48 protein-coding genes (1 of these 48 only partly in view) are annotated in these 57671 nt (G+C 62.8%); 18 read left to right on the top strand and 30 right to left on the bottom strand.

Going from position 1 to position 57671, the window contains the following annotated elements:
• The 5 genes from O0882_RS08885 to O0882_RS08865 all read right to left on the bottom strand — a co-directional run.
• Window positions 1–171, bottom strand: the start of a protein-coding gene (locus O0882_RS08885) for a hypothetical protein (RefSeq protein ID WP_289947123.1). 228 nt of this gene lie to the left of the window's left edge; only the first 171 of its 399 coding nucleotides appear in the window; it begins with the start codon at window positions 169–171; its stop codon lies beyond the left edge, outside the window.
• Window positions 172–304: 133 nt separating this feature from the next.
• Window positions 305–532, bottom strand: a complete 228-nt coding sequence (locus O0882_RS08880) for a hypothetical protein (RefSeq protein WP_289947121.1) — start codon at window positions 530–532, stop codon at window positions 305–307.
• A 36-nt stretch (window positions 533–568) separates the two neighbouring features.
• Complete coding sequence (locus O0882_RS08875) at window positions 569–1063, bottom strand: GNAT family N-acetyltransferase (RefSeq protein WP_219134402.1); 495 nt, start codon at window positions 1061–1063, stop codon at window positions 569–571.
• Between the two features lie 69 nt (window positions 1064–1132).
• Window positions 1133–1567: a hypothetical protein gene (locus tag O0882_RS08870; protein ID WP_289947115.1), complete on the bottom strand. Its 435-nt coding sequence runs from the start codon at window positions 1565–1567 to the stop codon at window positions 1133–1135.
• A 653-nt stretch (window positions 1568–2220) separates the two neighbouring features.
• The gene (locus tag O0882_RS08865) at window positions 2221–2430 is read right to left on the bottom strand and encodes a hypothetical protein (protein ID WP_289947113.1); all 210 of its coding nucleotides are present in this window, start codon (window positions 2428–2430) and stop codon (window positions 2221–2223) included.
• Here O0882_RS08865 and O0882_RS08860 point away from each other — a divergent pair.
• Window positions 2420–3922, top strand: coding sequence for a ShlB/FhaC/HecB family hemolysin secretion/activation protein (locus O0882_RS08860; protein ID WP_289947111.1), 1503 nt, complete (start codon window positions 2420–2422; stop codon window positions 3920–3922). The two genes, O0882_RS08865 and O0882_RS08860, sit on opposite strands and share 11 nt — an antisense overlap.
• Before the next feature lie 60 nt (window positions 3923–3982).
• Window positions 3983–10942 carry a YDG domain-containing protein gene (locus O0882_RS08855; RefSeq protein WP_289947110.1) on the top strand — a complete coding sequence of 2320 codons (6960 nt, stop codon included), beginning with the start codon at window positions 3983–3985 and terminating at the stop codon, window positions 10940–10942.
• A gap of 35 nt (window positions 10943–10977) precedes the next feature.
• Here O0882_RS08855 and O0882_RS08850 read toward each other — a convergent pair whose 3' ends face one another.
• From O0882_RS08850 to O0882_RS08810, 9 genes are all read right to left on the bottom strand, one after another.
• Entirely contained in the window at window positions 10978–11343 is a 366-nt protein-coding gene (locus tag O0882_RS08850) for a hypothetical protein (protein WP_289947108.1), read from the bottom strand.
• Window positions 11344–11370: 27 nt separating this feature from the next.
• Entirely contained in the window at window positions 11371–12171 is an 801-nt protein-coding gene (phnE, locus tag O0882_RS08845) for a phosphonate ABC transporter, permease protein PhnE (RefSeq protein WP_289947106.1), read from the bottom strand.
• Complete coding sequence (locus O0882_RS08840) at window positions 12168–12980, bottom strand: ABC transporter permease (protein ID WP_289947104.1); 813 nt, start codon at window positions 12978–12980, stop codon at window positions 12168–12170. The genes phnE and O0882_RS08840 overlap by 4 nt, the downstream gene beginning before the upstream one ends.
• Window positions 12981–12991: 11 nt before the next feature.
• Window positions 12992–13804, bottom strand: a complete 813-nt coding sequence (locus O0882_RS08835) for an ATP-binding cassette domain-containing protein (RefSeq protein ID WP_289947103.1) — start codon at window positions 13802–13804, stop codon at window positions 12992–12994.
• A 100-nt stretch (window positions 13805–13904) separates the two neighbouring features.
• Window positions 13905–14774: a putative selenate ABC transporter substrate-binding protein gene (locus tag O0882_RS08830; RefSeq protein ID WP_289947101.1), complete on the bottom strand. Its 870-nt coding sequence runs from the start codon at window positions 14772–14774 to the stop codon at window positions 13905–13907.
• 26 nt (window positions 14775–14800) lie between these two features.
• A complete protein-coding gene (gene selD, locus O0882_RS08825) occupies window positions 14801–15856 on the bottom strand; it encodes a selenide, water dikinase SelD (RefSeq protein WP_289947097.1) in 1056 nt (351 codons plus the stop codon).
• A gap of 45 nt (window positions 15857–15901) precedes the next feature.
• On the bottom strand, window positions 15902–16993 hold the full coding sequence (gene mnmH, locus O0882_RS08820; RefSeq protein ID WP_289947095.1) for a tRNA 2-selenouridine(34) synthase MnmH: 1092 nt from the start codon (window positions 16991–16993) through the stop codon (window positions 15902–15904).
• A 66-nt stretch (window positions 16994–17059) separates the two neighbouring features.
• On the bottom strand, window positions 17060–17749 hold the full coding sequence (locus tag O0882_RS08815; RefSeq protein ID WP_289947093.1) for an LrgB family protein: 690 nt from the start codon (window positions 17747–17749) through the stop codon (window positions 17060–17062).
• Complete coding sequence (locus tag O0882_RS08810; RefSeq protein ID WP_289947091.1) at window positions 17746–18204, bottom strand: CidA/LrgA family protein; 459 nt, start codon at window positions 18202–18204, stop codon at window positions 17746–17748. Before O0882_RS08810 ends, O0882_RS08815 begins: the two co-directional genes overlap by 4 nt.
• Window positions 18205–18307: 103 nt before the next feature.
• On the opposite strand from O0882_RS08810, the gene O0882_RS08805 reads away from it, so the two are divergent.
• The 4 genes from O0882_RS08805 to O0882_RS08790 all read left to right on the top strand — a co-directional run bounded on the left by O0882_RS08805 (window position 18308) and on the right by O0882_RS08790 (window position 21668).
• A complete protein-coding gene (locus O0882_RS08805; protein WP_289947089.1) occupies window positions 18308–19216 on the top strand; it encodes a LysR family transcriptional regulator in 909 nt (302 codons plus the stop codon).
• Window positions 19217–19242: 26 nt separating this feature from the next.
• Window positions 19243–20073 carry a glutaminyl-peptide cyclotransferase gene (locus O0882_RS08800; RefSeq protein WP_289947087.1) on the top strand — a complete coding sequence of 277 codons (831 nt, stop codon included), beginning with the start codon at window positions 19243–19245 and terminating at the stop codon, window positions 20071–20073.
• Between the two features lie 81 nt (window positions 20074–20154).
• A complete protein-coding gene (locus O0882_RS08795) occupies window positions 20155–21009 on the top strand; it encodes a hypothetical protein (protein WP_289947084.1) in 855 nt (284 codons plus the stop codon).
• Window positions 21006–21668, top strand: coding sequence for a hypothetical protein (locus O0882_RS08790; protein WP_289947082.1), 663 nt, complete (start codon window positions 21006–21008; stop codon window positions 21666–21668). The genes O0882_RS08795 and O0882_RS08790 overlap by 4 nt, the downstream gene beginning before the upstream one ends.
• A 79-nt stretch (window positions 21669–21747) precedes the next feature.
• Here the strand turns inward: O0882_RS08790 and O0882_RS08785 are convergent, their stop codons facing one another.
• Both O0882_RS08785 and O0882_RS08780 read right to left on the bottom strand, forming a co-directional pair.
• Window positions 21748–21996, bottom strand: coding sequence for a DUF3297 family protein (locus O0882_RS08785; protein ID WP_101481332.1), 249 nt, complete (start codon window positions 21994–21996; stop codon window positions 21748–21750).
• 111 nt (window positions 21997–22107) lie between these two features.
• Complete coding sequence (locus tag O0882_RS08780; RefSeq protein ID WP_289947079.1) at window positions 22108–22509, bottom strand: GFA family protein; 402 nt, start codon at window positions 22507–22509, stop codon at window positions 22108–22110.
• A 116-nt stretch (window positions 22510–22625) separates the two neighbouring features.
• Here O0882_RS08780 and O0882_RS08775 point away from each other — a divergent pair, with 116 nt between their 5' ends.
• From O0882_RS08775 to O0882_RS08760, 4 genes are all read left to right on the top strand, one after another.
• Window positions 22626–23006 (top strand): hypothetical protein, encoded by a 381-nt coding sequence (locus O0882_RS08775; RefSeq protein ID WP_289947077.1) that lies wholly within the window; start codon window positions 22626–22628, stop codon window positions 23004–23006.
• 7 nt (window positions 23007–23013) lie between these two features.
• A complete protein-coding gene (locus O0882_RS08770) occupies window positions 23014–23343 on the top strand; it encodes a hypothetical protein (protein ID WP_096235484.1) in 330 nt (109 codons plus the stop codon).
• Window positions 23344–23428: 85 nt separating this feature from the next.
• Entirely contained in the window at window positions 23429–24871 is a 1443-nt protein-coding gene (locus O0882_RS08765; protein WP_289947074.1) for a serine hydrolase domain-containing protein, read from the top strand.
• Window positions 24872–24891: 20 nt separating this feature from the next.
• Window positions 24892–25539 (top strand): hypothetical protein, encoded by a 648-nt coding sequence (locus tag O0882_RS08760; protein ID WP_289947072.1) that lies wholly within the window; start codon window positions 24892–24894, stop codon window positions 25537–25539.
• Here O0882_RS08760 and O0882_RS08755 read toward each other — a convergent pair.
• The gene (locus O0882_RS08755; RefSeq protein ID WP_289947070.1) at window positions 25532–26104 is read right to left on the bottom strand and encodes a type 1 glutamine amidotransferase family protein; all 573 of its coding nucleotides are present in this window, start codon (window positions 26102–26104) and stop codon (window positions 25532–25534) included. The two genes, O0882_RS08760 and O0882_RS08755, sit on opposite strands and share 8 nt — an antisense overlap.
• Window positions 26105–26303: 199 nt before the next feature.
• Here O0882_RS08755 and O0882_RS08750 point away from each other — a divergent pair, with 199 nt between their 5' ends.
• A complete protein-coding gene (locus O0882_RS08750) occupies window positions 26304–27953 on the top strand; it encodes a phosphoethanolamine transferase (protein WP_289947068.1) in 1650 nt (549 codons plus the stop codon).
• Between the two features lie 70 nt (window positions 27954–28023).
• Here the strand turns inward: O0882_RS08750 and O0882_RS08745 are convergent, their stop codons facing one another.
• On the bottom strand, window positions 28024–28797 hold the full coding sequence (locus O0882_RS08745) for a ferredoxin--NADP reductase (protein WP_102123883.1): 774 nt from the start codon (window positions 28795–28797) through the stop codon (window positions 28024–28026).
• A 233-nt stretch (window positions 28798–29030) separates the two neighbouring features.
• Window positions 29031–30179 (bottom strand): acyltransferase, encoded by a 1149-nt coding sequence (locus tag O0882_RS08740; RefSeq protein WP_289947064.1) that lies wholly within the window; start codon window positions 30177–30179, stop codon window positions 29031–29033.
• Window positions 30180–30440: 261 nt separating this feature from the next.
• Here O0882_RS08740 and O0882_RS08735 point away from each other — a divergent pair, with 261 nt between their 5' ends.
• The gene (locus O0882_RS08735; RefSeq protein ID WP_289947062.1) at window positions 30441–31946 is read left to right on the top strand and encodes an anion permease; all 1506 of its coding nucleotides are present in this window, start codon (window positions 30441–30443) and stop codon (window positions 31944–31946) included.
• A gap of 21 nt (window positions 31947–31967) precedes the next feature.
• On the opposite strand, the gene O0882_RS08730 is transcribed toward O0882_RS08735, so the two are convergent.
• The 7 genes from O0882_RS08730 to O0882_RS08700 all read right to left on the bottom strand — a co-directional run bounded on the left by O0882_RS08730 (window position 31968) and on the right by O0882_RS08700 (window position 42437).
• Window positions 31968–32342 (bottom strand): hypothetical protein, encoded by a 375-nt coding sequence (locus O0882_RS08730; RefSeq protein WP_289947061.1) that lies wholly within the window; start codon window positions 32340–32342, stop codon window positions 31968–31970.
• 20 nt (window positions 32343–32362) lie between these two features.
• Entirely contained in the window at window positions 32363–34903 is a 2541-nt protein-coding gene (locus tag O0882_RS08725; RefSeq protein WP_289947058.1) for an EAL domain-containing protein, read from the bottom strand.
• On the bottom strand, window positions 34900–38574 hold the full coding sequence (locus O0882_RS08720; protein ID WP_289947056.1) for a response regulator: 3675 nt from the start codon (window positions 38572–38574) through the stop codon (window positions 34900–34902). Before O0882_RS08720 ends, O0882_RS08725 begins: the two co-directional genes overlap by 4 nt.
• Before the next feature lie 27 nt (window positions 38575–38601).
• Window positions 38602–39771 carry an ABC transporter substrate-binding protein gene (locus O0882_RS08715; RefSeq protein WP_289947055.1) on the bottom strand — a complete coding sequence of 390 codons (1170 nt, stop codon included), beginning with the start codon at window positions 39769–39771 and terminating at the stop codon, window positions 38602–38604.
• A gap of 109 nt (window positions 39772–39880) precedes the next feature.
• Complete coding sequence (locus O0882_RS08710) at window positions 39881–40888, bottom strand: NADP-dependent oxidoreductase (RefSeq protein ID WP_289947054.1); 1008 nt, start codon at window positions 40886–40888, stop codon at window positions 39881–39883.
• Between the two features lie 34 nt (window positions 40889–40922).
• A complete protein-coding gene (locus O0882_RS08705; protein WP_289947053.1) occupies window positions 40923–41732 on the bottom strand; it encodes an oxidoreductase in 810 nt (269 codons plus the stop codon).
• Window positions 41733–41828: 96 nt separating this feature from the next.
• The gene (locus O0882_RS08700; RefSeq protein ID WP_289947051.1) at window positions 41829–42437 is read right to left on the bottom strand and encodes a TetR/AcrR family transcriptional regulator; all 609 of its coding nucleotides are present in this window, start codon (window positions 42435–42437) and stop codon (window positions 41829–41831) included.
• Between the two features lie 101 nt (window positions 42438–42538).
• Between O0882_RS08700 and O0882_RS08695 the strand changes: the two genes are divergently transcribed.
• The gene (locus O0882_RS08695) at window positions 42539–42910 is read left to right on the top strand and encodes a gamma-glutamylcyclotransferase family protein (RefSeq protein ID WP_289947049.1); all 372 of its coding nucleotides are present in this window, start codon (window positions 42539–42541) and stop codon (window positions 42908–42910) included.
• Between the two features lie 39 nt (window positions 42911–42949).
• Here O0882_RS08695 and O0882_RS08690 read toward each other — a convergent pair whose 3' ends face one another.
• Window positions 42950–43354, bottom strand: a complete 405-nt coding sequence (locus O0882_RS08690; RefSeq protein WP_289947047.1) for a ribonuclease domain-containing protein — start codon at window positions 43352–43354, stop codon at window positions 42950–42952.
• A 446-nt stretch (window positions 43355–43800) separates the two neighbouring features.
• Here O0882_RS08690 and O0882_RS08685 point away from each other — a divergent pair, with 446 nt between their 5' ends.
• Window positions 43801–45663 carry an amidohydrolase gene (locus O0882_RS08685; RefSeq protein WP_289947046.1) on the top strand — a complete coding sequence of 621 codons (1863 nt, stop codon included), beginning with the start codon at window positions 43801–43803 and terminating at the stop codon, window positions 45661–45663.
• Between the two features lie 96 nt (window positions 45664–45759).
• Here the strand turns inward: O0882_RS08685 and O0882_RS08680 are convergent, their stop codons facing one another.
• The 3 genes from O0882_RS08680 to O0882_RS08670 all read right to left on the bottom strand — a co-directional run bounded on the left by O0882_RS08680 (window position 45760) and on the right by O0882_RS08670 (window position 49707).
• The gene (locus O0882_RS08680; protein ID WP_289947045.1) at window positions 45760–47715 is read right to left on the bottom strand and encodes a cytochrome c/FTR1 family iron permease; all 1956 of its coding nucleotides are present in this window, start codon (window positions 47713–47715) and stop codon (window positions 45760–45762) included.
• Between the two features lie 158 nt (window positions 47716–47873).
• Window positions 47874–48578, bottom strand: a complete 705-nt coding sequence (locus O0882_RS08675; RefSeq protein WP_289947044.1) for a hypothetical protein — start codon at window positions 48576–48578, stop codon at window positions 47874–47876.
• A 94-nt stretch (window positions 48579–48672) separates the two neighbouring features.
• Complete coding sequence (locus O0882_RS08670; RefSeq protein ID WP_289947754.1) at window positions 48673–49707, bottom strand: zinc-dependent alcohol dehydrogenase; 1035 nt, start codon at window positions 49705–49707, stop codon at window positions 48673–48675.
• A 542-nt stretch (window positions 49708–50249) separates the two neighbouring features.
• Here O0882_RS08670 and O0882_RS08665 point away from each other — a divergent pair.
• From O0882_RS08665 to O0882_RS08650, 4 genes are all read left to right on the top strand, one after another.
• Entirely contained in the window at window positions 50250–51539 is a 1290-nt protein-coding gene (locus O0882_RS08665; RefSeq protein ID WP_289947043.1) for a hypothetical protein, read from the top strand.
• A 142-nt stretch (window positions 51540–51681) separates the two neighbouring features.
• Window positions 51682–52527 (top strand): tail fiber protein, encoded by an 846-nt coding sequence (locus tag O0882_RS08660; RefSeq protein WP_289947042.1) that lies wholly within the window; start codon window positions 51682–51684, stop codon window positions 52525–52527.
• A 113-nt stretch (window positions 52528–52640) separates the two neighbouring features.
• Window positions 52641–53603 carry a tetratricopeptide repeat protein gene (locus tag O0882_RS08655; protein ID WP_289947041.1) on the top strand — a complete coding sequence of 321 codons (963 nt, stop codon included), beginning with the start codon at window positions 52641–52643 and terminating at the stop codon, window positions 53601–53603.
• Window positions 53604–53667: 64 nt separating this feature from the next.
• A partial coding sequence (locus O0882_RS08650; protein ID WP_289947040.1) for a YDG domain-containing protein occupies window positions 53668–57671 on the top strand: 4004 nt, incomplete at its 3' end.

Raw genomic sequence — 57671 nt, 5'->3', positions numbered from 1 at the left:
GCATATTTTGCACACATAGTTTAAAATTTCATAGTCGAGTGCTGGTAAAAAATCTTCGGTGTCCAGGTTCTGAAAATAGGCTGAAAACAGCTCTTCGCCTTGATAATCAAAGCGATTTTGCCCGTCACCGAGATCTGCAATTGCTAATGGTAGTTCCTTACATTTGCACATGTAATTCCATATCTTAATTTATGATAGTTGGTTCATGAAACACTATTGTTACCGGAGCTGCTAATAAAAATAGGCTGCTACGCCCAGGCGTGGACGGACCATGGTTTTGGCCATTTATCAACAGCAAACGTATTTACGTCAATGCCATCAGCAAGCCGGAAGCAATGATTGCCGCAGCAAATAGCGCGACGGCGAAGCGATTGTGAGGCAGCCCCCTCGCAGGAGGGTAGTGGCCCAGCGTGAATAGTCGCAGCATTGCCCAGCCCGGCCAATAGAACAGCTTTTCAATGACTGTTCCTAACAGACCATACATCAGCAGGCGAACCATCCAGACGATAGCGTCGAAAATCCAATCAAGCACAGTTCATCCTGGGGGCGATATGTGTACTGATTGAGTTCATGCCGCCGCCAGCCATTCCATCTTCTGCACCTGGATATGCGGATGGCTTTCCAGCGCTTCCCATTCCGGCAAGAATACAAAACCCTGCTTCTGGTAAAAGGCGGCCGCGCGTGCATTCTCGGGCGCCACGTCGAGCACCAGCCGCGCATGGCCGCCGGCCACGGCGTGTTGTTTCACCGCGCGGACCAATCCCGCCGCCACCGCCATGCCCCGGTATGCGCGATGCACCCACATGGCGATCAGGTTCGATTCCCCCGCGCTGCTGACGACATGGGCGGCGATGCCGATGGGGTGATCGCCGTCAAATGCCAGGAGGAAGGCGCGCTGCGCCGTACTGACGGCGCGTTGCTGCCAATCTGCATCGGTATAGGCGGCCGCGCTGGCGTGGCTGACGCCGAAGGCTGTCGGCGCGTCGAGCAGGGCGGCCAGGCGCGTGGCTTTCAGGGCGGGCCAGTCGGCGCCGGTGGTGGGGCGGATCACGATGTTGTGCAAACCAGGCAACTCCTTACTGTGCGGCGTGGTGGTGGATGGCGATTTTTTTGATAGGTCTCGCCAGCTTCGTCAGGTATTAGCACAGGCGTCGAGGCGTGCGCGCAATGCGGGCCAGGTTTCAAGAAGAAAGTCTTCCTGCTGCACCATCTGCCCGTCGGCCTGCGCCTGTCGCAACAGGGCTTCGATGGCGGCCACATGCTGTGCCGTCTGCTGTTGCAGCGACAGGTCAAACAGGATCAGGGCCGCTTCGAAGTTGCCGGGCGGGCGCTGATCGTCTGCCGGCGCGGCGGGGAAGGGCGGCGCCGCAAACGCCGCGCCATGCCAGATGGCCAGGGTTTGCAGGATTTTCTTGCCCAGTTGCCGGGCGGCGCCATCGGCGCCCTCGCTGTACAGCTCGGCCAGGGGCAAGGCCACGTCGAGCGCGGGGCTATCGTCGCGGCGGAACAGGGACAGCAGCAAGGTACCGTTATGTGGCAATGACACTTCGATCTTGGGTGTGGCCATGGCAAGCTTTATTTTTTGGCATTAAAAACAGCATACTATGCCACATTGGCTTGCTCTGCAACGGCAACCCCCACGGCAGCGCTAGCTTACGCGCCAGGAAAAAGTGGCTATTGCGGTGGGCACGTCGCATTGTTGTCGCGCAGGTCCGGCCTTCCGAGATTACAGCAAAAGTGGCGTGCAATTTAATGTCCACATGGAAACAATATAAAAAAATTTCAAATGTGCACGGATATATCGAACTGTGGGAATGCCGTTAAATGACGATGGCGCTTGCGGATGTTTCTCCGTATTCTAGTTTCAGCACTGACGATCAGGGCCCCGTCGTCCAGCTGAGGCGTACGGCTGGCAAATAGAATAATGTGCAAAAAAACGACTGAGGCGTATTTTCAGTTCAAGTATTCCTTGCACATAGGAATTTGATGCTTATTCTCAATGAACTCATAAAGCTTTTGCCGCAGACGCCAAACGTTACGTGGGCTGGAGGGTCGAATGGGGAAGTCCCTCTATTGATGAAAACGCCCATGTCTTCAAGTTGTCGAAGAAAACTAAAGAGCTCGCCTAAATCCCGCATGCCGCCATGCTCGGCTGGCGGCCCCTCACCATCCCTGTCGATGATTTGCGTCGCCAAGGAAGTTATTCGCGTCAGAAGGGATTCAACTCATGCTGCCACCTCGCTCGCCGCTGTACATCCTGACAGTTTTGTCGATCTCCGTTTCATCCGCTTTCGCGCAAACCGTTCCGGACGCGGGTTCGTTATTGCAGCAAATTGAAAAAGGGCGATTGGCGCCGACGCCGAGCAAGCCGGGGCCGCTTCTGGCAGCGCCGCCGCAGCCCATGAAGGAATTGTCGGGAATGTCGGTCACGGTGTCGCGTTTTCAATTCGCCGGCAATACCTTGCTCACGCAAGCGCAACTGGCGCCTGCCGTGGCAAGCTTCGTGAATCGGCCACTCTCGTTCAATGACCTGCAAAACGCCGCCGCCGCAGTGGCCGAAACCTATCGCAAGGCCGGCTGGATCGTGCGCGTCTATCTGCCACTGCAGGAGATCAAGGACGGCGTCGTGACGCTGCAGGTGGTCGAAGCGGTGTTCGGCCAGGTGCGCATGGAAGGCACGGCGCCGACCCGCGTGCCATTCGACAGGCTGGTGCCGATCGTGGGCGCCGCCCAGCCACATGGCGCCGCGCTGAAAGCGCAGGCGATGGACCGCGCCCTGCTGCTGCTCGATGACATGCCTGGCATCAGCACGGCCGGCAGCCTGGCGCCCGGGGAACAGGCGAATGAAGTCGACCTGGTCTTGAAGATCGAGGATGAAAAACTCATCAACGGGCAGGTCGGCATCGACAATGCCAGCGCCCGTTCCACCGGCAGCGCGCGCCTGACCGCCGACCTGTATATCAACAGTCCCCTGCGTTTTGGCGACCAGGCGGTCGTCAATCTGATGCACACGGAAGGCAGCGATTATGCCCGCCTGGCCTACACCGTGCCGCTGGGCGCGGCCGGCTGGCGGGTGGGCGCCAACGCGTCCCACCTGCGCTACCGCCTGGTGGACGATGCGCTGGCCGCGCTCGACGCATCCGGGACCTCGACCACCAGCGGGCTCGAGGCGACCTACCCGCTGATCCGCGCGCGTCTGAAAAATCTTTACCTGGCCCTCAATTACGACAACAAGCGCTTCGACAATCGGGCGGCGGCAACCACCATCACCGACTACAAGATCGATACCTTCACCGTCGGCCTGAACGGCAATGTGCTGGATCAATACGGTGGCGGCGGCAGCAACAGTGCCAGCCTCGCGCTGGTGCACGGCAAGGTCGACCTGGACGGCTCGCCCAACGCCAGGGCCGATGCCCTGACCACGCGCACGGGCGGCAGTTTCACCAAACTGCGCTATGCCGCCAGCCGCCAGCAGGTACTCACCGAGGCGCTGGCCCTGTACGCCGCGTTCTCGGGCCAGACTGCGGGAAAGAACCTCGATTCGGCCGAGAAATTCTATCTCGGCGGCGCGTATGGCGTGCGCGCCTATCCGTCCAACGAAGGTGGTGGTTCGGAAGGGCAGCTGTTCAACCTGGAACTGCGCGCGCGCCTGCCCAACAACGTGAATCTCACCGGCTTCTACGACTGGGGCCACGTAAAGGTCAACCACGACAATGCTTTTCCCGGCGCGCCGGCGCTGGGCAGCTATAGCCTCAAGGGCGCGGGGCTGTCCGTCGCCTGGCTGGCCAGCTTCGGACTGAATCTCAAGGCGACCTGGGCCAGGCGCATTGGCGACAATCCGAACCCGACACTGACGGGAACGGACCAGGATGGTTCATTCAGAAAGAATCGCTTCTGGCTCCAGGCCATCATGCCTTTCTAGTTTTCCAGATTTCGCCGCATGCCCCCATTTCGTTTCCCTCTGCTTTGAAGGAGTACCACCATGCACGCGTCCATGAACCATATTTATCGCTTGATCTGGAGCGAGATTCTTGGCGCCTGGGTCGCCGTGGCGGAAAACGCCAGGGGTAAAGGCAAGCGCAGCGGCCGCACCTTGCTCGCTCCGGCGTGCGCGGCGCTCGGTCTTGGCGCCAGCATGGCCGCCTTCGCGGCGCCGCCGGCGCCGACCGAGTTACCGGCCGGCGCTAAGGTCGTTGGCGGCCAGGTCGTGATCACGCAGAATGGCGCGGCGATGAACATCCAGCAGGGCACGGCGCGCGGGGCGATCGACTGGCAGACGTTCAATCTCGGCGCCAAAGCCAGCGTCAATTTCGCCCAGCCTTCGGCCAGTGCCGTCACCTTGAACCGGGTACTCGATGCGCAACCGAGCCAGATTTTCGGCCGCATCACCTCGAACGGCCAGGTGTTCCTGAGTAACCCGAATGGCGTTTATTTCAGTCCCTCCGCGTCGGTCGATGTGGGCGGACTGGTGGCCACCACCCACAATATGTCGAGCGCCGATTTCATGGCGGGCATGAACACGTTTTCCCGCGCGGGCGCGACGGGCAGCGTCATCAATGAGGGGAGCTTGCACGCGGCGCTGGGCGGCTATATCGCCTTGCTGGCGCCGGAAGTGCGCAATTATGGCCTGATCATGGCCCGCGCCGGCACCGTGGCGCTGGCATCGGGCGAGCAGATCAAGCTGCAGTTCGGCGACAGCAATACCCTGGCCGGCGTGGTCGTCACGCCATCCGCGATCGCCGCCCTGGTCGAGAACCGGCAGGCGGTGCTGGCTCCCGGCGGCACCATCATCATGTCGGCCCAGGCGGCCAATCGCCTGATGGGCGGCGTGATCAACAACACCGGCGCGCTGGAGGCAAACGGCTTGAGCAACGATGGCGGGCGCATCATGCTCACGGCGTCCGACCAGATCAGTGCCAGCGGCAGCATCAGCGCCAACGCGGCGCCCGGCAGCGCGGGGCGGGGCGGCACGGTGACCCTGATCGCGGACCTGGCCAATGCGGCCAGCCGCACCGATGTCAGCGGCAGCTTCAGTGCGCGCGGCGGCGACAGCGGCGGCGACGGCGGCTTCATCGAAACCTCCGCCAGCCACCTGACCATCCGCGACGCCACCCGCGTCGACGCGCGCGCCGCGCACGGCAAATCTGGCCGATGGCTGCTCGATCCGGACGGCTTTACGATTGCCGCCAGCGGCGGTGATATCAGCGGCGCCACCCTGAGCAGCAACCTGGCGACCGCCGATGTCGCCATTGCCAGCACCAACGGCGGCGGCAGCGACGGCAATGTCACCGTCAATGATGCCATCACCTGGAGCGCCAACAAGCTGACCCTGACGGCCACCAATGACGTCAATATCAATGCGGTGATGACGGCGAGCGGCACGGCCAGCCTCGATCTCGAGCCGACGGCAGGCAAGGTCAACACGTCATTTGGCGCCGGCAACACCTTCAAGGGGAAAGTCAATTTCGCCGGCAGCGGTACCTTGACGATCAAAAATCAGATTTATACGGTCATCAACAGCCTGGGCGCCGACCGCAACGATATGACGCCGGGCACCTTGCAGGGCGTGCAGGCAAGCCAGAACGCCTTCTACGCGCTGGGCAGCGACATCGACGCCACGTCGACCGCTGCCTGGAATGCCAGTGGCGCCATCGGCATGCAGCAGTTTTCCATCTCCTGGGGCGCATTCGATGGCCTCGGTCACGTCATCATCGCGCCAACGATCAACAACCAGTCGTCCTTGTTCGCCAGCCTGTATGGCGACAATACGGTTCAGCTACGCAATCTTGGCATCGTCGGCGGCACGGTCAACGGGGCACAATACGCATCCGGCATGGTGGGCCGGAGCTGGGGCACCATCAGCAACAGTTTCTCGACCATGAACGTTACCGGGTTTAATAACACGGGTGGCCTGGTGGGCGAAAGCCAGGCCGGGATCATTACCAACAGCTATGCCGGCGGCACTATTTCGGGCACCACGAACGTGGGTGGACTGGTTGGGAGAATGTTCGGCGGGCAAACGACAAACAGCTACGCCAGCGGCAATGTCACGGGCACCACGGCATTCATCGGCGGGCTGGCCGGCGTCAATTACTTCGGCACCATCAGCAGCAGCTACGCCAGCGGCAACGTCACTGGCAGTCAGACCGTCGGTGGCCTGGTCGGCCTGAACCAACAGGCGGGCGGCAGCGGCAGCAACATCATCAATACCTATGCCACGGGCGCGGTCAACGGCAACACCAATGTCGGCGGCCTGGTGGGCGAGAACGGTTCGAACATCAGCAACAGCTATGCCGTGGGCGCCGTGACTATCAACAATGGCAACACCAGTGTGGGCGGCCTGGTCGGCACGCTGACGGTCGATGGCGAGAACTCGCCGTCCGTCATTAGCAACAGCTTCTGGGATACCCAGACCAGCGGCCAGGCGGCCAGCCGTGGTGGCACGGGCAAGACTACTGCCGAAATGAAAGCCATGGGCACCTTCACCGGCGCCGGCTGGAATTTTTCTTCGGCGCCCGTGTGGCAGATCAAGGCCAGCGTCAACAACGGCTACCCCTGCCTGACCGCGTTCGCCAACTGCACGATTGCCAAGCAGTTGAGCGTGCACGTGAACAGCAGCCAGAGCAGCAACATCTACGGCGACCTCGTCGGTACGTTTACCTATAGCCTGTTCAATGGCTCCACGCTGCTGGACGCGAATGGCATTGCCGCCCTTGGATTGGACGTCAGCGGCAGCGCCTTGTTTGGCGGCGCGCCCAGCGTCGGATCGAATGCGGGGCACTATCAGATTATCTATAACTCGGGCCTGCTCCTGGGCGGCGTCAACGCGGGAGACTACGTTTTCCTCGCCGATGCAGGGCTGAGCTACACGGTGTTCAAACGGCCGCTGGGCCTGGTCGCCACGCGCGAATACAACGGCGGCACCGTGATGGGCAGTAACGTTATGCAGGTCACCAATCTGGTCGGTTCAGATTGCAGTGGCGGCCTGAGCGCCTGCGGCTTGACGGGCAGCGCCTCGGTCGCGAGCAAGAATGTCAGTGCGGGAGCCCAGGCGCTTGGGCTGGGAGGGTTGACCCTGACCGGCAGCAGCGCGCTCGATACCAACTACACGCTCACGGGCGCCAGCGGCACAGGCACCATCACGCCGCGCTCCCTGGTCGTCTTTGCCAGCGGGACCAATCGCGTCTACAACGGCGGCACGGCAGATATTGCCAACCTGACGCCGGACGACAGCGTCGTGTTCGGCGACGCGCTGACATATTCGTATACGTCGGCCAACTTCCTCGACAAGAACGTGGGCAATGGCAAGACCGTCAATGTGGCCGGCATCAGCATCGGCGGCCTGGATGCGGGCAACTATGCGCTGGCCAGCACGACTGCCGCCACGACCGCCAACATCACGCCGCGCCCACTGGCCGTCTTTGCCAGCGGGACCAATCGCGTCTACAACGGCGGTACGGTCGAAATTGCCAACCTGACCCCGGACGACAGCGTCGTGTTCGGCGACGCGCTGACGTATTCGTATACGTCAGCCAACTTCCTCGACAAGAACGTGGGCACCGGCAAGACCGTCAACGTGACGGGAATCAGCCTGGGCGGCGCCGATGCGGGCAACTACGCCATCGGCAGCACGAGCGCAACGACGCAGGCGAATATCACGACGCGGCCGTTGAGCGTGTTCGCCAATGCAAGCAACCGTGTTTACAACGGCACCACCACCGCGCTGGCCACCTTGACGCCGGACGACAGCGTCGTGTTCGGCGACCAGCTGACTTATTCTTACAGCACCGCCAATTTCCTGAATAAAAATGTCGGCACCGGCAAGACCGTCAACGTGGGCGGCATCAGTATCGGCGGCGCGGATGCGGGCAATTACAGTCTCGACAGCTCCACGGCGACGACCCACGCCAACATCACGCCGCGCTCCCTGGCGGTGTTCGCCAGCGGGACCAATCGCGTCTACAACGGCGGCACGGTCGATATCGCCAACCTGACACCGGACGACAGCGTCGTGTTCGGCGATGCGCTGACGTATTCGTATACGTCGGCCAACTTCCTCGACAAGAACGTGGGCAATGGCAAGACCGTCAATGTGAGCGGCATCAGCATCGGCGGCCTGGATGCCGGCAACTATAGCCTGGCCAGCACGACTGTCGCCACGACAGCCAACATCACCCCGCGTGCCCTGCAAGTGTTCGCCAGCGGAAGCAACCGCGTCTATAACGGCGGCACCGGCGATGCCGTGACCTTGACGCCGGACGACAGCATCGTGTTCGGCGACCAGTTGACGTATTCTTACGGCGCCGCCAACTTCTTGAATAAAAATGTCGGCATCGGCAAGACCGTCAACGTGACGGGAATCAGCCTGGGCGGCGCCGATGCGGGCAACTATGCCATCGGCAGCACGAGCGCCACGACGCAGGCGAATATCACGGCGCGGCCGTTGAGCGTGTTCGCCAATGCAGGCAACCGTGTTTACAACGGCACCACCACCGCGCTGGCCACCTTGACGCCGGACGACAGCGTCGTGTTCGGCGACCAGCTGACTTATTCTTACAGCACCGCCAATTTCCTGAATAAAAATGTCGGCACCGGCAAGACCGTCAACGTGGGCGGCATCAGTATCGGCGGCGCGGATGCGGGCAATTACAGTCTCGACAGCTCCACGGCGACGACCCACGCCAACATCACGCCGCGCTCCCTGGCGGTGTTCGCCAGCGGGACCAATCGCGTCTACAACGGCGGCACGGTCGATATTGCCAACCTGACACCGGACGACAGCGTCGTGTTCGGCGACGCGCTGACGTATTCGTATACGTCAGCCAACTTCCTCGACAAGAACGTGGGCAATGGCAAGACCGTCAATGTGAGCGGCATCAGCATCGGCGGCCTGGATGCGGGCAACTATGCGCTGGCCAGCACGACTGCCGCCACGACCGCCAACATCACGCCGCGCCCACTGGCCGTCTTTGCCAGCGGGACCAATCGCGTCTACAACGGCGGCACGGTCGATATTGCCAACCTGACCCCGGACGACAGCGTCGTGTTCGGCGACGCGCTGACGTATTCGTACACATCAGCCAACTTCCTCGACAAAAACGTGGGCAATGGCAAGACCGTCAATGTGAGCGGCATCAGCATCGGCGGCCTGGATGCCGGCAACTATAGCCTGGCCAGCACGACTGCCGCCACGACAGCCAACATCACCCCGCGTGCCCTGCAAGTGTTCGCCAGCGGAAGCAACCGCGTCTATAACGGCGGCACCGGCGATGCCGTGACCTTGACGCCGGACGACAGCATCGTGTTCGGCGACCAGCTGACTTATTCTTACAGCACCGCCAATTTCCTGAATAAAAATGTCGGCACCGGCAAAACCGTCAACGTGAGCGGCATCAGTATCGGCGGCGCCGATGCGGGCAATTACAGTCTCGACAGCTCCACGGCGACGACCCACGCCAACATCACGCCGCGTTCACTGGCCGTCTTTGCCAGCGGGACCAATCGCGTGTATGACGGCGGCACGGCCGATATTGCCAACCTGACCCCGGACGACAGCGTCGTCACCGGTGACGTGCTGAGCTTTAGCTATGCATCGGCCAATTTCCTGGACAAGAATGTCGGCGTCGGCAAAACGGTCAATGTGAGCGGCATCAGCATGGGTGGTAGTGACGGCGGAAATTACACTCTGGAAAATACCACGGCCCTTGCCCATGCCGATATCACGCCGCGCATGCTCAAGGTCAGTGCCAGCGGCGCCAATCGCGTGTATGACGGCAGCCGCAACGCGACGGTCGCCCTGGCCGACGACCGGGTTGCTGGCGATGTGCTGAGCGTCACCGACGAAGCGGCGACATTTTCCGACAAGAACGTGGGCACGGCAAAGGCCATCAGCGTGACGGGCATCGAGGTCGCCGGCACCGACGCGGCCAACTATGCCTACAATACCTCGACCACGACCACGGCTGACATCACGGCGCGGGCCTTGACGGTCAGCGCAAGCGGCGTAAACCGTATCTACAACGGCGGCACGGACGGCAGCGCGATACTGGCGGACAACCGGGTGGCGGGTGATCTGTTGACGCTGACCGGCAATGCCAGTTTCGCGGACAAGAATGCTGGTGTGGGCAAGACTATGAACGTCAGCAATGTCGCGGCCAGCGGCGCCGATGCCGCCAACTATGTCCTGGGCGGCACGGGACTGACCACCACGGCCAATATCACGCCGCGCGCGCTCACCGTGGGCGCCACAGGGATCGACCGGCAATTCGATGGAACCGTCGCCGCGATGGTCGTGCTGGCGGATAACCGCATTGCCGGCGATCTGCTGACGCTCGCCGATGGCGCGGCCAGCTTCGCCAGTGCCGATGTGGGCAGCAATAAGCCGGTCACGGTCACGGGGATCAGCATCGCGGGGAGCGATGCCGCCAACTACAGCTTGCAAAACACCAGCACCAGCACCATTGCCAGCATCCTGGCCGCAGGCGTCGAGCCGACCCGGGTGCCGCAACTGCCGGTCACCGTGCCTGTCGTTCCGGCACCGACCTCGGCGGCATCGCCGTTGACGCTGCAAGCGCCTGTGCCGGGTGGCCGGATCGCCGACGGACAGCGCAACAGCGCTATCACGGTGTCGCTGGTGCGTCCGTTGTCGGATGGGCAGCCGGGCATGGTGAGCGTGTCGATTCCCAAAGATATGGTGAGCAAGGGTGACGCTTTCAGCTTTGCCTTGCCGGCGCCATTGACGGCGGCCCTGTCAGACCCGCGCGCGTCGGTGCGCATCAGCAGGACCGATGACGCGCCTCTGCCGGCATGGTTGCGCTACGTTGCGCAGACGCACAGTTTCGATGTCTCGGCCGCACCTGCCGGCGCGCTGCCGTTCGAAGTGAAAATCATGATCAATGGGAAACGCTGGATCCTGGTCCTGGCGGAGGGCACGGATAAATAGCGCCTGGGCGCTGCTGGCCGACTCAGGTTTTCCGCTCAGGACTGGTCCCACACCTCGACCGTCAATAGCTGGCCGGGCTGGCAAGCGGCGATGCGGTCCCGGTGCAGCGTGATGCTGCCGGGCCAGCCGGCGGGGCTGTCCTCCTGAGAAACGCCTTCCTGCGCCTCGGCGATGCCGCTGGCCAGGAGCGGCGTGAGGTCCGATGCCAGCGCCGTGTAGCGGTTCGGAAAGCCGTTGCAGCTCAGCTGGGTCGCCTTGCCTTGTTCACACAGTTGCGTGATCCAGCCCAGGCCGCCCAAGCCCGCTTCCCAGGTGGCCAGGATGGCGTCCTTGTTGACCTTGGCCAGGTCGGCCATCTGTTCCGGTGTTTCTGTCGAGATAATGGTCCACCAGCCTGACATGGGTATTCCTTGTGAAAAGTGAAAAAATCAGCGGGTCATGGCGCGGCGCAGCACATAGCTGAGGCCATCGACGGCGGCCACCATCAGCAACATGGCGACGATGACGGTGGCGGCGGCCTGCATCTGGAACAGCGACAAATGGTATTTCAGCATCTGCCCCAGGCCGCCCGCACCGACGACGCCGAGGATGGCGGCGGCGCGGATATTGTTTTCCCAGCGGTACAGGGTATACGACATCATCTGCGGCCCGCATTGCGGCAAGGTCGCGTACAAAAAGGCCTCGGCAGGGCGCGCGCCATTGATGCGCAGGGCGGCGGCGGGCAGGGGCGGGCAATTTTCAAACGCATCGGCAAACAGACGGCCCAGCACGCCCACCGTATGCAGCGCCAGTGCCAGGGTGCCCGCGAACGGGCCCAGGCCGGCGGCGATCAGCAAAATCGAGGCCCACACCAGTTCGGGGATCGAGCGCAGCACGTTGAGCACCGCGCGCGTGGCGTTGCGCGCCAGCTTGCCAAAACGGCCGCTGGCGGGCAGGGCCAGCAGCGCACCCAGCAGAGCGGCGATCACCGTACCGATGGCCGACATGGCCAGGGTTTCAAAGGTGGCCACGCCGACTTTTATCAGGAAAGGACTGGACAGCTCGGGCGGGGCGAAGCCGTGCAGGAAGTCGGCGCTCGTGCGCACGGCGTCGGCACTGAAAAATTCTCCCCATTTCAGGGGCAGGGTGGCGAAGCTGGCGACGACCAGCAGCAGCAAGCCGGCCAGCAAGGCCCAGGTGGACCCGCGCACGGGAGGGGAAACCGGCAGCATGGCGGTGTCGCCCTTCATGCCAGCCTCCGGCGCAGCATGGCCGAGACCGCATCGGCGCCCGCCACCAGCAGCACGAACACCATCAGCATGGTGGCCAGTTCATTGCCGGCCATCATCTTCATCGATTCATCCATGCGCTGGCCCAGGCCGCCCGCACCGACAAAACCCATGACGACGGAACCGCGGATCGCGCACTCCCAGCGGTAAATCGTGTATGACACCAGTTCGGCGGCCGATTCGGGCAGGGCGCCGTACAGCAAGGTTTTCAGGCGGCCGCTGCCGTTGTTCAACAAGGCGTTGCAGGCCGATGCATCCGACGATTCGAGGATTTCCGCATACACCTTGCCCAGCATGCCGCAATACGTGAGGGCAATCGCGATCACGCCGGCCGTCGGCCCCAGGCCCACGATGCGCACCAATAGCAAGGCCCACACCAGTTCCGGCACGCTGCGCAGCAGCACCAGCACCGCGCGCACACTGTGGCGCACGCTGGCGGCCAGCGGCGACACCCGGCCGGAACCGATGCGTGAAATCGACAATCGCTCCGTCACCAATAAGGTCAGCGGTATGGCCCCCAGCATGGCCAGCGCCATGCCGGCCGTGGCCATGGCGATGGTTTCCCAACTGGAAATGGCCACCAGTTGCAAAAATTCCAGCGAGTGAGCGGGCGGCACGAAGCTGGCAAGGAATTGCCAGGTGGCCGCCAGGCTTTGCGCATCGAATAAAATCCACGGCTTGAATTCGGCCTGCACCAGCATCGGCCACAGCACCAGCAGCACGATGGCGGCGCCGGTCAGGCGACCGCGCCAGGCGGGATCGCGCGGCATGGCGGTGCTCGTCAGCAAAGCGGCCTCGCGGCGTCCAAGTTAGCCTCCACGGCCTCGAACTGCGGCGCGGGATCGGCCTTGTTGCGGTACAGTTCGGTGATCATGGCGTCGCTGACCGCGCTAGCCGGCAAGTCGAAGACGACCTGGCCGTCGCGCAGGGCGACGATGCGCGTAAAACAGGCGCGCGCGATGTCCACCTGGTGCAGGCTGCAGATCAGGGTGGCGTTGCGCGCCGTCGCTTCCGCCTGCAGCACATGGATCGTTTGCAGGGCCAGAGTGGGGTCGAGCGCGGACAAGGGTTCGTCGACGAGGAATACTTGCGCATTCGACACCAGCGCGCGGGCCATGCCGCAGCGCTGGCGTTCGCCGCCGGACAGGCGGTCGACGCGCGCATACAGTTTGTCCTGCAGGTTGAATTTGCCTAATGCTTCCCACGCGGCGCGCGGGTCGACGGGCGCCAGCAGGGAACGGATGGCCGTCCACAAGCTCCATTGCGGCAAGCGGCCCGCCAGCACGGCGTTGACGACCCGCTGGCGCGGCGGCAGCGGCGGCGTTTGCGGCGCCAAAAACAGACGCGCGCGCAAGGCATGGCGCGCGGCGCTGCCGATCAGCCACGGGGAACTGCCGAGGACGCTTAATGTGCCCGATTCCGGGCGCAGGGCGCAGGCCAGCGTGTGCAGCAGGCTGGTCTTGCCGGCGCCGGAAGGGCCGATCAGGGCGATCTGTTCACCCTGGGCCACGTCCAGGTCCAGCTCGCGCAGGGCCAGCGCATTGCCGGCGGCACCCGCGTGGTGGACGCTTACCTTGTGAAGTTGGAATGTCATGCGATGTTTCGGTGTGGGGGTGGTGTGTCGCGATTGTTAACCCAAAAGCAAGGGCTGGGGTCGGACCCTGAGGGTCCGACCCCGGATTTTGCTGTTGGGCCTACTTCAACAACTTCGCATCGCGCGCAGCCGCTTCGATATCCTTGTAATTCTCGGCCTTGGTCGGGATGAACTTCGTGGCGCGCTGCAGGTCCAGGATTTCCTTGCCTTCCGGCGTGGATGGGTCCAACTCCAGGAAGGCGTCCGTCAGCTTCTTGCGCACGACGGGATTCATGTCGGCGCGCACGCTCCAGTTGTAATCATAGTAGCCGGGTGTCGTGTAGAACACGCGCACCTTGGCTGGGTCGACCTTTTTGGCTTCCACCAGCTTTTCCCACACGGAAATGTTCAAGGTGCCCGCATCGACCTTGCCGCCGGCCACTGCCGCCACGGTGGCGTCATGCGCGCCCGAAAACGCGATGCGCTTCATGTCCGTGTCCGGGTTGATCTTGGCGGCCAGCAAGTAGTAACGGGGCATCAAGTGGCCGGAGGTCGACGATTCCGAGCCGAACGTGAAATTCTTGCCCTTCAGGTCGGACAATTGATTGATGTCCTTGCTGGTGGTGACGAACACGGAGCGGAATTTCGTGTCTTCCTCGCGCTGCACCAGCGGCACGATCTTGCCGCCGCTGCGCACGTTGGCTTGCACGAAGGTAAAACCGCCGAACCAGACCATGTCGAGCTTGTGATTGATCAAGCCTTCCACGGACGCCGCGTAGTCGGTGACGGGCGTAAATTCCACCTTCATGCCCAGCTTCTTTTCCAGGTAACTGCCCAGCGGCTTGAACTTGCGCTGCAATTCCGTCGGCGCTTCGTCGGGGATGGCCGACACGCGCAACACTTGCTGCGCCTGCGCCAGGCCGCTGTGGATGGCCAAGGTGGCCGCAACGGTGGCCAGGATGGCGGGGAATTTGTTGGAGAACGTGATCATGGGACTGCCTTTGAAAAAATTGTTCATTAATATACGGAAACCCCGGTACTGCCATCCTGCATCTCGCCGATGACGACGGCGTCGGCAAAGCCTTCGGCGCGGAAAATCGCCAGCACTTGCTCGACGGCTTCCGGCGCACAGGCCACCAGCAGAGGGCCGGCCGTTTGCGGGTCCGTCAGGATCGCCTTGTCGATGGCACTGAGGCTGTCGGCCAGCGCCACTTGTGCGCCGTACCCCTGCCAGTTGCGGCCGGAAGCACCCGTGATGTTGCCATTCTGCGCCAGTTGCTGCACTTGCGGCAGCAGCGGCACGTCAGCCATGGCGATGCGGGCTTGCAACTTGGCGCCGCGCGCCAGTTCCAGGGTGTGGCCCAGCAAGCCGAAGCCCGTCACATCCGTCAGCGCATGCACGCCATCGAGCAAGGCCAGCTTCTTGCCCGGGGTATTCAATTTGGTGGTGTTGTCGATCAAGGACGTGTAGCCGTCCGCGTCCAGCGCATTTTTCTTCAGCGCGGCCGAGAGGATGCCCACGCCGATCGGTTTGCCCAATACCAGTTTGTCGCCGGCGCGCGCACCCGCGTTGCGTTTCACCTGCGAGGGGTGGACCAGGCCCAGCACGACCAGGCCATAGATCGGCTCGACGGAATCGATGGTGTGGCCGCCCGCGATGGGGATGCCGGCCTGGGCGCAGATGGTTTCGCCGCCTTTCAAGATGAGGCCGATGGTTTCCACCGGCAGCTTGTTGATCGGCATGCCCACCAGGGCCAGCGCCATGATGGGTGTGCCGCCCATGGCGTACACGTCGGAAATGGCGTTGGTGGCGGCGATGCGGCCAAAGTCGAACGGGTCATCGACGATGGGCATGAAGAAATCCGTCGTGGCGATCAGCGCTTGCTCGTCGTTGAGCTGGTAGACGGCCGCGTCATCCGAGGTTTCTATGCCGACCAGTAATTCTTTCGGCAGGGGAAAGCCGCCGCTGCCCTTTAAAATATCGGCCAGCACGCCGGGCGCAATTTTGCAGCCGCAGCCGCCGCCATGGGCAAATTCGGTCAATCGGATGGGGGTGGGAATGCTATCGGACATGGTCGTCATCCTGCTGAAAAAAAGTATGAAAGGCGGCGCCAGCGTTCACGCGGCGCTGGCGGTACGGGGTTCGCCGACGATAGCACATAATGCGTGCGCGGCTTGCTCAAAGGCATGTTCTGAAATATCGGGCAAGACCAGCGGCGTCGCCTGGGCGTAGCGGCTGAAGTTGCGGGCGATCGATTGCCGGTAGACGGGGTCGTAATGCTGGACCAGCAACTCTTCCACCAGCTCGGCCATGCGGCCCGCCGTGGCCAGTTGCTGCCAGTGGGCAATTTTCTCCTTGCCATGCAGCTGCGTCAACAGGGCCAGCTGCACGTTCAGGCGCGTCGGGTCGCCGACGAAATGTTCGTAATCCTGCATCAGCAATTGCACACGCTCCCCAATGTCCAGGCGCACGTCGGTGCATGCGGCCGCGCGCATTTTCTCCATCAGCGCGTCGGGCACGCGCAGCCGGCCCACTTTCTTGCTTTCGGACTCGATGAACACGGGGAGCGTAGGGTCGAAATGGCGCAACTGCTGCCACAGCGCGCTTTCAAACGCCTTTTGCGAGGGCTGGTCCGCGTCCGGCAAGCCGCCCAGCACGGAGCCGCGGTGGGCCGCCAGGTCTTCCAGGTCGATCACCTGTGCGCCTTGTTTGTGCAGCACTTGCAGCAAACGGCTCTTGCCGCTGCCCGTGGGGCCGCACAGCACGTTGATGAAGTCGAAGCGTTCGGGCAGGGTGGCCAGCTCGGCGTTCACGTGGCGCCGGTAATCCTTGTAGCCGCCGTCGAGCTGCGTGACTGGCCAGCCGATGCGCGCCAGGATGTGCGCCATGGCGCCGCTGCGGTTGCCGCCGCGCCAGCAATACACGAGCGGGGACCAGGAGTGCGGATGCGCGATAAAACCGTCTTCGATATGCCGCGCGATATTTTTCGCGATCAGCGCCGCGCCCAGCTTCTTCGCTTCGAAGGCGCTGGTCTGCTTGTACAGCGTGCCGACGCGCACGCGCTGCTCGTCGTCCAGCACGGGCAGGTTGATGGCGCCCGGCAAATGGTCTTCCGCGAACTCGGACGGGCTGCGCACGTCGATGATGGCATCGAACTCATGCAAGCGGGGCAGGATGTCGCTGAAAGGCAGGACTGCAGGGTATTTCATCGTGGCGCGGGTGCTGGCAATGGGGAAAGACGTATTATCCCCGATAAACGCCCCTGGCGTGGCGGTTTAGCCCAGCAGATGCCCCAGCAGCGGCGCCAGCAGCACCGTCACGACGCCCGAAAAAATCATCGTCAGGCTGGCCACGGCGCCTTCTTCCGTACCGACCCGGCGCGCCACGGACAGGCCAAAGCCGTGCGCGGCCGCACCATACGGGGCGCCACGGGCGATGCGCATGCGCAAGGGCAGCAGTTTCAGCAGCGGTTTGCCCAGCATCAAGCCGAACAAGCCCGTCATCACCACGAAGATGCCCGTCAGCTGGGCCGAGCCGCCCATGTGGCGCGACGCTTCCAGCGCGAACGGCGTCGAGACGGAACGCGCCAGCAGGCTGCGCGCCATGTCGCCGTGCACGCCAAATACCCGGTCCAGCAGCAGGGTGGCGGCCACCGATGCCACGATGCCGGCGCAGCTGCCCAGCGACAAGGCCAGCCAATGCTTGCGGATCAGCTTGCGCTCCTGGAAGATGGGCAGGGCGAAGGCGACGGTGGCCGGCCCCAGCAGCCATGGCAGCCAGCGCGTCTCGCCGAAATACGTGGCGAACGGCGTCGAGGTCGCCTGCACGATGACGATCAGTATCGCCGAGGTGCAGATGGCGGGCGTCAGCAAGAAATGCGGATGGCGGCGGTGCACGGCCTGGTTGGCGTAGAACAAGACCAGGGTCAGCAGCAAAAACAGCAGGGACAAGGCCAGGGTACTCATGCTTGCGCCCTGGCTGCGCGCTGGCGCAGCAGCTTATTCAGACGCAACTTGCGTTCATAGCGGCACACCCATTCCACCGTCAACGCCGTGGCCAGCATCACGCTGGCAAAGCCCAGGCCAATATTCACGAACAGCATCAGACCTTGCGATTTCAATAGTTGCGTAAATTGCACCACGGATACCACCAGCGGGATAAAGAACAGCAGCATGTTGGCCAGCAGCCAGTTCGCGCCCAGTTCGATGGTGGTCGGACGCACCCAGCCCGACAGCAGCAGGGCCACCAGCACGAACAGACCGACGACGCCGCCGGAAAACGGCAAGTGCAGGGCGGAAGCGGCCTCGTCGGCCAACCACCAGGCGGCAATCAGCACGCCCACTTGCCACGCGGTCTGCGCGGGTTGGCGCCAGACGGGGAGGGAGGGCAGGGCGGCGGTGGAACAGTGCAAGGCTTTCACGGCAGGCTTTCAAACGGCTGGGGGAAGGTTTCATTGTAGTGACCCCACATCAAAAGATAAAATGACTTAAACTCATGATTATCATTCGATATTGGAATGCATCATGGATATCCGCTCCCTGCGCTACTTCGTCGAAGTGGTTGAGCAGAATAGTTTTACGCGCGCAGCAAACAAGCTGCACGTGACGCAGCCCACCGTCAGCAAGATGATTGCCCAGCTGGAACAGTCGCTGGACCTGGCCTTGCTGGACCGCGCCGGCAAGCGTTTTACCTTGACGGACGCGGGCAAGGTGGTGTTGTCGCGTGCGCATGAGCTGCTGGCCCTGCACGCGGAACTGAAGGTGGAATTGCGCGACCTGCAACACCTTGAGCGGGGAGAATTGCGCGTCGGCGTGTCGCCGCAGACGCATTCCACGCTGGCGCCGTGGCTGGCCGAATACCATCAGCGCTATCCGGGCATCGAACTGAAGATGTATGAAAGCGGCACGCAAGCGATCGAGCGCGACTTGCGCACCGGCACGGTGGAACTGGGCACCATGCTCGACTATCCGGGCAATGCGGCCACCTGGCAGGATTTCGAGGCGCTGCCCCTCGTGCGCTCACCGCTGTGCCTGCTGGCTGCGCCCGGCTCGCCGTGGCAGGGACGCGCTTCCGTGGCCCTGGCCGAGCTGGCCGACAGTCCCTTCATTTTCTATGGCGCCGCGTTTGCCCTGAACGACATCGTGCTGGACGCTTGCCAGCGCGCCGGTTTCGCGCCGCGCATCACGGGCCGCAGCGGCCAGTGGGACTTTATTGCCTCGCTGGTGCGGCTGGGCGTGGGCATCTGTCTGCTGCCGAAGATGTATTGCGACACGCTTGATGCCGCGCAGTTTGCCGTGATTCCCCTGGCCGGCCCGCCCGTGGAGTGGAATCTGATGCTGGCCTGGCGCCGCGGCGGGCGGCTGTCGTTCGCGGCACGCGCCTGGCTGGACCTCGTCAGGGCGCACATGGCGGACGCGGCACGTTTACAATAGGCGACTCCCAACTTCCGCCCGACCAGATGAACATCAACGTCAACGCCAAGGTTACAGCCAAAATCAAACGCACCGCCGGCTCGCTGCTGCTGGGATTGTTATGCACCGTGGGCCTGATGAGCGAGATGGGCTACGCCCAGGCCGCGCTTCCTGTATATGGCTATTTCGTCAAGAATACCTATCCGCACGATCCCCAGGCCTTCACCCAGGGCTTGCTGTTCAAGGATGGCCACCTGTATGAAAGTACGGGCCAGAACGGCCAGTCCTCGCTGCGCAAGGTGGAATTGACGACGGGCAAGGTGCTACAGAAAAGCATGCTCGATAAAAAAGTGTTCGGCGAGGGCATCACGGACGTGGGCGATGAGATCCTTGGCCTGACGTGGATGGCGCAGACCGGTTATGTGTTTGACCAGAAAACCTTCAAATTGAAACGCACTTTCAGCTACCCGGGCGAAGGCTGGGGCCTGGCCAGTGATGGCAAATTTGTCTACATGAGCGACGGCACGTCCGCCATCCGCGTGCTCAATCCGAAAACCCTGGCCGAGGTGCGTCGCTTCGAGGTGAAGGCGGAAGGCCGCCCCATCGACCGCCTGAATGAACTGGAAATGGTCAACGGCGAGTTGTTCGCCAATGTGTGGGGCGCGGACGTGATCGCCCGCATCGACCCGGCCAGCGGCAAGGTCGTGGGCTGGATCGACCTGACGGGCTTGCTGCCGCCCGGGCAGCGGGGCACGGCCAATCCCGACGCCGTGCTCAACGGCATTGCCTGGGATGCGCGCGGCAAGCGCTTGTTTGTCACGGGCAAACTGTGGCCCAAGCTGTTCGAAATCGAGCTGATCGAAATCCAGCGCCGTTGATGTTGGCTATCGGACAGTGTTGCTAGAGGGGAATCGTCTATGATATGCCTCCTTCGCACCTTGCGACCTTTACTGGATGCCATGCTGTCCCTCTCCTTTTGCCGCCTGGCGGCGGCCGCCACGCTCGCCGCCGCCATCGTGCCTTGCGCGCAAGCGCAAGCGCCCTACGTGCCGGTGATGCGGCAATACGGCGACTTCGTCGTCACGCGTGACCGCCACGACCCGCTCGTTACCTTGACTTTCCGCCGGCACGGCTACTGGCCCGGCGGCGCGCGCGAAGTGGTGGAAGTGCGGCCCCTCAAAGCCACGCGCGAGGGCCAGCCCATGTTGCTGGCGTTTACCAAGGGCTATACGGGACAGGGCACGATATTGATCGGCGTGCAGAATGGCGAACCGCTGATGCGTCCCATCAGTCCCATGCAGCGTGACAGCATGGTGCGCACGGAGCGCGACCCCGAATGGGGCGTGCCGCAGCCGGGCCGTCCCGAACTGCTGCTGTTTGCCCGCGATGGCCGCGCGCTCGACACGGGCACGGGCGAACTGCTGTGGTTTGACGTGCCGGGCGGCGTCACGGGCGATTATGCGCCCGCCATGCTGGTCTCCGTCTCGCCAGACGGGCGGCGCGGCGCCTATCTCGCCAGGAAGCTGACCAAGTTGCAAGTCATCGTCGCCACGCGCGACGACGGCGTGGCCGGCGTGCTGGCCTTGCCGCCCGATACTTATCAACGGTGGCTGAAACCGTTGTCGGATGCCGCTTCAGAACAGGCGGGCGCCGCCATCAAGGCGCGCCAGGGCCGCACGGATTCGAACCGCATCCGGCGCGAGCTGGAACTGGCCTGGTTCGGCCAGCAATTTCAATGGAAACAAGGCAAGAATGGCTGGCAAGTGACGGGGCTGGGCCTCAGTTCAACGCCGCCAGAAGGAAATCAGCCATGACACTACCTAAACTCCTCGTCGGCTGCCTCGCCGCGTCCTTGCTGGCCGGCTGCGTGCACGGCGAGCTATTCCCCAAGGATTACCTGGCACAAGATATCGACAAGCAAGAAGCGTTGCTGGAACTGGATGTGGTCTTCGGGCAGGCGCCCGATGACAAGCTGACGTCGCGCGTGACGGCCCGCAACACGGTGGAATACGCGGGCGCGCCGCACATCGTCGTGCCGTTCTACCAGAAGGGCCTCGGTTTCGACCAGGGTTTTGCCGGCACTTACATGTTTGCCGTGGTATATCCAGTTGCCAAGGTCGAGACGGCCACGGCCAGCAGCCGCGTCTTCGGCCAGCGGGTTGATGCCCAACACGTCGAAGGCCAGCAGCCGGGCAGTCCGCGCTACCGCTTCCGCGTGCCGGGCAAGGCGCAGTGGAACAGCAATGAAACCTTCATGCTGGGCTTTGAGCGCAAGGGCCGCCGCGAAGAAATCACTTTCCGCTTCAGCAACGAGCAAAGCTGCCCGTCCGCCTTCCTGGCCAGCACGCCCCAATATGGCTTCCCCATCAAGGTCGTCGCCACCTTCAAGGACAATAAAGGCTGCCTGAAAGTGTGCGACAGCCGCGACCAGTGGCCCGGCTTTTGCGCTTACCAGCCGCCACCGGCGGCTTGATCGCTACGCGGCTGAGCAATACCTGCAGACGTAAAAAAGGCCGATGGAAATCGGCCTCGATGACAGCTGTAGGTGTTGCTTAGCGGTAAAACGCTTCGACTTTGCCCTTCAGCTTGATCTGCAGCGGACGGCCGCGGCGGTCGAGGGACTTGGTGGAAGCGACCTTGATCCAGCGTTCGCTGATGCAATATTCTTCCACATCAAGTCGTTCCTTGTCGTTGAAGCGGATGCCGACGTCATTCTCGAACACGGCTGCAACGTGGAAAGGGCTGCTAGGGTCGATCGACAGGCGATCGGGCAATGGGGGTAAGGTGGTGGTATCGTTCATGGGCGTAATTATCGCCCAGAATGCGGATCCAGACAACGGGGACCGCATGCTTATCTGGCCGCCCGCGACATGACGTCCCCCGCATCTCCTCTCCCTGGCGTCCTTCTTGCCTTACAGATGCCGCGTTTCCTGCGGCGGCGTGTCCCACTCGTCATGCCAGCCATCGACAAAGGTGACGGGCACCTGGGCCAGTTCGGCCACCGACGCATCGTCGAGGCAATTCACGCCGATGCCGACAAACGGGCCGCTGCGCACAGAATCGCCGCGACCGAACGGCCGCACGCCGCAATGGCGGCAAAAATAATGACGTTCGCGGCCGGCGCCGAAGCGGTATTCGCTCAAGTCCACTTCTCCGGCCAGCAGGTGGAAGGCCGAGGGCGGCACCAGGCTGGCCCAGCAGCGGATTTTCAGGCAATAGGAACAATTGCAGCGCAGGCTAGTGGCCGCCAGGTCGATCTCGGCCGCGAAGCGCACGGCGCCGCAGTGGCAACTGCCATGGTAGGTTTTTTTCATCGTGGCCCACTTTACAGGGTTGCCGTACTGTCATGCAACTGCCGGCATGGCGACCGTGCGGCGTCGGCCAGGCCGCGCACTATAATGGCGCCTGTTCAAGAGAGAGGAGTCGCAGCATGGAAATGCGCATGACCGACAGCCTGCGGCAACAGGCATATGCACAGGCGGCGGCCTTCGTGCAGACGCTCGACCTGCGCGATCCGCTTGCGCTGCAACTCGACTGGTCGCTGTCGCCGGGCGTGGCCGACGAGATCATCGAGATGCTCGACAGCTATTTTGCGGCGAACCAGGCGCTGTCGCTGGCGCCGCTGGCCGAGGCCTTTGTGCCGGGCAAGGGTGGCCGTCCCGCCGTCGATGTGTATGCCACCGATTGCGGGCCGCTGGGTCTGGAATGCCTGTTGCTGGCCGATGGCAAGCCGGGCGAAGCGACCTTGCACCTGGAAATGTCCGGCCACGATGGCGCGCTGCGCCTGCATTATCAATACATCGGATCCTGAGGGCAGCATGACCGTACCGATCAGCAAAACACAGCAGCGTATCTGCGACAAATTCGGCTTGCCGGCGCAGGCGCCCGAGCCCATGGTGGCCCTGGCCATCGGCAGCCTGGACCAATCGCCCATCTACGGCACGCGCATCGTGCTGCCAGAAAACGGCACCATCAGCTGGTTTATCCACTGCGGCGAACACGACGACGCCAGCGGCTTTTACCAGCCCCTGCATGCGGAACACCTGCATGACATGCTGCCGCAAGTGGTCGATTACCTGGCCTTGCCCAGCGGCGCCAAATTCATTCTCGACCGCGAAGGCTATGAAGATGTGTGGCTGGAAGAGTAACTTTCTTACTGGCAAGATTGTCGTTGACGTTGATAAATAGGTATGGGATGCTGCGATTCCGTTTGCAACTGTCGAAAGCCGCATAGTGAAGCCACGCCTTCCGTCCGTCCTGCTCGTCATGGCGCTAGCCGCCGCCCCCGCCAGCCAGTCTCAGGCATCGCGCGCGGAACAGGAGATTGCCGCCTTCGTGCGCAGCGAAATGCGGGAGCGCCAGATTCCAGGACTGCAACTGGCGGTGATCCAGGGTGGCAAGGTCGTGCTCAAGCGCAATTTCGGCCTGGCCAGCCTGCAATACCAGGTGCCGGTGACGGACGCCAGCCTGTTTTCCATCAATTCGGCAAGCAAGGCGTTTGCCGGCGTGGCCGTGATGCAGCTGGTGCAGGAGGGCAAGATCGACCTGGCGGCGCCCATCGGTCAGTACCTGGCGGGACTGCCATCGGCCTGGCAAGCCGTGACGGTGACGCAATTGCTCAACCATACTTCGGGCTTGCCCGATGTGCTGGACCAGCGCAGCGGCAAGCTGGTGGGGCCGCAGCCGGACGACGCCGACGCGGCGTGGACAGCCGTGCAGGCGCTGCCGGTGGAAGCCCAGCCAGGCGAACGCTATCGCTATAACCAGACCAATTACGTGTTGCTGGCACAATTGATCGAGCGGCAAAGTGGCCAGCCCTTTGTCTCCTTCATCCAGCGCCGGCAGTTTGACGTGGCCGGCATGCCGCACAGCGGCTTTGGCGACGCGAAGGACGTGGTCGCGGGCAAGGCCAGTTCCTACGTGCTGGACCGGGGCGGCAATGCTTACCGTAACGTGATCGAGGATTTCCCCGTGTTCATGCGTGCGGGGGCCGGCATCAACAGCAATGCGGGCGAGCTGGCGAACTGGCTCATCGCACTGCAGTCGGGGCGCTTGCTGGCGCCCGCCAGCGTGGCACGGCTGTGGCAGCCGACCAGCTTGAATGACGGCAAGCCGGCGCCGTGGGCGCTGGGCTGGCCCATCATCGGCCGCGATGGCCACCGCGCCGTGGCCGGCATCGGCGGCGCCCGTTCCGCCTTTTATGTGTATCCGGATGATGGCCTGGCTGTCATTATCCTCAGCAACCTGGCCGGCGGCCAGCCGGAACAGCTGATCGATACCGTAGCCGGCTTCTATATTCCCGCCCTGCGCCAGCAGCGGGGCGGCGCGTATGCCGCGCATTTATTGCGCAACAAAGCGGCCAGCACAGGCTTTGAAGGGCTGGAGCAGAAACAGGCGGCCATCCGGCGCCAGCACGGCCTGTCCGCCCCCACCGAAGACGACTTGAATGCCTGGGGCTACCGCCTGCTGCGCCGGCAGCAGCCGAAACAGGCGGTCGCCGTTTTCCAGCTAGGTGTGCAACTGTACCCGCAAGGGGCGAATGGCCACGACAGCCTGGCCGAAGCGTACGAGGCCGATGGCGCCACGGCGCTGGCCATCACGCATTACCGCCGTTCGCTGGAGCTGGATGCGGGTAACATGCATGCGGTGGAACGCCTGAAAGGCCTGGAGAACTAAGGCATGATGGAGAATGCAATATGAGCGGTATTGTCAAGTCGTCCAGGGTATCGGCCTGCCAGTTGGTGTTTAAGCAGGGCAGGGCGCCCGTGGATGTCCGCGTCCAGCTCGACTGGGAATGCGTCAGCGGGAGCCTGATGGGGACCTGCGGCCAGGTGTGCGTGAGCGTCGTGTATACGGATCCGGAGCCCCCGTTGCGAGCGCGTGCCAGCCATTGTTACAGGGAAAAAATCTTCCATGCGCAGGGAGTGGGCCTGGTCTTGCACATCATCGACTTCCAGTTGCCGTCGGCCCTGATGCAGTGCGGCATCGGCACCCTGATCTGGTCGCGCATCTACCGGGTGCTGGACGACGCTGGCCTGCTGCCTATGCAGCTGACCGGCGGCTTGAGCGGCAAGGATGCGACAGTGTGCCATGTGAATGCGGACGGACTGCAAGTGTGGCATGACATCGAGGGCAGATCAGAACTCGGCAGGATACCGAATACCGTGCGCAGAAATGCCTTCTGGAACCGCATGCTTGATACGACAAACGGGCGCTTTGACTGCGATCCCGCCGGCGCAGGAGGTTTTTCCGGCTGCTTCATCGATCCGGCGGCCCATCTTTCATACCAGCCGGCGTTCACGGTAGTTGAGCTGGGTGCTGTGGAGCCGGGCGGAATCAGCTAGGCTGGCCGTGCTCGGCCCCGTGCATGGCCAGGTAGGCCGTCAGGTTGTCGTCGTGAATGCCCAGGCTGCGCAGCACTTCCCGCGTAAAACTGACGGGCGCCGTGCCCGGTGCCGTAACGACACGCTGGTCGGCCACGGCCCACGGTACGTCCTGGTACAGGGCCGCGCCCGCATAGCCCGTTTGCAACAGGTTGTCCGCACTGTTGGACGTATGGCGCACGGTGTCGAGCACGCCTGCCTGCGCCAGCACGCGCGTGCCGTCGCAAATGCCGGCCAGCACAATATTCTTGTCGCGGGCGGCACGCAGCAAGGGACCCAGGTCGGGCGCCTTGCCGCTTTGCCAGTGGCTGCCGCCACACACCATCAGCAAATCGAGTTCATCGAGCACAATCTCTTCCAGCGCCAGTTGCGGCGTGACCAGCATGCCACCGGATGAGGTGACGGGCAGGCCGCCCGGCGTGGCGAACTGCGTGTAAAAGCCGTAATACAGGCGCGCCGTGGAATTGATCAGGGCGGTTTCCCAATCGGCAAAGTTCTCGGTCAGTATGGTGATGGCACGTGTCATGGAGTGTCCTGTCGCAGGTGGAGATATCAATGTTACAGGCTGGCTAGCCTGCTGGTGCCGAAAGCATAATAAAAAGCACTGACAATTTCTGTCAGGAGCGCACATGAATTGATGGTGCAGGTGGCAAGGGACTACGCTACAATCGCTGGCCCGTTCGCGCGGGCTTGTCCCTGTTCAATGCTTACTTCCTGTCGCCTCCATGCTGATTCTGTTTTGCCGTGTCCTGTTCAGCATTGCTGGCCTGCTGTTGTTCTTCCTCTTCGATCAGTTAAGTGCGAACGAATGCCTGAAATTGTGCGTCTTGCTGGCGGCCTTCCTGCTTGGCGTGGGCGGCGTGCTGCACGCGTGGCGTGGCAGTTCCAGCACCAGCGCGGTCACCGTGCTGCTGCGCATCGTGGTGCCCGTGTTTTACCTCGACGCCGCCATCAAGGGCTTCTTGCGTGGCTATTTTGGCATGCGGCCCAATCCGAATGCCGTTTTACAGGCGATGTTTGCGACAGATCAAGCCGAGACGGGCGAGTTTTTCCTGCACAACAGCATCGCGCTGGCGCAAGCGGCAGGCTGGTTTGTGCTCGTGACGGCGGCCGTGCTGCTGGCCGACCGCCAGCTGTTGCGCTGGCAAGCGGCGCGCGCCAGTAGCGCGCCGGGCCTGGCGCAAAAATGCTTTGCCATCAGCATGGCCGTTTTTCTTGTGCTGCTGCACGTCAATACCACCATGCGGCGCGAAAATCCGGCCCTGTTCTGGCCGCTGCGCTACCAGCAGTACAGCGCCCAGCTGGCAGCGATGCAATCGATGCAGCAGGCGCTGACGGCGGCCATGGCCGCGCCGCGCGACTGGCATGTGCGCTATGCGGGCGAGGATGCGCGCACCGTCATTCTGGTGATCGGCGAGAGCACCAATCGCGCCTCGATGTCGCTGTACGGCTACCCGCGCGCCACCACGCCCCGGCTCGATGCCATGCGTGCGAAACTGCTGGTGTTCAATGATGTGATTTCGCCCGCATCCAGCACGGTGGAATCGATGATGACGATGCTCACGCCGGCCGATATCGGCAACCCCGATGCGTGGATGGCCAAGCCGAATTTGCTGATGCTGGCCGAGGCGGCCGGCTACAAGACGTTCTGGGTCTCGAACCAGACGCGCAACGACGGTTGGATCGGGCTGCTGGCGGGCCAGGCCGATGAAAGCGACTTCATCAACTACGGTACTGGCCGCGGCGAAAACAATTTCGACGGCAACCTGTTCCAGCCGTTCGCCCACGCGCTGGCCGATACGGCACCGAAAAAGCTCATCGTCGTGCATTTGCTGGGCGCCCATCCCAGCTACGACATGCGCTATCCCCGCCACTTTGCGCATTTCGACCAGGCGCGGGATGCCGTCAGCGCGCAGATGGCCAGCCAGGGCAGGTCCAGCTGGATACGCCACCAGCGCGATGAGTACGATAACGCCATCCGCTATGGCGATTATGTGCTGGGCACCCTGATCGGCATGGCCGACACAGCCAAGGCCGGGCGCGCCGCCTCGCTGCTGTTCGTTTCCGACCATGGACAGGAAGTCGGCTACAGCCGCAATCACGCGGGCCATTCCGCCTCCGACAAGAGCGGTTATGAAATTCCCATGTTGATCTGGAACAACCAGCAAGCGCCGCAATCGGGGGCCGCGCGCGCCGCGCTGGAAAACCGGCCGTATCAGACGGACAAGCTCGATGCGACCGTGCTGGGCTTGCTGAAGATCGAGACGCGCTATTACGCGGCGCATGACGATATCCTCAGCGGTGCCTTTCAGCCCGTGCAGCGCTTCATGAATGGCTTGCACTACCAGCGCGGCACGCCGGCGCTGGTGCGCTGAGCCGCCAACAAAAAAGGCCCGGTCCCGCCGCAAGCTGCGGCGGGACCGGGCCCCTGGAGAACACGCTGGATTACTTCTCGGCGAACGCGCGCTCGACGACGAAGTCGCCAGGCGTCGAGGTATTGCCTTCCTTGAAGCCACGCGCTTCCAGCATTTCCTTCAGGTCGCGCAGCATGTCCGAGCTGCCGCAGATCATGACACGGTCTTCGGCCGGGTTCAGCTCCGGCAAGCCCAGGTCTTCGGCCAGTTTGCCGTTCTCGATCAGTGCCGTGATGCGGCCCATGTTGCGGAAATCTTCGCGCGTCACGGTCGGGTAGTAGCGCAGCTTGTCGCTGACCATTTCACCCAGGAATTCATGCTTCGGCAGGTGTTCTTCCAGCAGCTCGCGGTAGGCCAGTTCATCGACCTGGCGCACGCCGTGCACGAGGATCAGCTGGTCGAAGCGCTCGTAGATGTCCGGATCGCGCACGATGCTGAGGAATGGCGCCAGGCCCGTGCCCGTTGACAGCATGTACAGGCGTTTGCCTGGCAGCAGGTAGTCGGACACCAGGGTGCCCGTCGGCTTGCGGCCGACGATGACGGTGTCGCCCACTTGCAAGTGTTGCAAACGCGACGTCAATGGACCGCCCGGCACCTTGATGCTGAAAAATTCCAGGTGCTCTTCGTAATTGGCGCTGGCGATACTGTAGGCGCGCAGCAAGGGCTTGCCATCGACGCGCAGGCCGATCATGGTGAAATGGCCATTCGAGAAACGCAGCGACGGGTCGCGCGTGGTGGTAAAGGAGAACAGGGTATCCGTCCAGTGGTGCACGCTTAAAACGCGCTCTTCATTCATCGAACTCATAGTATTTGTTGGCTGGTCAAAAAAATGGTTAGTTGCTGGCAACTGCTGGCAAAAGTGAAACCCTGTGTAGGCCCAGACGCTATTGTACTGGCGTCCACACGAAATTGTTACCGTCTATCGCCGCCATTGCTGCCGCACGCGGTGCCGACATTATAGTGCGAATGGCAAGGCGGGGCTGAAATTCGCCCGGAAACGGGCGGTGGGCATGCGCTCTCTTGACCTGGCTCACTTTTTCAAGGCGTCGCTCCAGGGCTGTCGCCCGCGCGCGCAGGCGCGGGCGCGGCGGCGCCCAGGAAGCGCCGGCGCAGGGCGGCATTCGCCGGTTCGGACACATAGCGGGCGACGAGGGCGGCCACCAGCGCCGTCGCAGCCAGGAACAGCGCCAGCCACGGCAAGCGCTCCGCATAGCCCAGACCCGCCTTGTCGACCACGTTACGCATGGCGGCCAGCACGATGATATGGAACAAGTACAGCTCATAGCTGTGGCGTCCCAGCCATTGCAGCGGGCCGGAGCGGCCCTGGCTGGTCGTCTGGCCCGCCGTGGCGCCCACGATGAAGGCGGCGCTGGCCAGCGCGATCGCGCTGAAGCCGAAGGCTTCATGGCCGCCGATGCCGCGCACGTACACGGCCGCCAGGGCCAGGCCCGCCGCCCAACGCAACAGTTGCCCGGCACGCGCGCCCGGCTGCCAGTGTTGCGTCAGCAGGGCCGTCAGGCAGCCGATGGCGATGGCGTCGAAACAGGCAAGGTAGCCGTACATGAAATAGATTTCGTTGTCCGCGTGCAAGCTGCGGTAGACGGGGCCGGCCACGATGGCGGCGCCACACAGCAGCATGATCGCCTGGCGCCGGCGCAGCAGGCGGCACGACAGCGGCAACAGCAGGTAAAACATTTCCTCGACGGACAGCGACCAGTACACGTTCAGGCAGTAATTGAAATACCCGGCGCTTTGCATCAGCACGTTGTGCCAGAAGGTCAGCACGGAAGCGATGGCGATGACGAAATAGCTGGCTGGCAAGTCCTTGCCGCCATCGGAATTGGCAAAGAAGGGCACGTCCAGCACGCCCAGCAGCACGATCAGGGACAGGGCCAGCAGCAGAGACGGTAGCAGGCGGGCGATGCGGTAGGCATAAAACACGGCCAGGTCGATGCGCGCCAGGTCGCCCCAACGGCGCAGCGAGGTCGAGGTGATCAAATAGCCGGAAATGACGAAAAACATGGTCACGCCGTAATTGCCCTGGTAGGCGGCTTTCAATAGCCACGTCGGCAGAACGACGAGCGGGCTGTTCTTCAAGCCATAGGCCAGCGCGAAGTGCAGCAGCAGCACGCACAGGATGGCCGCGCCGCGCAGGGCGTCGATATGATGGTTGCGGGTACTATTCACTGTGGTTCCTTGTTATGTATGGCGACTTATGGGGCAATTATGCGACATGTGTCGCTTGCCGGTCAACGATTATGCAGATAGTCGGTGTCGAAAGCGGCAACGGGGCGAGGACAGGGAAGTCTTGCGTGTATGATATTGCCGAACAGAATTGTTGGGCATCTGTCATCTTGCGGGCGCGGTTTTTCGTGCCTGCCGGCCCATGAATCTGCGTGCACGATTCCGGCCGCCACGATGCCTGACCCACAGCGAAAGGTAATAAAGATGTATAAAACAGTGCGCGACATGTTCCTGCATTTCAAGGAAGCCGTCCCATTCCGCCTCGTCCCCGCCCTGATCTGCACGGTCTTGCTGGTGAGCATGCTATTGCTGCCGGCACCCGATGGCTTGACGCCGAAGGCCTGGGGCCTGGTGGCGATCTTCCTCACCACGATTCTGGCGATCATATTAAAAGTCATGCCGATCGGCGTGATGGCCATGATGGCCATCGTCATCGTGTCATTGTCGCAAGTGACCTCGACCTCGTCCAAGGGCGCCATCACGGATGCGCTCAGCAGTTTTTCGAATCCCTTGATCTGGCTGATCGTCGTGGCGATTTTGATCTCGCGCGGTCTGAAAAAGACGGGGCTGGGCAGCCGCATCGGCCTGCTGTTCATTTCGCTGCTGGGCAAGCGCACCATGGGCATCGGCTATGGCCTGGCAATTTGCGAACTGGTGCTGGCGCCATTTACGCCGAGTAACACCGCGCGCGGCGGCGGCATCGTCCATCCCGTCATGAAATCGATCGCCAACGCCTTCGATTCGGACCCTGCCAAGGGCACGGAAGGGAAAGTGGGCACGTATCTGGCCCTCGTCAACTACCACGCCAACCCGATCACGTCGGCCATGTTCCTGACGGCCACGGCGCCCAATCCGCTGGTGGTCGATTTCGTCGCCAAGGCCAGCGGCCAGAGTTTCCACCTGACGTGGACCACCTGGGCCCTGTGCATGCTGCTGCCGGGCCTGGTCTGCCTGCTGGTGATGCCCCTGATTATCTACTGGCTGTCGCCGCCGGAACTGAAGGCCACGCCCGACGCCGTCACCTACGCCAAGGCGGAATTGAAAAGCATGGGCCCGCTGTCGCCGTCGGAAAAGGTCATGCTGGGCACCTTCGCCCTGCTGCTGTTGCTGTGGGCCAACGTGCCCGCCATGCTGTTCGGCCCCGCGTTTTCGCTCGATGCGACGGTCGTCGCCTTCGTCGGCTTGTTCGTGCTGATCATTACCGGCACCATCGACTGGGACGACGTGCTGTCGGAAAAAAGTGCCTGGGATACCCTGGTGTGGTTCGGCGCGCTGGTCATGATGGCCGAGCAACTGAACAAGACGGGCGTGATCGCCTGGTTTTCGGCAGGCATGAAGGCGGCCATCGTCGCCAGCGGCATGGACTGGCTGCCGATCGCCGGCGTCCTGGTGCTGGTGTTCGTCTTCTCGCATTACTTCTTTGCCAGCACGACGGCCCACATCAGCGCCATGCTGCTGGCCTTCCTGACGGTGGGCCTGCACCTGATTCCCGCCGAATACCACGTACCGTTCATGCTGATGATGACGGCTGGTTCGGCCATCATGATGACCCTGACCCACTATGCCACGGGCACGTCGCCCATCATCTTCGGCAGCGGCTTCGTGACGATGGGCAACTGGTGGAGAGTCGGTTTCATCATGTGCGTGGTGGAACTGCTGATCTTTGCCGTCGTCGGCACGACGTGGTGGAAGGTGCTCGGTTACTGGTAAGGTGATACGACGAGCTGCCCCTCAAGGCAGCTCGCCGCGCACGACCTGTAGCAGATAGGCGCGCGCGGCGCCCCGTTCCATGCCTTTTTCTTGTAGTAGTGGCAACAATTGTTCAAACAGCTGGCGCCGCTGCAGAGATGCCTCGGACGTGTCGCGCCGGTCCGAAAAGAAATCCATCAGGGTCGAGCCGCACAGGCAATTGCGGTAGACCTCGACGATGGCAATGTTGTTGTCATCGAAACTTTGCTTCAGCCCGGAAACATTCTGGCGCATGGCCTGCGTCTGCAGTATGAACTCGTCCGCCGTGGCGAAGACGCGGCCGCAGCAGGCGCAATGCTTGGGAAAGGCCGCTTCGGCCAGGGCGCGCAAGCCTTCGAAGAATAGTTGCTCCTGCATGATGGCTCCTGGTGGCGTGCCTAGGCGGCACGGTTGCTGATCTCGATGCCATGGGGCCCCCGTGGCGGCCGCTGTATGCCCGATTCGAAGCGCAGGAAGGCTTCGCGCAAATGCTCTTTCAACAGGGTTTCGTCCCACGGCTTGGTGATGAACTTGTACACCGAGCCTTCGTTGATGGCCGCCGTGACCGAATGCAGCTCAGGATAGCCGGACAACATCACGCGCACGATCTCCGGATAGATACCCTTGATGCGGCGTAATAGTTCGTTGCCGGACATGCCCGGCATGCGCGCATCCGTGAGGATTACGCCCACCGCATGGGAGGCGACCAGTTCCAGCGCTTCCTCCGGCATGGTGGTGCTGAGTATCTGGTAGCCTTCCTTGCGCAGCGAGCGGCGCAGGGAGGACAGGATATGCTCCTCGTCGTCCACCAGCAGCAGCACGCGCTGCGGCGCGTCGGCATGGCAGTTGTCCGGCGGCAAATGGGTACCGGCATGCAACATCAGATCCATCTCGGCGCCGGGCAGGGGACGGCTGAAGTAGTAGCCTTGCATGGCGTCGCAGTGATTGGTATTGAGAAATCCCAATTGTCCCTCCGTTTCCACGCCCTCGGCCACCGTGGTCATGTGCAGCGACTTGGCCATGGCGATGATGGAGCGGGTCAGCGAAGCGCCGTCCACGCTGTCGGTCACGTCGCGGATGAACGATTGATCGATCTTCACTACGTCGATGGGGAATTGCTTGAGATAGGACAAGCTGGAATAGCCAGTGCCGAAATCGTCCAGCGACAAGGTGACGCCAATTTCCTTCAACTGTTCCAGTGCCCGCACCACCAGGTCGCGGTTTTGCATCAGCACGCTCTCCGTCAACTCCAGTTCCAGGCAATCGGCCGGCACGCCGCTTTCCGCCAGCACTGCGCGTACCAGTTCCGGCATGTCGACCTGGCGGAACTGGCGCGCCGACACGTTGACGGCCATCGTCAGGTGCGCAAAGCCGTAGGCATGCCAGACGCCCAGTTGCGCGCAGGCCGTGCGCAGCACCCATTCGCCGATGGGAATGATCATGCCAGTTTCCTCGGCCAGGGGAATGAAGCGGTCCGGCGGCACCAGCCCGATGCCGGGCCGGCGCCAGCGCAGCAGCGCTTCCATGCCATAGATTTTCCCGCTGCTGAGGTCGACCTTGGGCTGGTAGTGCAATTCCAGTTCGTCCAGCGCCAGCGCCTGGTGCAGGGCATGTTCGATTTCAGCCCGCTCTTCCACCAGCACGCCCATCTTGTGGTTGTAAAACTGGAAACCGTTGCGGCCCTTGTCCTTGGCGCTGTAGAGGGCCGCATCGGCCGTCTTCAGCAGTATGTCGCCGCTGTCTCCGTCGGAGGGAAACACACTGGCGCCGATACTGGTGCTGACGTGCAGGGTGTGTTCGCCCAGTTGGAAGGGCTCGGCGAACACCGCCAGCACTTTCTTCACGATCTGTTCGGCCGTATCGAGGTCGGGCAGGTCCGTCAGCAGGATGACGAACTCGTCGCCGCCCTGGCGGGCCACGGTGTCGCCTTCGCGCACGGCCCCCTTCAGCCTGCGGGCCACCTCCCGCAGCAGCGCATCGCCCACCGGGTGGCCATAGCTGTCGTTGACGAACTTGAAACGGTCGAGGTCCAGCATCAGGGTGGCCAGATGCAGTTTGGTGCGGCGGGCGTGGACGATGGCCTGGCCGATGCGGTCGTTCAGCAACTGGCGGTTGGGCAAGTCCGTCAGCGCATCGTGGTTGGCCAGGTACTCGATGCGCAATTCCTGCCGCTTGCGTTCCGTGATGTCCTGCACGGTACCGCGCATCAGCAGCACTTCGCCGCCTTCGCGTACCGCCTCGGCCTGGTGGAAGACGATGTGCTCGCCGCCATCCGGCTGCAGCACCCGGTGTTCCAGGCTGTAGCTGGTGCCGCTGGCATGCAGTTCCATGAAGGCCTCGAGCAGCAGGGGCCGCTGATCTTCCGGCAGGCACTGCAGCAGGCGCTCGAAGCTGGTGGGGCCGGAATCGGCCTCCAGGCCCAGGATGCGCAACAGTTCCGGTGACCAGTAGCCATCGCCGTCGGCGATCCGGTATTCCCAGTTGCCCAGGCGGGCCAGCGCCTGCGCGTGGCTGAGGCTTGCCTGGATACGGCTCAACTCGGTTAGCGCGCTGCTGGCGCGCAGCAGGTAGCGCAGACGGTGCGCCAGCAGGCGCCATTGCATCGGCTTGGAAATAAAATCGCTGGCGCCCGCTTCCAGCGCCTGCTTGATGGAGTCATCGTCATCGTTGCCGGTGAGCACGACGATGGGCACGTGCGCGCCGCCGGGCAGCCGGCGCAGCTGTACGCAGCATTCGAAGCCGCTCATGCCAGGCATGGCGACGTCGAGCAGGATCAGGTCAGGCACGCCGCGCTGGAAGGCGGCCAGCGCTTCCAGGCCGCTGGCCGCTTCCTCGATGCGGAAGCCTTCCGGCTCCAGTGCTTCTGTCACCAGGAAGCGCGTCATGGTGTCGTCATCGACCACCAGGACCAGTGCTTGCGGGGGGAGTGCGGTATTCATATGGCTTCCTTTTCAATGGCCAGGGCGGCGAGGACACGGTCGAGTTCTTGCTGGATGCCGCGGATATGCTGCAGTGCGCTGGCGACGTCATTGCTGCGCGCGTATTGTTCGATTTCACGGCAGGTGGCCGACAAGCCCAGCGCGCCCACGTTGGCGCAGCTGGACTTGAGCGTATGCGCCGCCAGCTGCAGCGCCGCGGCGTCGCTGGCGCCGGCCGCCACTTCCAGCTGGCCCAGCAGGCGCGGGGCGTCGCTGTAGAACAGGTCGATGATGCGGCCCAGCACATCGGGACGGCCGGGACGGCGCATGGCGCGCAGGTTTTGCAGGGCGGCCGCGTCGAGGAGGGCGGCCGGTTCGGCCGGCGCCTGCTGGATAGCCTGCGCCGTCACTGCCGGCGTCTGCGCTGCCTTTGGTGCGGCGGACGCCGGGCGCCAGCGGGCCAGCACGGCCAGCAGGGCGGCGCGCGTATATGGTTTGGCGAGGTAATCGTCCATGCCCGCGTCCAGGCACAGTTCGCGGTCGCCCAGGATGGCATTGGCCGTCAGGGCGATGATGGGCGTGCGCTCACGGCCTTGCTGGGCTTCCATGCGGCGCAAGCGCCGCGTCGCTTCGAAGCCGTCCATTTCCGGCATCTGGCAATCCATCAGGATCACATCGAACGGGGAGCGCTCCCACAGGGCCAGCGCGCGCCGCCCGTTGTCGGCCGGCGTGGCCTCGTAGCCGGTATCTTCCAGCATGGCCAGGGCGATCTCCTGGTTGATCGCGTTGTCTTCCACCAGCAGCATGCGCAGCGGCGCCTGGCCCGCGTCCGCGCCATCGGTATCGGGCGCGGCGGACAGGGCCGGCATGGCAGGCATGGGTGGCATGGGTGGCGCCAGGGTGCCGAAGCCGCCCACGGCTTCGATGCAGTGGCGCAATTCCAGCGCCCGCACGGGCTTGGTCAGGCAATATTCCACGCCCAGCGCCGTCACCTGGCGCAGCTCGGCCGAGGCGTCCAGTGAACTGAGCATGATGATTTTCAGCGCCGCCATGCCGGCGTCGGCCTTGATCTCCCGCACCAGTTCGGCGCCATCCATGACAGGCATGCGCATGTCGATGATGGCCAGGTCGAACGGGCGTCCGCCGCGCAGCGCGCCTTGCAGCAGGCCCAGCGCTTCGGCGCCGTCGGCGGCGCTGGCGGCGGCCATCTGCCACTCGATGGCGTGCTGCAGCAGGATATTGCGGTTGGTGGCATTGTCGTCGACGATCAGCACGTGCAAGGCGCCCAGCGACACGCGCGGCGCCGGCGCCGGTGGCGCATCCGCGGGCGCCACCTTGCCCACGACGACGGTCACGGCGAAGCTGGAACCCAGGCCTGCTACGGATTTGAGGGCAATGTTGCCGCCCATCATCTCCACCAACTGCTTGATGATGGCCAGGCCCAGTCCCGTGCCGCCGTATTTGCGCGAGGTGGTGCTGTCGGCCTGGCGGAATGGCTGGAATACGGCCGCGGCGGCTTCCGGCGCCATGCCGATGCCCGTGTCGCTCACTTCCAGGCGCAACTGGCCGTCGGCGGGACTGCTGACATCGACGGAAATTTCGCCCCGTTCGGTGAACTTGGTGGCGTTATTGAGCAGGTTGGTGAGGATCTGGCGCAGGCGCACGGGGTCGCCGCGCACGTGCTGCGGCACGTCGGGGGCGATGCGGCAGGTGAATTCGATGGCCTTGCGCTGGATGCCGTTGGCAAACAGCGCCACCACGTCGTCGATCATCTGGCGCAGGTCGAAGGGGATGTGTTCGAGCACCAGCTTGCCCGCCTCGATCTTGGAAAAGTCGAGGATGTCGTCGATGATGCTCAGCAAGCTTTCGCCCGACCGGTGGACCGTGTGCACGAAACGCTGCTGCTTGGGGCTCAGTTCAGTGCGCTGCAGCAATTCCGTCATGCCCAGCACGCCATTCATCGGCGTGCGGATTTCGTGGCTCATCTTGGCCAGGAATTCCGATTTGGCGCGGTTGGCGGCGTCGGCCTCGGCCTTGGCTTGCGTGAGCGCCAGGTCGCGCTGTTCCACGTGTTCGAGCATGCCGTTGAAGCCCGTGATCAGCTGCCCCAGCTCATCGCTGCCGTGCTGCGCCACGCGCACCGACAGCGCCTTGCCGTCGCGGATATGCGCAATCGCGTAGGACAGGCGCGCCAGCGGCCTGGCGATGGATGCGCTGATCAGGCCGGTGATGGCCACGCAGGCCAGCAGCAGCACCAGCGCGATGCCGAGGATCAGCACGAAGGCATGCCGCACGCCATCGCGCACCCTGGCCACCGCCTCCTGCTGCTCGTGCGTGATGCGCGCCACCTGCTGCGCGGAATAGGCGGCCTGTTCGCGCTCGAAGGTACGCACATGGCCGATGACCTCGTCGAGGGCCGCCTGGCTGTCGAGCACGCTGCCCTTGGCTTGCACCAGCCGTTGTCCCGAGCGTTCCACCGCGTCCAGGTAGGTGTTGACGGTCCGCGTTTCGGCCAGCAAGCCCAGCTGGCCTATGCTTTGCAGCAAAGTCTGCACGGTGGCCATGTCGCGGTGCAGGGCGCTGATGCGGCGGGCGATATCGTGGCCCAGGCGCGTGACGCCGCCGGCGGCCGTGGCCAGCATGACTTCGCCCACGTCGATGCTGATGGCGTCGACGGCAAGGTTGATTTCGCCGCTGGCATCCTCGATGCGGGCCGAGGTGTGCATGTAGCGGCTGGCCTGCTCCAGCCGGTCGCGCCCTATCGCCAGTTGCAATTCGATGGGATCGAGTTCCTCGGCCAGGCGCAGGTGGGCGGTGGCCAGGGCGGCGCTGATTTGTTCCTTGAGAGTAAGATAGGCAGCCTGCTGCGCCGCGCTGGCGCCGCCCTCGGCCAGCAGTCCCGCGCGCAAAGCCAGCAAGCCGGCGGCAGGATCGAGCAGCTGGTGCGCCGTGGCCAGCAGTTTCGCCCGCAGGGTTTGCTGGGTCGGGCTGATGTCGCGCTCGCCGGTGCCCGCCAGGTGCGCCACGGCAGCGGCGAGGCGCTCGCGCAAGGGGGCGATGCGGAAGCGGCTCTTCACGGCCTCCGTTTCGGCCAGCGCGATCTGCATGTCGTGGATGCTCTGGCGCAGATCCGTCAGGTAGCGGGCGTTCTGGTTCAGGCGCTGGCTTTCCAGCTGCACCTCGGCGGCCGTGGCCTGGGCCTGGCTGTCGACCAGGCGGATATTGCCCCGCGCGCCCTTGGCGGCGGCCTTGATCTGCGCCAGCAGCTGGCGCATCTCCGTCGCCTGCGCCTTGTAATAGGCCTCGTTTTCCAGGCGTTTGCGCACGGCGAGGCGCATGCGCTGGAATTCCCGTTCGAAGGCCGCGTGGTAGCGGGGCGCCTGCGATTCGCCATGGCGCCGCAAATCGTCGCTGATACTCTCGGCGGTCTGGATATTGGCGACGATCTTGTTCGACACCTGCTCCAGCTGCGCCAGGTCTTCCGCCTTGCCCAGCTCGAAAAAGTCCGAGGCCATATCCTGCACGGTATAGCGCAGGCGCAACACGTCCGTGTACTGCGGTACCGTCTCGTCGGTCAAATCGTGCACATGGGTTTCGATGCCCTTCACCAGCAGCAGACCCGTCGCCGCCATGGCTGCCACGCCCGCCAGCAGGACGGCGCTACTGACGATCAGCTTGGTCTTGATTTTCACGCCATGCTCCGGGGGAAGGGGGGCGCATCACTTCGCGCCAGGCGCCAGGTCGGCGGGGACGATCCTGCCATCGGCGATGCGGGTCAGGAAAACGGCCGTCGATGCCTGGTGGTCGTCTGGTCGTAGCGTCACCTGCAAGCCGCCGAGATCGAGCCGCTCGAAGGTTTCGAAACTCCGGATCAGGCGTTCGCGCGTGAGGTCCGCGCCCGTGCGGCGCAGCGCCGCCACCATCAGCGTGGCCGAGATGCAGCCCTCGAAACTGACGAACGACAGCTTGGCCGCCGGCACATGTTTGGCCAACAGGTCGGCGCATTCGGCGGCGATGGGCAGCGTGCGTTCCTCGGGCAGGGGCACCACCTGCGAGATCAGGATGTTGTTGCCTTCCGTGCCCAGCAGTTGCAGCAGGCTGTCCGTGCCGACAAAGGACACCGTGGCCAGGGCCGCCTTCAGCCCGGCATGGCTTGCCTCGCGCACGAACGCCGCCACCGGGGTGTAGGGGCCGGCCATGATGACCACCTGCAAGTCGTGGCCGATCAGGGCCGCCAGTCCCGCCTTGACGGCCGTGGTGCCGCGCTGGAAGGCGCCCTTGGCGACGAGTTCCATGCCGCGCCGCTGCAGCGCGTGCACGGTGCCGTCGAGCACGGCATTGCCGAAGCCGTCGTCCTGGTACAGGACACCGAAGCGCTTGATGCCACGGCTGACGAAATACTGTACCAGGGCATCGGACTCATCGTCATAACTGGCGCGAAAGTTGATGATTTCATGCACCACGGGGCGGCGCAAGGTCATGGCGCCCGTAAACGCGCCCACCAGCGGCACCTTCATTTCCTCGACGATCGGTATGACGGCGTTGGTGGTAGGCGTGCCCACGTTGCCGAACAGGGCGAATACCTGCTTGTCCTCGATCAGCCTGAGCGTTTCGCTGATGGCCCGGTCCGGGTCGTAGCCATCGTCGGCGACTACCAGCTCGATGCTGCGGCCGTGGATGCCGCCGCGCTGGTTTGCTTCCTGGAAAACGGCCGTCGCGCCATCGAGCATGGCCCGTCCCAGCCCGGAGGCCGCCCCGGTCTGGGCATTGACCATGCCGAGCCGGATGTGCGTATCGGTCACGCCCGGTTCGGCGGCATGGACCATGCCGGCCGCGACGGTGATGGCGAAGCAGCAGCATTGCGGGAAAAAGCGCGGGAAAAAGCGCATGAGCTACCTTTATCGAGGTTGACCGGTATCAACAGGTACCGGCTTGACAACGAGTATGGAGGAAATTGCCAACGCAAAACTCACACATAGTCACAGTTCCAAAGGCGACTCAGGAAACGGGCATCCGCACCACCACCTTGCCGCGCGCGCGGCCCTGCGCCAGGTAGGCCAACGCCTGTTTCGCCTCAAGAAAAGGAAACACCTGGTCGATGACGGGGCGGATGCTTCCCGCTTCGACCAAAGCGGCGATCTGCGCCAGCTGGCCGCCGTCGGGACGCACGAAGTGGAAGGCATAGCTGGCGCCGCGCCGCCGCGCCAGGCCGATGATCTTGCGGCTGAGCAAACCGAACACCAGCTTCAGCACCACATGCATGCCGCGCGCGCGGGCGAAAGCGGCATCTGGCGGGCCGATCAGCGAGACGATATGGCTGCCAGGCTTGACGATGCGCATGGCCTTTTCCAGGCCGTCGCCGCGCAGCGTGCCCAGCACGGCGTCGTAATCACGCAGCACCTGCTCGAAGGGCTGTTTCTTATAATCGACCACTTCGTCGGCGCCCAGGCCGCGCAGCAGTTCGACATTCGCCGTGCTGGTGGTCGTGCCCACGCGGGCGCCCAGGTGTTTGGCCAGCTGGATGGCGAACGTGCCGATGCCGCCGGAACCGGCCGGGATGAACACTTTCTGGCCCGGTTGTAACTGCATGCGCTCATGCATGGCTTGCCACGCCGTCAAGCCCACCATGGGTATCGAGGCCGCCTGCACGAAATCGAGGTTGCAGGGCTTGAGGGCGGCAGCCTGCTCGGGCACGACGGCAAACTCGGCCAGGCTGCCGTATGGCGTGTCGAAAATACTCGCATACACGGCGTCGCCCACGTGAAAGCGCGTGACGCCGCTGCCGACTTCCTCCACCACGCCGGCCAGGTCGCTGCCCAGGGTGGCCGGCAAGCGCAGCTTTATTATCGGCTTGAAGTCTCCCCTGGGGATCAGGTTATCGATGGGATTGAGTCCCACGGCGTGCACCCGCACCAGCAGCTCGCCGGGGCCTGGCGTGGGGCGGGGCAGTTCGGCAAACGCCACCTGATCGAGGCCGCCGTATTTTGTCAATTGCATGGCTAGCATGATGTTCTCTCTGAATGCTGTGAAATGCTGGCGTTCAGGCCAGGCGCAGGTCCTTGCGCAAGCCGGCGTCCATCAGCGCGGCGGGCAGGAACCGGCGCATCAGGCGCAAGCGTGCCGCCAGCGGCCCGGCCGTGTAGCGCAATTTCGGCTGGCGCGCCTGCGCCGCCGCCAATACCGTGTCGGCCACGACGCCAGGGTCATCGGCGCCGGCCATCAGCGCTTGCAGCCGGCTTGTGACGGCCGCGCTCACTTGCCGGTAGGCGGACAGCGGGTTATCTGGCGCCAGCAGGTTGGCTTCGAACGTGGTTTTCGTATAGGCCGGTTCGACGACGCTGGCGCGGATGCCCCAGCCGCGCACTTCATGGTCGAGCGATTCAGTGTAGCCCTCGATGGCGTGCTTGGTGGCGGAGTACAGCGCGCCATAAGGCATGGGCAAAAAGCCAACGACGGAACCGATATTGAGGATGCGCCCGCCGCCCTGGGCCCGCATGTGCGGCAGCACGGCCAGGGTCATGCGCACGACGCCATAAAAATTCGTGTCGAAGATGGCTTGCGCCTGCGCCATGCTGCTTTCCTCGGCGCCCGCCGGGGCCACGCCGAAACCGGCGTTGTTTACCAGCAGGTCGATGCGGCCTGCGCGTTGCATCACCTCGTCCACGGCGGCAGCGACAGACGCATCGCTGGTGACGTCGAGCGCCAGCATCGCATAAGCGGCTGCGGCCGCCTGGCTACCGCGGCGGCTGGTGCCGTACACCGTGTAGCCCGCTTGCGCCAGGCGCCGGGCCGTGGCCGCGCCGATGCCGGACGAGGCGCCGGTGACGAGGGCAATCTTGTTGTTCTTCATGGCAGTCCTTCAGTGGTTGATAGCGTAAAATATGACGGTCGTCATATTGTTGTTTCAAAAAAAACCCGGGACGGTTCAAAGCCTCGGGCGCTGCGGCTAGTTTGTGTCTTGAAACTGCGCCAGGGTGGCCGCGCACAGGGCGTCCGACAGGGCCGGCTCGTCGACGGCGCGCGCCAGGATGGTGGCGCCGATCATGGCGCACACCGTCACCATGGCTTGCGCGTGCGCTTCGGGCTGGCCCCAGTTGGGCATCTGGCGCGCGAACAAGTCGATCATTTCCTTGATGTGGATGGTGGCGGCGCGCCGCACTTCGGGCGCCTGGCGCGGCATTTCCGAGCCCAGCGCCGAGACGGGACAGCCCACCTCGATGGCGGCGATGTGTTCGGGTGACAGGTAGGCCGCCAGCATGGCCTGCAGCGCCTGGCCGGGCGGGGCGGCGGCCGCCACCCTGGCCGCCAGCGCCACCGATTCGGCGCCCGCGCGGTCGCCCGCTTCGGCCAGCAGGGCGTCGCGCGAGGCAAAGTGCGCGTAGAAGCCGCCGTGCGTCAGGCCCGCTTCCTTCATGATGTCGGCCACGCCTGTGCCCGCATAGCCGCTGCGGCGGATGGCGCGCGTGGCCACTTCGACGATGCGTTCGTGGGTGGCTTCCTTGCGGCTTTGTGCCGATGGTTTCTTGGTCGATGAATTCTGCATGATGATCATCATATAGTATTTTCAAAAACCGCGCAGAACCTGTGCCGGCGCGTTGTTCTCTTCCTGGAACGGCGCTACGATGCACTCTATCGACCATCGACCAGGAGCGAAAAATGGTAACTATTCCAGCGGCAGCGACAGAGCATCTGTTTTCCTATGGCACCTTGCAGCAGCCCGAGGTGCAACTGGCCACCTTCGGGCGCCTGCTCGACAGCCGGCCCGACCAGTTGCCGGGCTACCGCCTGGCGCTGCTGGCCATCGATGATGCGCAGGTGGTGGCGACCAGCGGCAAGACGCACCATCCGATCGCCTCGCGCAGCGGCGCGCCGACGGATTGCGTGCCGGGCGCCGTGCTGGCCATCTCGGCGGACGAATTGCGGCAGGCGGACGGCTACGAGGTGGCCGCCTACCGGCGCGAGCGCGTCACCCTGGCGTCAGGCATGCAGGCCTGGGCGTACGTAGATGCGCGCGATGCGGCGCCGTGACCGCTGGTTTCGGCGTCGCTTGAATTGGAAAAAGAACGGCTAGTTTTTCAGGCTGCAGAAGGAAGTATAGTGGTCCTGCGTATAGTAGCGTTCCTCCAACTTGCGTTTGCCAGCCGGAGTTTGCACAAGCAGTACCGCACGATGCGAACCTGCCCCGCCGTCGCCGCCGATACCCAAATAGTATTCATAATAAACCTCGTCCTTGCCAGCGGCGGGGAGGCGCTTTTCATTATTATTGAATACGACATTGCCCGGACCACCCGCCACCGCGCTCGTCTTTGCGTTGCGGTAGGCGTCATATTCGCTATTTTGCGGGGTAGGCAGGGTTTTGCTCGGTTCCCTTTTGCCGCAGTCGGGGATTTTCGCCGCATAGGCATGGGACGATAACAGGGCGCCTGCCACAATAAGACCCAGCGACCAGGTTGTTGCGCGTTGAATTTTCATCGATCGGCTTTTGTTGGTGGTGCGTTCAATGGATAGGCTTCTTTTGATACGGCCGGTGTTCGGGCGACCGGTGTAATCTCTGCAATACAGAATATAGTTAAATTTTTGAAAATATAACTATCCAATTGTCACCTGCCGAAAAATAGTTTTATGTCTTCTTCAGAGAAATGGGAGGGGACTGACAAAATAGTGAATAAATAGATGGCGAAATGCTGCGGGAAATCAATGCAGGGCAAGGCGTTCAGAGTAGTCACATAGACATGCACATTAACGTGACAATGTTAGAGTTTTTTTTGATGGGCAATTCGTTATGCTATGTAGCAGTTATTGGAAACAAGCGAGCCAGTTTATGCATATCGCTTTCCCGATATTTTGTTGTTGAGCATATCAAACCCTGAATGATGAATGTATTCATCGTCAATCATTAACTTCTGATAGGAATCTGCATGAGCCATGACCATCTCGGTTGCGCCTGCTGCAACCTGCCTCATCTGCCTGCGCTGACTACCGGCCTGCTGACGGAAACCGCGCTTGGCGGTGAACTGGATGCGGCGTTTCAACACGCCTACGCCCGGCACGCCCGGACACTGGGGCCGCAAGCCGTGATCTTCCATAACGGTGTCATCCATACCCTGGCCGCCGGTGGCAGCGCGCGGGTGGAGGCACTGGGCATGGCCGGCGGCACCATCATTGCCACCGGCACGCTGCACGAAGTGCGCCAGGCCATGCAAGCGCACCGGCCGGCCGAGACGGACCTGCACGGCCGCACCTTGTTGCCCGGCTTCGTCGAACCCCATATGCACGTCCTGCCCAGCGCGCTGTACAAGAGCTGGCTGCCGCTCACGCCCTTCAGGCCGGCGCCCCGGCAACAGGAGTTGAATCTGGAATATAGTTTCCAGAGCATCAGCCAGCAGATTCGCACCGCGCTGGCGCAGCCGGACAAGCTGCCGAAAGACAAACAAGGCAACCCTTGGGTGCTGGGCTTCGGCGTCGACCCATCGTTGATGCAGCCTTGGGAAGACATCACCGCCAGCCAGCTGGACCCGCTGAGCAGCACGGTGCCCATCCTGCTGATGAACTCTTCCGGCCACCTTGCCTATCTCAATACCGCTGCGCTGCAGGCGGCGCAGATCGAGGACACGCCTTCCGGCGTGCTGACCGAGATCAATATCGCCACGGCGCTGCAGGCCGCGCCGCAGCCCAGGCTGCTGGAATTTGTCGCCTGCCTGAAGCAGGTGCTGGAGCATGCCTCCGCCATGGGCTTTACCAGCGTATTCGACGCCGGTCTGGGCGCCACCGAGCAGCCTCAGCTGGAAATCGGCTTGCTCAAACTGGCGGCCCACCTGGGACCCGTGCGCATCGGCGCCGCACTGTTCACCAAACCCGATGAACCGGCGCTGGACAAGTGGCTGCAGCGCTACACGCCGGACCTGGACAGCGATGGTGACCAGCGTTTCAGCATCAGGGCGATCAAGCTGATCGCGGACGGCTCCAACCAGGGCTTGACGGGCTACCAGAGCGAGCCCTATGCCTGTTCGCATGAACACGCCGTCCCGGATGTGCCGGACACCGGCTTGAACAATTACCAGGACACGTCCGTGTTCACCCGCATGCTGGACAAGGCGGTGGGGCACGGCTGGCCGGTGCTGGTGCACGCCAACGGCGACAAGGCGGTGGAATATGTGCTGGACAGTTACGCGCAAGTACTCACGCCACGGCCAGGCATCCTTAGCGAAGAGGAGGTGCACAAGCGGCGTCAGCTGCGCCTGCGGGTCGAGCACGCATCGCTGTTGAATGACGATGCCATCGCTAAAATGGCAGAGTTGCAGTTGAACCCCAGTTTCCTCATCGGCCACGTGGGCTACTGGGGGCACACGTTCCAGTGCACCATTTTTGGCCAGGAGCGGGCACAGTTGCTGGACCGCTGCCAGTCGGCACTGCAAGCGGGGATGCACGTCAGCTTGCACTCGGACCATTTCGTCTCGCCACTGGGCGCCTTGCGCATGATGGAACAGGCGGTATTTCGCAGCATGGAAGGTGCGCCAGACAACGAGGTGTTGAACCAGGACGAGTGCCTGAGCCGCATGGCGGCCTTGCGTGCCGTCACGCTCGATGCCGCCTGGCATTGCCACCTCGACCACCTGGTCGGCTCGCTGGAAGCCGGCAAACGGGCTGATCTGGTGATTCTTGCGCAAGACCCGCTGGACGAGAGCGTGCGCAAGCTGCGCGACATCGTGGTGGAGGAGACCTGGCTGGCAGGGGTTAAAGTGCACAGCCACAGCAAGTCGCCAGGCGACATGGCGCGCTGAGCCGCCGCAATGCAACAGCCCCCGATCGCTTCAGGCAGCGATCGGGGGCTGGCGGAAACGCCCGTGCCGGCGCGTTTCAGGGATGGCACTTCAAGCTCAAGCGGGCTTGTGCTTGCCTGCCGAGTAACGGTTCCAGCCATAGCCGGCGACGATGATGGCCAGGATGGCGGCCTGCGCCAGCAGGGTTTCCGCCGTGGGCAGGATGCCCAGCAGGTCGACACGCATGAAGTCGACCGGGGTGACGCCGATCCAGCCCGCTTCCTGCAGCGCGGCCACGCCTTTGCCCATCAAAATCACGGCCAGCACGGCCACGAAGGCGGACGTCCACGAGAAGAACTTGCCGATAGGCATGCGGGCGCTGGTGCGCAGCAAGGCCCAGGCGATCACGACCAGCAGCACGATGGCCACCAGGAAGCCGCCCAGCAGGGCGCCGCCATTGCCATCCGCCGCCAGGGCGGAATAGAACAGCACGGTTTCAAAGACTTCGCGGTAGACGGCGATAAAGGCCAGGGCGAACAGGCCCCAGGCGGAGCGGCGCGTCATGGCCGCCGTGAGTTTCTCATGCAGGTATTCCTGCCAGCGCCCGGCGCTGCTCTTCTGGTGCATCCACAAGCCCACGCTGAGCAGGACCAGGGCCGCGAACACGGAACCGAGCCCTTCGCTCACTTCCCGGCTGGCGCCGCTGATGGTGACCAAATACGTTGCCGCCACCCATGTCAGGCCGCCCGCCACCAGCGCGCTGATCCAGCCGCCGTGCACGTAGGGCATGACATCGTTGCGCTTGGCCTTGCGCAGGAAGGCGATGATGCCGATCACGATCAGCAATGCTTCCACGCCTTCGCGCAGCAAGATCGTCAGGGCGCCGATAAAGGTCGTCATCGGCTCGGCCTTGGCGTCGCCCAGCTCCGCTTCCACGTGGGTAAATAGTTGCTGCAGCTTCTCGCCCGCCGCTTCGGCGTCGGCTACCGTGCCCTTGGCAACGGCGGAACGGTAGGCCAGCATGGCGTTTTCCACGGCCAGCAGCAGGGATTTGTTGCGCGCGCCGACCATCGGCTCGATCGGCTCGAAACCGTCCAGGTAGGCCGACAGGCCCAGGCGCGTGGCGGCCGCGCGGTCGCCCGCGTGCACGGCGGCCAGGCTTTCTTCCAGGCGCAGGCGCGACAGGGCCAGGCCCGTGGGCTTGTGCGCCTCGGCCTTGCCAGGGGCGCTGCGCAGGTACGCCGTCAAGGCTTGCGCCTCGTCCGCGCCCAGCTTGGCTGCTGCGGCTTCCTGCGTCAGGGTCGTCACGGCGGCCAGGTCCGCGTACAGTTTCTTGGCCCGTGGATCGTCCTGCCACATCTTTTCGCCGTGCGCGCGCGCCGCCGCGTCGTGCGACATGCCGCCCACAAAGAAGGCCAGGTCCCAGCGCTCGTTTTCGGACAGCTGGCCGAAACTGGCCATCGAAGTGCCCGCCACGCCTTGCGAAATGACCTGGTACAGCGCCATCACGCTGCGCGACTGGGCCCGTTCGCCATCCGTGAAGGCGATCGGTTTCGGTTCCAGACTGGCCGCCAGCGGACCGTCGCCGCCACCGGCCACGCCGTGGCAGGAAGCGCACTGGGCCGCATACAGGGCCGCGCCGCGCATCAGGTTGGGCAGCACTTTCGGCGCCACGGGAATCGGGTAGGCGGCGATCAGCAAGCCATTCGCGTGGTGCGCCAGGCGCTTGACTTCCACGCCGTCGGCCTTGGCCACGACGGCTTTGCGCAGGTCGGCGATGGCGGCGGCGATGGCCGGCTGCGACGCGTGGGCGGGCAGGGCGGCGATCTGCGTCGTCGCGTTGTCGGTAAAATCGAGCATCTCCGCGTATTCCGCTTCGCTGACCACCTTGCCGTGCTCGACGGCGCCGCTGTAATCGACGGCGACATAATCAATCAATTGCCACAATTGCTTGGCACCGGCGCCAGGATCGGCTACTTGCGCCTGCGCGCCACCGGCCAGCAGCAGGCTGAGGCTGAGGCTGGCGGCGACGAGCGGATAGCATACGAGCCATTTTTTCATTTTAATGAACATGATTCTCATTCTCATTTCTTGTTAACCCGGCGACTATAGGACAGACCGTGCGGGGTGTCAACGGCGCACGGCTGCGCGTCGGCGCAAACAGCGCCGCCCTGGTCAGGAATATTGACCAGGGCGGCGTGTTTGTGGAAGGGAACGAGATAGATTGAGGGCTACTGCTTCGATGCCGGTTTGGCGTACAAACCCCTGGCCAGGCCGCTGTCCGCATCGTCGACTTTCAGGCCGCCACTGACGACGCGCAAGGCCAGTTTCTGGAATGCCTGGCCCCTGAGCCACCTGGCGTCGGTGACAGCGAAGGCGGCGAGGCGTTGCTGCGCGCGCTCGGGCGGCACGGCCAGCCATTGATAGTCGGCCTGCGAGCCCTGGCGGCGCAAGCCGGCGCGCACCCAGCGCTCCGACGCCGGCATGCGCACGATGGCATCGCCGTTCGCCACGCTGACGGCCGTGGCCGTCTTGCCGCTGTGCGCCTCGAACTTCACTTCCACGCCGGGCATCGGCCCCACTTGGGGAAAGCCGACGATGGCCACCCACAGTCCCGCTTCGGCGGGTTTCTGGATGCGCATTTCCGCTTCCTCAAACACGCGGAACTGCGGCTCCTTGCCGCCATTGCCCGCCACCAGGGTCACTGTGTCGCCGGCAACGCGCCACTCGCCGCTGGCTTGTTCGTCGGTATTGCCATAGCTGAGCATCCATTCGAACGTGCCATCCTTTTTCAGCAGCAGTTCGGAGCCCGTTTCCATGACGCCTTGCAGGTAATAGTGCCCAGGCAGGGAGGGCGCGGCCTGGTCGGCCGCGCTGACGGGAGCGGAGCAGGCGAGGGCGGCGCAGGCCAGCAAGCAAGAAAGAGATATTTTCATCGGTGTGTCCTTTATAATGTGCAATTATGGCAACAAAAATGGAATTGCCGTCGCACGACACACCGGCGCAGTTGGCGCGCTGCTCAGTCGTAACTCAATTGCCGCTGAAATCGAGCACCACGCGCGAGGCCACCTTGCCATGCTCCAGGCGGCTGAAGATCTCATTGATGGCCGACAGCGGCTGCAATTCGATGCCGGCCTTGACCTTGCCGGTGGCGGCGAAGGCAAGCGCCTCGGCCATGTCCTGGCGCGTGCCCACAAAAGAGCCGCGTATCGTCACGCAATTGGCGACGACGTCGAACAGCGGCGTCGGGAAGTCGCCCGGCGGCAAGCCCACCAGCACGCAGGTGCCGCGCTTGCGCGTCATCGCCACGCCTTGTTGGAAAGCATCGATCGACGGCGCCGTGATCAGCACGCCGTGCGCGCCACCCCCGGTCGCTTCGCGCAGGGCCGCCACAGGGTCGCCCTGGCGCGCATTGATGGTCACTTCGGCGCCCAGGGCGCGCGCATGCTCCAGTTTGCCTTCATCGATGTCGACGGCCGCCACGCGCAAGCCCATGGCCACCGCATATTCGATGGCCAGGTGGCCCAGGCCGCCGATGCCGGACACGGCCAGCCACTGGCCCGGCCGCGCTCCCGTTTCCTTGATGCCCTTGTAGCTGGTCACGCCGGCGCAGATGATGGGTGCTGCCTGCACGGCGGAAAGACCCGCCGGAATATGCGCGACGTAGCGCGGGTCGGCCAGGATGTATTCGGCAAAGCCGCCATTCTTGGTGTAGCCGCCGAACTGCGCCTCGGCGCACACGGTTTCCCAGGCTGCCAGGCAATGTTCGCAATGGCCGCAAGCCGAGTAGAGCCAGGGCACGCCGACCCGGTCACCCAGCTGCACTTCGGTCACGCCCGTGCCCATGGCGACCACCAGGCCGATGCCTTCGTGGCCGGGAATGAACGGCGGCGTCGGCTTGACGGGCCAGTCGCCGCGCGCCGCATGCAAGTCCGTGTGGCACACGCCGCAGGCTTCCGTCTTGACGAGGATCTGGCCGGGGCCGGGCACCGGCACGGGAACGTCGCGCAGCACCAGGGGCTGGCCCAGTTGTTCGACAACGGCGGCTTTCATGGTAGTGGGGATCATGTTTTTCCTTATGAAGTTGGTCATGCGTAGTGCAGGACGCAGGGCGTGAGCCATTGTCTCTGGAATAGAGACTTGCGAATGATCATATTCTGCTGCATACGATTCGAAAATTGATTGATCTACATCAATATAGTGGCGCACGTTACTTCAATATTTGAACTTTATCAGCCATCCACGCCACCATTCAATCCCTTCGGACGATGCTGTATATAAGACGCACCATGAAAGACGGGGTGCGCAATATGCCGATGATCCGATGTGGCCGATGAATTGAATGGTCTGGCCATTGCCTCCCTCGTCCATGAGGAGGTGCTGGCCGGCGTCACAATTGGTCACTTCCTGTGGGTATTGGTGGTTTGTTATTTAAGTAAGCCACTCACTATACTTAGGCGAATTGAACCCAATAAAGATATTGCCACAGGAAACAATGGACATTCCCCGATTCTCTCTCCATGCATCCGGCTTTCCTGTTTCTGGTATCGGAAAAAAATGTCTGCATATCCATCCTGGCGAGAAAAGAACCAGCTGCCCCGCAGTAATTGACGCCATTTCTATTCGCCGGCATTCCGCTTGTTTCACGAAAGTCCCTGGACAAGAAAGAAATCATGTCAGCAAATTTTGATGTTTTTCAGCAGACGTTTGCCCTGTCGTTATTGTCGAATCTGGCTTCTGACTATATTGCAAACGAGCGTTATACCCCGGGTACGCATGGCGACCCGCTGGAAGCCCAGCTTGCGGCGAATATACAGGCGACATTGCCCCTGCCGGTGATCACGGCGGGGCTGGGGGACGGCTGGCAAATCGCCTGGGGGCCAGCTGTGTGGCGCGGAGCAAACGCCAAGGTGGCGCAAAATGCGGCGCTTGTTTTCTACAATCCGGCAGTCACATTTGAGGATGGGACAACGGCACCAACCCATGTAGTTGCCATTTCCGCCACCAATGCGATATCCGGCTATGACTGGATCGTGGAAGATTTCACGGTGTCTTCAACCGTCAACTGGACGCAATACCATCCCGCAGTACCGTCTGCCACGGTCATTTCACACGATTCTCTCATGCCGGTCATTTCCAAAGGCACGGCGACTGGCGTGGCACATATTGCAGCGCTGACGCCAACAGATCCGGCCCATGGAAAAACCAGTCTGTCCGATTTTATTCGACAGCTCAATGGCACGGTCAACGCGGGCGCGCGCATAGTCTTTACCGGGCATAGCCTTGCCGGCGCTCTGGCCCCGACGTTTGCCTTGTACCTGGAGGAACACGGCGCATTGTCGGCATTTGAACGGGTACAGGTTTATCCGACCGCCGGAGCATCGCCTGGAAATGGCCGCTTTTCCAGGCAGTTTGCCCATGCCTTTCCGCGCAAGACTGCTGGAGAGAAACCCTGGCAGAACTGGAACATCTTGATCCGCAATCAGTACGATATCGTGCCGCATGCCTGGAACCTGAGCACCCTTCTTCAGTTGTTGACCATTTATGGCAACTCGGATGCCGAAGGCGGGGTAAAGCTGCCGGAACAGATTTATGGCGTGGTGCTGGCTGCATTGGCTGATTCGGCCGCCTCGAAAACACTGTATGCCGCGCTGCCGAGCGCACAATTTTCAGGCGGGTCCCCAGGGCCTGCCCCTGCAACGGCTGCAGCGTATCTGACCATGGCAGGGACCCAGCATGTCAAGGTGTATATCTCCGAGATTCTCGGCCCGGATTTTCCTGCTGTCGGACACGGCCCCACTGTTCCTGGCGTCATTGAATTCAACGATGCCACGCAGCGGATTGCGGCGATTGTCAAGATACTGGAAAAAATTCTTCATCCTGGCGCTGCCGGCTAAGTAATCCTCGGGAAATTAGTGTGAATTTATTGGGGGTTACTTAGTGCCGGGCAGGTGCATCGATGACGTCAAAGTGACACTGGCAATGCAGAAAGTTTACGCATCACATAAAACGTTCGCTTCACATCAAGGGGAAATAGAAATGAAATTTGTCGTCAAGAATCACTTTTCTCGCGCCGCACTGATCGTCGGCACCGTATCGGCAGCCTGGACACCCAGTAGTTTTGCCTGTTCCGACAGTCCCATCCTGGCGAGTATCTGCATCATGGCCGTGCCATTCAATTTCGGCAGTTTCAATCGGCAGTATGTGCTGGCTGCCGGCCAGGAGGTGCCTATCACTGCCAATCCGGCACTGTATTCCCTGATCGGCATTACTTACGGCGGTACTGGCACGACCACGTTCAAGCTGCCTGACCTGCGCGGCAGGTTCATGGTCGGCGCCGACGGTGTGAATTACCTGTCAGGCGCCACGGGCGGTAAAAATGCCATTACCCTGACTGTTGCACAACTGCCGCCGCATGCGTTCGCGCTGAACGCAATTCCGGTTGATCTGAAAGGTGTAACGGTCAGCACGGCCGTGCCGTCGCTGACCGGCACCGCAAGCATTGCCAGTGCCGTTGTGACCGGTACGGTAGCAGACCTGAAGATGAATGTGGTCAATGCTTCTAACGGATCAGGAACACCCTCGGGTAACTATCTGGCCAAGGCAAGCTCTCCTCCCTCGTACGTTTATTCCTCAGCGACACCGGATGCCACACTGAATGCCAACGCCATCAGCGGTGGCACAGTGTCGGTCACGCTTCCTGCCAGCTCGGCAGTCGTGACGACGCTTGGCCGTGACGTGGCCGGTGTCGTAGGCGGCACCGCAACGGCCAGTGGCAACACGCTGCCCATCGGGACTGGTGCTGCGGTCGATGCAAGACCGCCCTATATTGCATTGACATATTACATCGCGGCCACCAATGGCATGTATCCAAGCCGGGACTAAGAGTCCTAACTGGGGCAGGCTCTAAGCCTCGTCGCCGACGATCTGAGCCTGCCTGGACCGGTGGCATTGTCGATGGCAAGCCACCGCTGATGACTTTATCTGGAGTATTTACTTTGCCTACCCTCGCTGTTGCAGCAATGGTCGCGCTGTTGCTTGCCTCGCTACAGGCCAGTGCCGCGCCGCGCGACCTGAGCACTGAGTTGAAGCGCGCCGACAAGGCACTGACCGCGCAGGAATTTGCGCTCGCCTACAAGGAGTATGCGCGCGTCGCCGCGCGCAATCCTTTGGCGCAATTCAACCTGGGATTGATCGAGCGCGAAGGGTGGGGCCGCGCGCGCAATCCGGCAGCGGCCTGCGCCTGGTTCGGCAAGGCTGCACAGGGCAACATTCCGGCCGCGCAACAGTTTTTTGGCGATTGCCTGGCTGAAGGGATCGGCCAGGCGGCCGACGGCAAGGCAGCCGAAGCGTGGTACCGCAAGGCGGCGCAGGCGGGTATCGTGTATGCGCTGTGTTCTGCCGGTCAGCTGTACATCCGCGGACAGGTCGTCGGCAAGGACGTCGAGCACGGCCTGGGGCTGTGCGCGCAAGCGGCGCAGGCAGGCTCGGCACCGGCCATGCTGCGCATCGCCGATTATTACAAGGATGGCACGGAAGTGCCGCAGAATCTGGCGGCCGCGCGTTCCTGGTATCAGCAGGCCGCGGAAAACCGCGACCATCTGGCGCAATACCGCCTGGGCGTGATGCTGGGACAGGGCGAGGGCGGCGATGTGAATCCGGCGCTGGCCTTGTCATGGCTGGAACATGCGGCTTCCGAAGGGTATGCGCCGGCCTATTTACCGGTGGCCATTCTGTATGCCAACAGCGCGCCGGACCCGGCCACTGGTGCGCTGACGCCGGCCAATCTGGCGAAGATCTATATGTGGAACAGCGCTGCCAAAGCCACCACGAACAATGCGGCAACACTGGCCGAGATCGAGCGTATTGCTCAACTGGTCAATCAAGTGATGCCGGCAGAGTGGAGGCCGACACTTGACCGCCGGGTTGCCGAGCATCTGAGTAGATTTTCTGCCAATTAACTAACATACATACAACAAGCGGCATGCCATCTGCGCATTGAGCCGCCAACCAGAGAAAACCATCATGCGCCATGCTTCCATGAACAGAATTTATCGACTCATCTGGAGCCATGTGCACCACGCCTGGGTCATCGTGCCGGAACGCGCCAGGGGCCGGGGCAAGGCAGCCAATCGCAGCATCCTCTTCAGCGCCTTGCTGGCCGCCGCCCCTGTCGCCATGGCGGGGCCGACAGGCGGCCAGGTGACCGCCGGCAACGGCTCCATCAGCCAGAACGGTGCCACCACCACGGTGACGCAAGCGAGCCAGAACCTGTCATTGCACTGGACTTCTTTCAATACGACGAACCAGGAGACGGTCAACTTCGTCCAGCCGTCGGCCAGCGCAATTGCCGTCAACCGCATCAGCGACACGAATGCCACCCAGTTCTTCGGCCGGCTCAATGCCAATGGCCAGGTCTACCTGATCAATCCGAATGGCGTGCTGTTTGGTGCAGGATCACAAATCAACGTGGGTGGCCTGGTTGCCTCCACGCTCGATATCGGCGATGCGGGCCTGAATGGCGCGACGCGCCATTTCAGCGGCAGCGGCACGGGCAGCATCATCAACCAGGGCAGCATCAATGCGGCCCCCGGCGGCTATGTTGCCTTCATCGGCAATACGGTGAGTAATCCTGGCAGCATCAACGCGGGTGCGGTGGCGCTGGGCGCGGGTAGCGACGTCACGCTGGCGTTTTCCGGCGATAACCTGGTCAATTTGCAGGTCAAGCAGAGCACGCTGAACAACCTGGCCGAAAATGGCGGCCTCATCAAGGCCGACAGTGGCGCGGTCTGGCTCTCGGCTGGCGCCAGGGATGCGGTGCTGGCCAGCGTAATCAATAACACCGGCATCATTCAGGCGCGCAGCGTGCAGAATGTCAACGGCTCGATTGTGCTGGCGGCGGGCAGTGCCGGCACCGCGACCAATAGCGGCACGCTCGATGCGTCCGGTAGCGGCGGCGCAAGCGGCGGCACCGTGAAGGTGCTCGGCGGCACGGTCAAGCTGGCGGCAGGCAGCGCGATTGATGTGTCAGGCGAAGGCGGCGGCACGGCACTGGTGGGCGGAAATTTCCTCGGTAGCGGCAGCGAGCAACGCGCGCACACCACCACGGTCGACGCTGGCGCCTCGATCAAGGCCGATGCCATCACCAGCGGCAATGGCGGCAATGTTGTTGTCTGGTCGGACGGTAGCACGCAGTTCAACGGCAGCATCACGGCACGCGGCGGCAGCACTTCCGGCAATGGCGGGCAGGTGGAGACTTCCGGCAAGGTCTTGAATATCAAGGCCGGCGCCGCTGTCAGTACGGCCGCGCCCCGTGGCAAAGCCGGAGACTGGCTGCTCGATCCCGATGATATTACGATCGGCAATGTCAGTATCTGGGGCAATTCCTACGGTGTCAATGTCGACGAGCGTGTCCTGGTGGCTGCGCTCAATAATGGCAATGTGACCATCAAAACTACCGCATCCACGGCCAGCTGCTCGGGTACTACGTGTACCCATAGCGGATCTGGCAATGGCGATATTGTGGTGCTCGATAGCATTGGTGCAGGTATTGACTACGACAAGCAGACAAACATTGGTGCGAATTGGACCAACAACACGACGCTTACGCTGAGTGCCTATCGCAATATCTTGTTTAAATTGACCAGCAATGTACCTTATAAGGAAGGGGTCGGCGATTTTGGCGGAGGTATTATCGCTAGCGGGGCCGGGAATGTTGTACTGAGAACAGACAATACTGCGACGGGTGCAGGTACGGTCATTTTTAACGATGTTTCTCAAAATTTCGTTTACCTCGTTGATAGTGCAAGCAACATCGCCATCTATTACAATCCGAATAGCTATGGCGCGCCGACGGACTATAGCGCCTACACCTACATCCCTAACGCCAGTCAGCTAAAGGCCTATATGGCTATCAATATGACTGGCTCGGTTGCGTCGAAAACTTACGATGGCAACACGACGGCCAGCATATCTGGGCTGACTCCCTTATTGACTATGCCGGCCGGATTGACGCTCAATAGCACCGGTGCGCAGGCTATTTTTTCCGACAAAAACGCCGGGACAGGCAAAGCCGTGACGATTAGCGGCGTCACCGCCACCGGCAGCGGCGCGTCCAGCAGCACCACGGCCGATGGTAACACCGCCATCAACTATGGCGGCAACAACTACTATATCAATGGTCTCGACAGCAAGACCGCCACTATCAGCGCCAAGACCATCAGTGCGAGTGGCATGACTGCTGACAACAAAACCTATGATGGCACCACCACGGCCACGCTCTCTGGCGGCGCCAATGTCGCTTCTGGCATCGTCAGCGGCGACAGCGTCTCGCTGAATGGGGGTACGGCCACCTTCGCCGATGCCAATGCCGGCGTCAGCAAGGCCGTCACCGTCACCGGCTTTAGCCTGAGCGGCAGCGATGCTGGCAACTACATATTGACCCAACCCACCGGCCTGACGGCCACCATCCACAAGGCCGACCTGATCCTGACTGGCGGCAAGACCTATGATGGCAACACTGCGGTGGCGGGCGGCTCGCTGACGGCCACGGGCGTGGCCGGGCAAACCTTCAGCGTCGGCGGCACCGGCGATGCGTCCAATCTTGCCAGCAAGAACGTGCAAACGGGCGCGGCACTGGCCAGCGCCACCGGCCTCGTGCTGGGCAGCAGCGGCAATGGCGGTCTGTCCGGCAACTACAATGTGCTGGGCACGGCCGGCAGCAGCTATACGGTGACCGCCAAGGGTATCACCCTGACGGGCATCAACGCCGTGGATAAAACCTACGACGCCACGACCACGGCCACCCTGAATACGGCAAACGTGGCGTATTCAGGCATGATCGCGGGGGACGACCTCAGCCTGGGCGGCCAGGGTGTCGGCCAGTTTGCCAGCAAGGATGCGGGCACGAATAAAACGGTCAGCGTGTCCGGTTTCAGCCTGAGCGGGCTGGACGCCGGCAATTACGTCGTCACGCAACCGTCAGGCTTGACGGCGACGATCAGCAAGGCTGAGCTGGTGGTATCGGGCATCAGCGCATTGAATAAAACCTATGATGCGGGCACCGGCGCGACCTTGAGCGGCAGCGCCAGTGTTACCGCCTTGCTCAACGACAGCGTGTCCGTCGTTGGCACGGGTAGCGGCAGCTTTGCCGACGCCAATGCCGGCAGCGGCAAGACCGTTGCCGTCAACGGCTATGCGCTGACGGGCTTGGACGCGGCCAACTACAACGTGGTGCAGCCGATCAGCGTGACGGCGACCATCCACAAGGCGGACCTGGTCTTGTCCGGCGGCAAGACCTATGATGGCAACACTGCGGTGGCGGGCGGCTCGCTGACGGCCACGGGCGTGGCCGGACAAACCTTCAGCGTCGGCGGCGCCGGCGATGCCAGTAATCTTGCCAGCAAGAACGTGCAAACGGGCGCGGCACTGGCCAGCACTACCGGCCTGGTGCTGGGCAGCAGCGGCAATGGCGGTCTGTCCGGCAACTACAATGTGCTGGGCACGGCCGGCAGCAGCTATACGGTGACGGCCAAGGGCATCACCTTGAGCGGCATCGGCGCCGTGGACAAAACCTATGACGCGACGACGACGGCCACCCTGAATACGGCAAACGTGGCGTATTCCGGCATGGTCGCGGGGGACGACCTCAGCCTGGGCGGCCAGGGTGTCGGCCAGTTTGCCAGCAAGGATGCGGGTGCGAATAAAACGGTCAGCGTGTCCGGTTTCAGCCTGAGCGGGCTGGACGCCGGCAATTACGTCGTCACGCAACCGTCAGGCTTGACGGCGACGATCAGCAAGGCTGACCTGGTGGTATCTGGCATCAGCGCATTGAATAAAACCTATGATGCGAGCGCCGGCGCGACCTTGAGCGGCAGCGCCAGTGTTACCGCCTTGCTCAACGACAACGTGTCCGTCGTTGGCACGGGTAGCGGCAGCTTTGCCGACGCCAATGCAGGTACTGGAAAAAACGTCAGCGTCAGCGGCTATGCGCTGACGGGTTTGGACGCGGCCAACTACAACGTGGTGCA

It is taken from the genome of Janthinobacterium sp. SUN073 (assembly GCF_030397665.1).
Taxonomy (GTDB): Bacteria; Pseudomonadota; Gammaproteobacteria; order Burkholderiales; family Burkholderiaceae_D; genus Janthinobacterium.
The sequence above is the reverse complement of the archived record's forward strand: the minus strand, read 5'-3'. Positions and strand labels throughout refer to the sequence as shown.

Coding starts and splice junctions, on each gene's coding strand:
- O0882_RS08815 (WP_289947093.1), bottom strand. CDS start 17,749: ATGAGTACCCTGGCCTTGTCCCTGCTGTTTTTGCTGCTGACCCTGGTC.
- O0882_RS08730 (WP_289947061.1), bottom strand. CDS start 32,342: ATGCAGGAGCAACTATTCTTCGAAGGCTTGCGCGCCCTGGCCGAAGCG.
- O0882_RS08775 (WP_289947077.1), top strand. CDS start 22,626: ATGGAAATGCGCATGACCGACAGCCTGCGGCAACAGGCATATGCACAG.
- O0882_RS08715 (WP_289947055.1), bottom strand. CDS start 39,771: ATGCGCTTTTTCCCGCGCTTTTTCCCGCAATGCTGCTGCTTCGCCATC.
- O0882_RS08745 (WP_102123883.1), bottom strand. CDS start 28,797: ATGAGTTCGATGAATGAAGAGCGCGTTTTAAGCGTGCACCACTGGACG.
- O0882_RS08840 (WP_289947104.1), bottom strand. CDS start 12,980: ATGCCGCGCGATCCCGCCTGGCGCGGTCGCCTGACCGGCGCCGCCATC.
- O0882_RS08680 (WP_289947045.1), bottom strand. CDS start 47,715: ATGTTCATTAAAATGAAAAAATGGCTCGTATGCTATCCGCTCGTCGCC.
- O0882_RS08855 (WP_289947110.1), top strand. CDS start 3,983: ATGCACGCGTCCATGAACCATATTTATCGCTTGATCTGGAGCGAGATT.
- O0882_RS08695 (WP_289947049.1), top strand. CDS start 42,539: ATGGTAACTATTCCAGCGGCAGCGACAGAGCATCTGTTTTCCTATGGC.
- selD (WP_289947097.1), bottom strand. CDS start 15,856: ATGTCCGATAGCATTCCCACCCCCATCCGATTGACCGAATTTGCCCAT.
- O0882_RS08805 (WP_289947089.1), top strand. CDS start 18,308: ATGGATATCCGCTCCCTGCGCTACTTCGTCGAAGTGGTTGAGCAGAAT.
- O0882_RS08860 (WP_289947111.1), top strand. CDS start 2,420: ATGTCGGTCACGGTGTCGCGTTTTCAATTCGCCGGCAATACCTTGCTC.
- O0882_RS08850 (WP_289947108.1), bottom strand. CDS start 11,343: ATGTCAGGCTGGTGGACCATTATCTCGACAGAAACACCGGAACAGATG.
- O0882_RS08770 (WP_096235484.1), top strand. CDS start 23,014: ATGACCGTACCGATCAGCAAAACACAGCAGCGTATCTGCGACAAATTC.
- O0882_RS08760 (WP_289947072.1), top strand. CDS start 24,892: ATGAGCGGTATTGTCAAGTCGTCCAGGGTATCGGCCTGCCAGTTGGTG.
- O0882_RS08675 (WP_289947044.1), bottom strand. CDS start 48,578: ATGAAAATATCTCTTTCTTGCTTGCTGGCCTGCGCCGCCCTCGCCTGC.
- O0882_RS08700 (WP_289947051.1), bottom strand. CDS start 42,437: ATGATGATCATCATGCAGAATTCATCGACCAAGAAACCATCGGCACAA.
- O0882_RS08800 (WP_289947087.1), top strand. CDS start 19,243: ATGAACATCAACGTCAACGCCAAGGTTACAGCCAAAATCAAACGCACC.
- O0882_RS08735 (WP_289947062.1), top strand. CDS start 30,441: ATGTATAAAACAGTGCGCGACATGTTCCTGCATTTCAAGGAAGCCGTC.
- O0882_RS08690 (WP_289947047.1), bottom strand. CDS start 43,354: ATGAAAATTCAACGCGCAACAACCTGGTCGCTGGGTCTTATTGTGGCA.
- O0882_RS08685 (WP_289947046.1), top strand. CDS start 43,801: ATGAGCCATGACCATCTCGGTTGCGCCTGCTGCAACCTGCCTCATCTG.
- mnmH (WP_289947095.1), bottom strand. CDS start 16,993: ATGAAATACCCTGCAGTCCTGCCTTTCAGCGACATCCTGCCCCGCTTG.
- O0882_RS08785 (WP_101481332.1), bottom strand. CDS start 21,996: ATGAACGATACCACCACCTTACCCCCATTGCCCGATCGCCTGTCGATC.
- O0882_RS08795 (WP_289947084.1), top strand. CDS start 20,155: ATGCTGTCCCTCTCCTTTTGCCGCCTGGCGGCGGCCGCCACGCTCGCC.
- O0882_RS08660 (WP_289947042.1), top strand. CDS start 51,682: ATGAAATTTGTCGTCAAGAATCACTTTTCTCGCGCCGCACTGATCGTC.
- O0882_RS08780 (WP_289947079.1), bottom strand. CDS start 22,509: ATGAAAAAAACCTACCATGGCAGTTGCCACTGCGGCGCCGTGCGCTTC.
- O0882_RS08790 (WP_289947082.1), top strand. CDS start 21,006: ATGACACTACCTAAACTCCTCGTCGGCTGCCTCGCCGCGTCCTTGCTG.
- O0882_RS08755 (WP_289947070.1), bottom strand. CDS start 26,104: ATGACACGTGCCATCACCATACTGACCGAGAACTTTGCCGATTGGGAA.
- O0882_RS08725 (WP_289947058.1), bottom strand. CDS start 34,903: ATGAATACCGCACTCCCCCCGCAAGCACTGGTCCTGGTGGTCGATGAC.
- O0882_RS08830 (WP_289947101.1), bottom strand. CDS start 14,774: ATGATCACGTTCTCCAACAAATTCCCCGCCATCCTGGCCACCGTTGCG.
- phnE (WP_289947106.1), bottom strand. CDS start 12,171: ATGAAGGGCGACACCGCCATGCTGCCGGTTTCCCCTCCCGTGCGCGGG.
- O0882_RS08835 (WP_289947103.1), bottom strand. CDS start 13,804: ATGACATTCCAACTTCACAAGGTAAGCGTCCACCACGCGGGTGCCGCC.
- O0882_RS08705 (WP_289947053.1), bottom strand. CDS start 41,732: ATGAAGAACAACAAGATTGCCCTCGTCACCGGCGCCTCGTCCGGCATC.
- O0882_RS08750 (WP_289947068.1), top strand. CDS start 26,304: ATGCTGATTCTGTTTTGCCGTGTCCTGTTCAGCATTGCTGGCCTGCTG.
- O0882_RS08710 (WP_289947054.1), bottom strand. CDS start 40,888: ATGCTAGCCATGCAATTGACAAAATACGGCGGCCTCGATCAGGTGGCG.
- O0882_RS08870 (WP_289947115.1), bottom strand. CDS start 1,567: ATGGCCACACCCAAGATCGAAGTGTCATTGCCACATAACGGTACCTTG.